Source organism: Aeromonas sp. SCS5 (assembly GCF_001887375.1).
Classification (GTDB): domain Bacteria; phylum Pseudomonadota; class Gammaproteobacteria; order Enterobacterales; family Aeromonadaceae; genus Aeromonas; species Aeromonas jandaei.
This window is the reverse complement of record NZ_LFCS01000001.1, coordinates 170,367-226,642: the sequence shown is the minus strand read 5'-3', so window position 1 is coordinate 226,642 and position 56,276 is coordinate 170,367. Positions and strand designations below refer to the sequence as shown.

59 protein-coding genes and 2 pseudogenes (2 of these 61 cut by a window edge) are annotated in these 56,276 nt (G+C 55.6%); 45 read left to right on the top strand and 16 right to left on the bottom strand.

The window, feature by feature from the left end; translation table 11 throughout:
* The 14 genes from rpmF to BS300_RS01050 all read left to right on the top strand — a co-directional run.
* Positions 1-136, top strand: the 3' portion of a protein-coding gene (gene rpmF / locus BS300_RS01115) for a 50S ribosomal protein L32 (protein WP_005300935.1). Its footprint begins 32 nt before the window's first position; the window shows 136 of its 168 coding nt (coding positions 33-168); its start codon lies beyond the left edge, outside the window; the stop codon is at positions 134-136.
* A 9-nt stretch (positions 137-145) separates the two neighbouring features.
* Positions 146-1,165: a phosphate acyltransferase PlsX gene (gene plsX, locus BS300_RS01110; protein ID WP_041207723.1), complete on the top strand. Its 1,020-nt coding sequence runs from the start codon at positions 146-148 to the stop codon at positions 1,163-1,165.
* Positions 1,166-1,172: 7 nt separating this feature from the next.
* Complete coding sequence (locus BS300_RS01105; RefSeq protein WP_033113678.1) at positions 1,173-2,132, top strand: beta-ketoacyl-ACP synthase III; 960 nt, start codon at positions 1,173-1,175, stop codon at positions 2,130-2,132.
* A gap of 71 nt (positions 2,133-2,203) precedes the next feature.
* Complete coding sequence (gene fabD / locus BS300_RS01100; protein WP_071910179.1) at positions 2,204-3,139, top strand: ACP S-malonyltransferase; 936 nt, start codon at positions 2,204-2,206, stop codon at positions 3,137-3,139.
* Positions 3,140-3,152: 13 nt separating this feature from the next.
* Positions 3,153-3,887 carry a 3-oxoacyl-ACP reductase FabG gene (fabG, locus tag BS300_RS01095; RefSeq protein ID WP_071910177.1) on the top strand — a complete coding sequence of 245 codons (735 nt, stop codon included), beginning with the start codon at positions 3,153-3,155 and terminating at the stop codon, positions 3,885-3,887.
* 157 nt (positions 3,888-4,044) lie between these two features.
* Positions 4,045-4,281 (top strand): acyl carrier protein, encoded by a 237-nt coding sequence (gene acpP / locus BS300_RS01090; RefSeq protein ID WP_005300909.1) that lies wholly within the window; start codon positions 4,045-4,047, stop codon positions 4,279-4,281.
* 82 nt (positions 4,282-4,363) lie between these two features.
* Entirely contained in the window at positions 4,364-5,605 is a 1,242-nt protein-coding gene (gene fabF, locus BS300_RS01085) for a beta-ketoacyl-ACP synthase II (RefSeq protein ID WP_041207727.1), read from the top strand.
* Between the two features lie 67 nt (positions 5,606-5,672).
* Positions 5,673-6,479 carry an aminodeoxychorismate lyase gene (gene pabC / locus BS300_RS01080; protein WP_239693783.1) on the top strand — a complete coding sequence of 269 codons (807 nt, stop codon included), beginning with the start codon at positions 5,673-5,675 and terminating at the stop codon, positions 6,477-6,479.
* Positions 6,469-7,470: an endolytic transglycosylase MltG gene (mltG, locus tag BS300_RS01075; protein WP_071910174.1), complete on the top strand. Its 1,002-nt coding sequence runs from the start codon at positions 6,469-6,471 to the stop codon at positions 7,468-7,470. Before pabC ends, mltG begins: the two co-directional genes overlap by 11 nt.
* Positions 7,470-8,096: a dTMP kinase gene (gene tmk, locus BS300_RS01070; RefSeq protein ID WP_042030954.1), complete on the top strand. Its 627-nt coding sequence runs from the start codon at positions 7,470-7,472 to the stop codon at positions 8,094-8,096. Before mltG ends, tmk begins: the two co-directional genes overlap by 1 nt.
* Positions 8,081-9,028: a DNA polymerase III subunit delta' gene (gene holB, locus BS300_RS01065; RefSeq protein WP_071910172.1), complete on the top strand. Its 948-nt coding sequence runs from the start codon at positions 8,081-8,083 to the stop codon at positions 9,026-9,028. Before tmk ends, holB begins: the two co-directional genes overlap by 16 nt.
* A 26-nt stretch (positions 9,029-9,054) precedes the next feature.
* Positions 9,055-9,834 (top strand): YchF/TatD family DNA exonuclease, encoded by a 780-nt coding sequence (locus BS300_RS01060; RefSeq protein ID WP_071910170.1) that lies wholly within the window; start codon positions 9,055-9,057, stop codon positions 9,832-9,834.
* A gap of 379 nt (positions 9,835-10,213) precedes the next feature.
* Positions 10,214-11,155: a site-specific integrase gene (locus BS300_RS01055; protein WP_232097924.1), complete on the top strand. Its 942-nt coding sequence runs from the start codon at positions 10,214-10,216 to the stop codon at positions 11,153-11,155.
* Between the two features lie 170 nt (positions 11,156-11,325).
* Positions 11,326-11,610 carry a RepB family protein gene (locus tag BS300_RS01050; RefSeq protein WP_071910166.1) on the top strand — a complete coding sequence of 95 codons (285 nt, stop codon included), beginning with the start codon at positions 11,326-11,328 and terminating at the stop codon, positions 11,608-11,610.
* 222 nt (positions 11,611-11,832) lie between these two features.
* Here BS300_RS01050 and BS300_RS01045 read toward each other — a convergent pair.
* Positions 11,833-12,930: pseudogene (locus tag BS300_RS01045) on the bottom strand (NOL1/NOP2/sun family putative RNA methylase); the annotation flags it as partial.
* Between the two features lie 1,344 nt (positions 12,931-14,274).
* On the opposite strand from BS300_RS01045, the gene BS300_RS20950 reads away from it, so the two are divergent.
* The 9 genes from BS300_RS20950 (at position 14,275) to BS300_RS01010 (ending at position 20,428) form a co-directional block, all read left to right on the top strand.
* Positions 14,275-14,778: a hypothetical protein gene (locus BS300_RS20950; RefSeq protein ID WP_143241663.1), complete on the top strand. Its 504-nt coding sequence runs from the start codon at positions 14,275-14,277 to the stop codon at positions 14,776-14,778.
* The gene (locus BS300_RS01040; protein WP_071910164.1) at positions 14,775-15,119 is read left to right on the top strand and encodes a hypothetical protein; all 345 of its coding nucleotides are present in this window, start codon (positions 14,775-14,777) and stop codon (positions 15,117-15,119) included. The genes BS300_RS20950 and BS300_RS01040 overlap by 4 nt, the downstream gene beginning before the upstream one ends.
* Before the next feature lie 4 nt (positions 15,120-15,123).
* A complete protein-coding gene (locus BS300_RS01035) occupies positions 15,124-15,459 on the top strand; it encodes a DUF3486 family protein (RefSeq protein WP_071910162.1) in 336 nt (111 codons plus the stop codon).
* A 174-nt stretch (positions 15,460-15,633) separates the two neighbouring features.
* On the top strand, positions 15,634-15,993 hold the full coding sequence (locus BS300_RS20945; RefSeq protein WP_143241661.1) for a hypothetical protein: 360 nt from the start codon (positions 15,634-15,636) through the stop codon (positions 15,991-15,993).
* Entirely contained in the window at positions 15,983-16,387 is a 405-nt protein-coding gene (locus tag BS300_RS01030; RefSeq protein ID WP_071910160.1) for a Mor transcription activator family protein, read from the top strand. Before BS300_RS20945 ends, BS300_RS01030 begins: the two co-directional genes overlap by 11 nt.
* Entirely contained in the window at positions 16,380-16,745 is a 366-nt protein-coding gene (locus BS300_RS01025; RefSeq protein WP_071910158.1) for a hypothetical protein, read from the top strand. The genes BS300_RS01030 and BS300_RS01025 overlap by 8 nt, the downstream gene beginning before the upstream one ends.
* 53 nt (positions 16,746-16,798) lie before the next feature.
* Complete coding sequence (locus BS300_RS01020; protein WP_071910156.1) at positions 16,799-17,611, top strand: phage protease; 813 nt, start codon at positions 16,799-16,801, stop codon at positions 17,609-17,611.
* A 1-nt stretch (position 17,612) separates the two neighbouring features.
* Positions 17,613-18,515 (top strand): Mu-like prophage major head subunit gpT family protein, encoded by a 903-nt coding sequence (locus BS300_RS01015; RefSeq protein ID WP_071910154.1) that lies wholly within the window; start codon positions 17,613-17,615, stop codon positions 18,513-18,515.
* A gap of 50 nt (positions 18,516-18,565) precedes the next feature.
* Positions 18,566-20,428, top strand: a complete 1,863-nt coding sequence (locus BS300_RS01010; protein WP_071910152.1) for a phage tail tape measure protein — start codon at positions 18,566-18,568, stop codon at positions 20,426-20,428.
* Positions 20,429-20,513: 85 nt separating this feature from the next.
* On the opposite strand, the pseudogene yebU reads toward BS300_RS01010, so the two are convergent.
* The 4 genes and pseudogenes from yebU to BS300_RS00990 form a co-directional block, all read right to left on the bottom strand.
* Positions 20,514-20,849: pseudogene (gene yebU, locus BS300_RS01005) on the bottom strand (16S rRNA (cytosine(1407)-C(5))-methyltransferase RsmF); the annotation flags it as partial.
* Between the two features lie 132 nt (positions 20,850-20,981).
* Positions 20,982-23,534 (bottom strand): MlaD family protein, encoded by a 2,553-nt coding sequence (locus tag BS300_RS01000; RefSeq protein ID WP_071910148.1) that lies wholly within the window; start codon positions 23,532-23,534, stop codon positions 20,982-20,984.
* A 55-nt stretch (positions 23,535-23,589) separates the two neighbouring features.
* Positions 23,590-24,192, bottom strand: coding sequence for a paraquat-inducible protein A (locus tag BS300_RS00995; protein ID WP_071910146.1), 603 nt, complete (start codon positions 24,190-24,192; stop codon positions 23,590-23,592).
* Positions 24,176-24,802: a paraquat-inducible protein A gene (locus BS300_RS00990; protein ID WP_071910144.1), complete on the bottom strand. Its 627-nt coding sequence runs from the start codon at positions 24,800-24,802 to the stop codon at positions 24,176-24,178. Before BS300_RS00990 ends, BS300_RS00995 begins: the two co-directional genes overlap by 17 nt.
* 147 nt (positions 24,803-24,949) lie before the next feature.
* Here BS300_RS00990 and prpB point away from each other — a divergent pair, with 147 nt between their 5' ends.
* The 3 genes from prpB to BS300_RS00975 are packed head-to-tail and all read left to right on the top strand — an operon-like array spanning position 24,950 to position 28,431.
* Entirely contained in the window at positions 24,950-25,837 is an 888-nt protein-coding gene (prpB, locus tag BS300_RS00985) for a methylisocitrate lyase (protein WP_071910142.1), read from the top strand.
* 10 nt (positions 25,838-25,847) lie between these two features.
* Positions 25,848-26,975, top strand: a complete 1,128-nt coding sequence (prpC, locus tag BS300_RS00980) for a 2-methylcitrate synthase (RefSeq protein WP_071910140.1) — start codon at positions 25,848-25,850, stop codon at positions 26,973-26,975.
* 10 nt (positions 26,976-26,985) lie between these two features.
* Entirely contained in the window at positions 26,986-28,431 is a 1,446-nt protein-coding gene (locus BS300_RS00975; protein ID WP_071910138.1) for a bifunctional 2-methylcitrate dehydratase/aconitate hydratase, read from the top strand.
* 258 nt (positions 28,432-28,689) lie between these two features.
* Here the strand turns inward: BS300_RS00975 and BS300_RS00970 are convergent, their stop codons facing one another.
* Positions 28,690-29,418, bottom strand: a complete 729-nt coding sequence (locus BS300_RS00970; RefSeq protein WP_071910137.1) for a hypothetical protein — start codon at positions 29,416-29,418, stop codon at positions 28,690-28,692.
* Between the two features lie 258 nt (positions 29,419-29,676).
* Here BS300_RS00970 and BS300_RS00960 point away from each other — a divergent pair, with 258 nt between their 5' ends.
* Entirely contained in the window at positions 29,677-30,012 is a 336-nt protein-coding gene (locus BS300_RS00960; RefSeq protein WP_042030967.1) for a polyhydroxyalkanoic acid system family protein, read from the top strand.
* 261 nt (positions 30,013-30,273) lie between these two features.
* On the top strand, positions 30,274-31,704 hold the full coding sequence (locus tag BS300_RS00955) for a wax ester/triacylglycerol synthase family O-acyltransferase (RefSeq protein ID WP_071910133.1): 1,431 nt from the start codon (positions 30,274-30,276) through the stop codon (positions 31,702-31,704).
* A 92-nt stretch (positions 31,705-31,796) separates the two neighbouring features.
* On the opposite strand, the gene BS300_RS00950 is transcribed toward BS300_RS00955, so the two are convergent.
* From BS300_RS00950 to BS300_RS00935, 4 genes are all read right to left on the bottom strand, one after another.
* On the bottom strand, positions 31,797-32,585 hold the full coding sequence (locus tag BS300_RS00950; RefSeq protein WP_042030969.1) for a hypothetical protein: 789 nt from the start codon (positions 32,583-32,585) through the stop codon (positions 31,797-31,799).
* A gap of 25 nt (positions 32,586-32,610) precedes the next feature.
* A complete protein-coding gene (locus tag BS300_RS00945; protein ID WP_071910131.1) occupies positions 32,611-33,252 on the bottom strand; it encodes a TetR/AcrR family transcriptional regulator in 642 nt (213 codons plus the stop codon).
* A gap of 1 nt (position 33,253) precedes the next feature.
* Positions 33,254-34,441, bottom strand: a complete 1,188-nt coding sequence (locus BS300_RS00940; protein ID WP_071910129.1) for a patatin-like phospholipase family protein — start codon at positions 34,439-34,441, stop codon at positions 33,254-33,256.
* An 81-nt stretch (positions 34,442-34,522) separates the two neighbouring features.
* Entirely contained in the window at positions 34,523-35,095 is a 573-nt protein-coding gene (locus BS300_RS00935; protein WP_042030972.1) for a phasin family protein, read from the bottom strand.
* 248 nt (positions 35,096-35,343) lie between these two features.
* Here BS300_RS00935 and BS300_RS00930 point away from each other — a divergent pair, with 248 nt between their 5' ends.
* Positions 35,344-37,317 carry an SDR family oxidoreductase gene (locus BS300_RS00930; protein ID WP_071910127.1) on the top strand — a complete coding sequence of 658 codons (1,974 nt, stop codon included), beginning with the start codon at positions 35,344-35,346 and terminating at the stop codon, positions 37,315-37,317.
* 85 nt (positions 37,318-37,402) lie between these two features.
* Here BS300_RS00930 and BS300_RS00925 read toward each other — a convergent pair whose 3' ends face one another.
* Positions 37,403-38,278: an alpha/beta fold hydrolase gene (locus tag BS300_RS00925; RefSeq protein ID WP_071910125.1), complete on the bottom strand. Its 876-nt coding sequence runs from the start codon at positions 38,276-38,278 to the stop codon at positions 37,403-37,405.
* Between the two features lie 169 nt (positions 38,279-38,447).
* Between BS300_RS00925 and BS300_RS00920 the strand changes: the two genes are divergently transcribed.
* The 4 genes from BS300_RS00920 (at position 38,448) to BS300_RS00905 (ending at position 41,786) form a co-directional block, all read left to right on the top strand.
* Entirely contained in the window at positions 38,448-38,750 is a 303-nt protein-coding gene (locus BS300_RS00920; protein ID WP_071910122.1) for a YebG family protein, read from the top strand.
* Positions 38,751-39,002: 252 nt separating this feature from the next.
* On the top strand, positions 39,003-40,283 hold the full coding sequence (locus BS300_RS00915) for a tyrosine-type recombinase/integrase (protein WP_071910120.1): 1,281 nt from the start codon (positions 39,003-39,005) through the stop codon (positions 40,281-40,283).
* 561 nt (positions 40,284-40,844) lie between these two features.
* A complete protein-coding gene (locus tag BS300_RS21410; RefSeq protein WP_204378233.1) occupies positions 40,845-41,252 on the top strand; it encodes a hypothetical protein in 408 nt (135 codons plus the stop codon).
* Positions 41,253-41,516: 264 nt separating this feature from the next.
* The gene (locus BS300_RS00905; protein ID WP_071910118.1) at positions 41,517-41,786 is read left to right on the top strand and encodes a hypothetical protein; all 270 of its coding nucleotides are present in this window, start codon (positions 41,517-41,519) and stop codon (positions 41,784-41,786) included.
* Between the two features lie 333 nt (positions 41,787-42,119).
* On the opposite strand, the gene BS300_RS00900 is transcribed toward BS300_RS00905, so the two are convergent.
* On the bottom strand, positions 42,120-42,392 hold the full coding sequence (locus BS300_RS00900) for a hypothetical protein (protein WP_071910116.1): 273 nt from the start codon (positions 42,390-42,392) through the stop codon (positions 42,120-42,122).
* Between the two features lie 136 nt (positions 42,393-42,528).
* Between BS300_RS00900 and BS300_RS21455 the strand changes: the two genes are divergently transcribed.
* The 9 genes from BS300_RS21455 (at position 42,529) to fabA (ending at position 50,105) form a co-directional block, all read left to right on the top strand.
* Positions 42,529-43,671 (top strand): phage/plasmid replication protein, encoded by a 1,143-nt coding sequence (locus BS300_RS21455; protein WP_071910114.1) that lies wholly within the window; start codon positions 42,529-42,531, stop codon positions 43,669-43,671.
* Positions 43,668-43,949: a hypothetical protein gene (locus tag BS300_RS00890; protein WP_071910112.1), complete on the top strand. Its 282-nt coding sequence runs from the start codon at positions 43,668-43,670 to the stop codon at positions 43,947-43,949. Before BS300_RS21455 ends, BS300_RS00890 begins: the two co-directional genes overlap by 4 nt.
* Positions 43,950-43,960: 11 nt before the next feature.
* Entirely contained in the window at positions 43,961-44,296 is a 336-nt protein-coding gene (locus BS300_RS00885) for a DNA-binding protein (RefSeq protein ID WP_083593314.1), read from the top strand.
* A 246-nt stretch (positions 44,297-44,542) separates the two neighbouring features.
* Positions 44,543-44,779 (top strand): major coat protein, encoded by a 237-nt coding sequence (locus BS300_RS00880; protein ID WP_071910110.1) that lies wholly within the window; start codon positions 44,543-44,545, stop codon positions 44,777-44,779.
* Between the two features lie 85 nt (positions 44,780-44,864).
* Positions 44,865-46,193: a hypothetical protein gene (locus BS300_RS00875; RefSeq protein ID WP_071910108.1), complete on the top strand. Its 1,329-nt coding sequence runs from the start codon at positions 44,865-44,867 to the stop codon at positions 46,191-46,193.
* Positions 46,193-46,522, top strand: a complete 330-nt coding sequence (locus BS300_RS00870; protein WP_071910106.1) for a DUF5455 family protein — start codon at positions 46,193-46,195, stop codon at positions 46,520-46,522. Before BS300_RS00875 ends, BS300_RS00870 begins: the two co-directional genes overlap by 1 nt.
* Position 46,523: 1 nt before the next feature.
* Entirely contained in the window at positions 46,524-47,351 is an 828-nt protein-coding gene (locus BS300_RS00865) for a zonular occludens toxin domain-containing protein (RefSeq protein WP_071910104.1), read from the top strand.
* A 140-nt stretch (positions 47,352-47,491) separates the two neighbouring features.
* Positions 47,492-49,468 (top strand): Lon protease family protein, encoded by a 1,977-nt coding sequence (locus tag BS300_RS00860; RefSeq protein ID WP_071910102.1) that lies wholly within the window; start codon positions 47,492-47,494, stop codon positions 49,466-49,468.
* A gap of 76 nt (positions 49,469-49,544) precedes the next feature.
* Positions 49,545-50,105: a 3-hydroxyacyl-[acyl-carrier-protein] dehydratase FabA gene (fabA, locus tag BS300_RS00855; protein WP_033113552.1), complete on the top strand. Its 561-nt coding sequence runs from the start codon at positions 49,545-49,547 to the stop codon at positions 50,103-50,105.
* Positions 50,106-50,192: 87 nt separating this feature from the next.
* Here fabA and rmf read toward each other — a convergent pair whose 3' ends face one another.
* The 4 genes from rmf to rlmKL form a co-directional block, all read right to left on the bottom strand.
* Positions 50,193-50,369 carry a ribosome modulation factor gene (gene rmf / locus BS300_RS00850; protein WP_010674759.1) on the bottom strand — a complete coding sequence of 59 codons (177 nt, stop codon included), beginning with the start codon at positions 50,367-50,369 and terminating at the stop codon, positions 50,193-50,195.
* 161 nt (positions 50,370-50,530) lie between these two features.
* The gene (locus tag BS300_RS00845) at positions 50,531-52,441 is read right to left on the bottom strand and encodes an ABC transporter ATP-binding protein (protein ID WP_071910100.1); all 1,911 of its coding nucleotides are present in this window, start codon (positions 52,439-52,441) and stop codon (positions 50,531-50,533) included.
* A 73-nt stretch (positions 52,442-52,514) separates the two neighbouring features.
* Positions 52,515-52,745 (bottom strand): glutaredoxin family protein, encoded by a 231-nt coding sequence (locus tag BS300_RS00840; RefSeq protein ID WP_041207778.1) that lies wholly within the window; start codon positions 52,743-52,745, stop codon positions 52,515-52,517.
* The gene (rlmKL, locus tag BS300_RS00835) at positions 52,745-54,922 is read right to left on the bottom strand and encodes a bifunctional 23S rRNA (guanine(2069)-N(7))-methyltransferase RlmK/23S rRNA (guanine(2445)-N(2))-methyltransferase RlmL (protein ID WP_071910099.1); all 2,178 of its coding nucleotides are present in this window, start codon (positions 54,920-54,922) and stop codon (positions 52,745-52,747) included. Before rlmKL ends, BS300_RS00840 begins: the two co-directional genes overlap by 1 nt.
* Positions 54,923-55,172: 250 nt before the next feature.
* Between rlmKL and BS300_RS00830 the strand changes: the two genes are divergently transcribed.
* The 3 genes in view from BS300_RS00830 to BS300_RS00820 are tightly spaced (at most 16 nt apart) and all read left to right on the top strand, a layout consistent with a single transcriptional unit that may run on beyond the window.
* Positions 55,173-55,541 carry a response regulator gene (locus BS300_RS00830; RefSeq protein ID WP_041207780.1) on the top strand — a complete coding sequence of 123 codons (369 nt, stop codon included), beginning with the start codon at positions 55,173-55,175 and terminating at the stop codon, positions 55,539-55,541.
* 16 nt (positions 55,542-55,557) lie between these two features.
* Complete coding sequence (locus tag BS300_RS00825) at positions 55,558-55,878, top strand: STAS domain-containing protein (protein WP_071910097.1); 321 nt, start codon at positions 55,558-55,560, stop codon at positions 55,876-55,878.
* A protein-coding gene (locus BS300_RS00820; RefSeq protein ID WP_071910095.1) for a chemotaxis protein CheA crosses the window boundary here: on the top strand, positions 55,865-56,276 show its 5' end (the start). 1,763 nt of this gene lie beyond the right edge of the window; 412 of the gene's 2,175 nt are visible here — the first part of the coding sequence; its start codon is at positions 55,865-55,867; its stop codon lies beyond the right edge, outside the window. The genes BS300_RS00825 and BS300_RS00820 overlap by 14 nt, the downstream gene beginning before the upstream one ends.

The following is a 56,276-nucleotide window of genomic DNA, read 5'->3' as shown; positions in this document are numbered from 1 at the left end:
CAAGCGTGGCATGCGTCGTTCCCACGATGCGCTGACCACTGCTGCCCTGACTGTTGATCAGACCAGTGGCGAAATCCATCGTCGTCACCACGTGACTGCCGATGGTTTCTACCGCGGTAAAAAGGTAATCGCTTAAGGATTGCCTTTGTCTACGCAAACTGTCGCGCTAGACATCATGGGGGGAGATATTGGCCCCTCGGAAACAGTGCCTGCCGCCGTGCAGGCACTGTCTCTTTTACCCCAGCTAAAACTGATCCTGGTCGGTGACCAACATCAGACCTCCTCTCTGCTGCAGCAACATGGCTTGCTGAATCATCCCCGCGTTCGTTTCGTACATGCATCCCAGGTGGTTGGCATGGGCGATAAACCGATCGTGGCGCTGCGTACTCTGAAAGATTCCTCCATGCGGGTGGTACTCAATCTGGTGAAAGCCGGTGAGGCCGATGCCTGCGTGAGTGCCGGCAACACCGGTGCGTTGATGGCGATGGCCAAGTGCGTGCTCAAATCTCTGCCCGGGGTCGATCGGCCGGCACTTATCAAGGCGCTGCCGACATTGAGCGGCAAGCGCACCGTGATGCTGGATCTCGGCGCCAACGTCAGTTGTGATGCGGATACCTTACTTCAATTTGCGGTGATGGGCTCCGTGGTGGCCGAGAAAGTCGAAGGCATCGCTTCTCCTCGTGTTGCCTTGCTCAACATCGGGGAAGAGGAGATCAAGGGGAACGATCTGGTACGTCACAGTGCCGAATTGTTGCGCCAGTGCAACGCGCTCAACTATGTCGGTTTCATTGAAGGGGATCGCATCTTCAGCGGCGAGTGCGATGTGATCGTCTGCGACGGTTTTGTTGGCAATGTCGCCCTCAAAACGGCCGAGGGGGTAGTGCGAATGATGGCTCAGCTGGCGGGATATCCCCGCAAGAAGCGCACTTTTCTTGGCCGGATCGCCGGTTTTATGTTCAAACGGCGTTTTTCATACCTGAACCCCGACCAGTATAACGGGGCAAGTCTGTTAGGATTGCGCGGCATTGTGGTAAAAAGTCATGGGCGAGCCGAGCGGCGCGCCCTGTGTAATGCGATCCTGCTGGCCGCACAAGAGGCCAAACATCAACTTCCACTGCAAATAGCAGATCGCCTTGAAGCTGTCTTTTCCGACAGGGACCTATAAGAACTCTATGCATAGCAAAATTCTGGGTACTGGCAGCTACCTGCCGAGTTCAGTGCGTACCAACGCCGATCTCGAGCAGATGGTTGAGACCAGTGACGAGTGGATCGTGGAACGCACCGGGATCCGTGAGCGCCGCATTGCCGGTGCTGATGAGACTGTTGCCACCCTCTCTTACCAGGCCGCCCTGCGGGCCCTGGATGCCGCGGGTCTGACTGCGGCCGATCTCGACATGATTGTGCTGGCCACCACCAGCGCAGAAAACGCCTTCCCGGCAGCTGCTTGCGAACTGCAAGGGCTACTGGGTGTACAGGGGATCCCTGCCTTTGACGTGGCGGCAGCCTGCGCCGGTTTTACCTACGCACTCTCCATTGCCGATCAGTTCGTCAAATCCGGCGCTGCCCGCCACGTGCTGGTCGTAGGGGCCGATGTGCTGTCGCGCATGTGCGATCCGGAAGATCGCGGCACCATCATTATTTTTGGTGATGGGGCCGGTGCCGTGGTGATTGGTGCCAGCGAAACACCGGGCATTCTCTCCACCCATCTGCATGCCGATGGCCGTTATGGCGATCTGCTCAAGCTACCGCAACCCCGTCGCGGGATGCCGGGCGCCGAACTCGAAGCCTACATGTACATGAAGGGCAACGATGTGTTCAAAGTGGCGGTCACCCGTTTGAGCGAAATCGTGACCGAGACGCTGGCAGCTGCCGGTCTCGAGCCGAGCGAGCTGGACTGGCTGGTGCCCCATCAGGCCAACTTCCGCATAATCAGCGCCACTGCCAAGAAACTCGGTATGGGCCTCGATAAAGTGGTGTTGACCCTCGACAAGCACGGCAACACCTCTGCTGCGTCCGTCCCCATCGCCTTCGATGAAGGGGTGCGGGATGGCCGGATCAAACCGGGCCAGCTGGTCTTGCTGGAAGCCTTCGGCGGTGGTTTTGCCTGGGGCTCGGCGCTGGTTCGCCTCTGATCCAAAGCGGGATGAGCGAGTGCTGTCATCCCGCAACGATTTCATTTTTGCTTATCTAAAAGGAATCAATGATGACCCAATTTGCCATTGCCTTCCCGGGACAAGGCTCCCAAACCGTGGGCATGCTGGCCGAGCTGGCCGAGCAACATGCCGTGATCAAGGAGACCTTCGCCGAGGCGAGCCAGGTGCTGGGTTATGACCTGTTTGCCCTGGTAATGAACGGTCCGGCCGAAGAGCTGAACAAAACCTGGCGTACCCAGCCCACACTGCTGACCGCTTCTGTCGCACTGTGGCGTCTGTGGCAACTGCAGGGTGGGGCAACGCCTTCCGTCATGGCTGGTCACAGCCTGGGTGAGTATTCCGCTCTGGTTTGCAGCGGTGCGCTGGCCTTTACCGATGCCGTCAAACTGGTCGAGCTGCGTGGTCTGGCCATGCAGGAAGCGGTACCGGAAGGTACTGGTGCCATGGCTGCCATCATAGGTCTGGACAACGACGCCATCGCTGCCAACTGCGAAAAAGCGGCAGAGGGGCAGGTGGTCTCTCCGGTCAACTTCAACTCTCCGGGCCAGGTCGTTATCGCTGGCCACAAAGAGGCTGTCGAGCGTGCCAATGTGCTGATGAAAGAGTCGGGCGCCAAGCGTGCGCTGCCGCTGCCGGTTTCCGTGCCGTCTCACTGTGCGTTGATGAAACCTGCCGCAGAAAAACTGGCAGCTGCGCTGGACGGGATCGAGATCAAGGTTCCTGCCATCGCGGTCATCAATAATGTCGACGTATCCTGTGAACAGGATCCAGCCGCCATCAAGCAAGCACTGGTGCGTCAGCTGTTCAGCCCAGTTCGTTGGACCGAAACTGTAGAGCGGATGGCCAATGAGGGCGTTACCCTCGAAATCGAGATGGGACCGGGCAAAGTATTGACCGGGCTCGCCAAGCGCATCGACAAGCGCGTGGAAGGTATTCACGCCAACGATGCAGCCTCTTTCGAGCAGGCGCTGGCCCAGATCAAGTAAACAGGAGCAAGTAATGAGCTTTACCAATAAGGTTGTGTTAGTGACCGGTGCCAGTCGTGGCATCGGCCGTGCAATTGCCGAAACTTTTGCGGCCCGTGGCGCCAAAGTCGTCGGCACTGCGACCAGCGAGAGCGGTGCCGAGGCAATCAGCGCTTACTTGGGCGACAATGGTTGCGGCATGGCACTGAACGTGACCAACCAGGAATCCATCGAATCCGTTTTCGCTGCCATCAAGGCGCGTTTTGGTGACATCGACATCCTGATCAACAACGCCGGTATCACCCGCGACAACCTGTTGATGCGGATGAAAGATGACGAGTGGAACGAGATCATCGATACCAACCTGACCTCGCTCTACCGTCTGAGCAAACCGGTTCTGCGGGCGATGATGAAGAAGCGCAATGGTCGCATCATCAGCATCGGTTCCGTCGTTGGTACCATGGGCAATGCCGGTCAGGTCAACTATGCAGCTGCCAAAGCGGGTCTGGTTGGCTTTACCAAATCGCTGGCGCGTGAAGTGGCCTCCCGTGGTATCACGGTCAACGCGGTTGCTCCCGGTTTTATCGAGACCGATATGACCAAGGCGCTCAATGAAGAGCAGCGTGCCGGCATCATGAGCCAGGTTCCTGCCGCTCGTCTGGGTGATCCGAAAGAGATTGCCGCCGCTGTGGTATTCTTGGCTTCCGATGAAGCAGCCTATATCACCGGTGAAACCCTGCATGTTAATGGCGGGATGTACATGGTGTAATCAATTTGTCGTGAGTTCTGTTCAAATTTGCGATAGTACGCCGAAGTTTGGCGAATTTCGTGGTTTGACCAGCGGCAAGCTACTTGCAAACTCACGTCAATTGAATAAACTACCCCAACCAGACGCAATAGCGTATTTTTAAAGGAAAATTCAGGTCATGAGCAACATCGAAGAACGCGTAAAGAAAATCATCATTGAACAACTGGGTGTTAAAGAAGAAGACGTTAAGAACGCTGCCTCCTTCGTCGACGACCTGGGCGCTGACTCTTTGGATACCGTTGAACTGGTAATGGCGCTGGAAGAAGAATTCGATACCGAAATTCCTGATGAAGAAGCCGAGAAGATCACCACTGTTCAAGCGGCTATCGACTACATCACCGCTAATCAGGAATAAGTTCCTGTTCTGAAAGAAGCGGCCCAAGGGCCGCTTCTTTTGTATTTGTTTCCTTTCAAATCACCTCTCGGAGACTACCTCAGTGTCAAAACGCAGAGTCGTGGTGACCGGCTTGGGGATGCTTTCCCCGGTAGGCAACACAGCCGAATCCAGCTGGCAAGCCCTGCTCAACGGGCAGAGCGGCATTTCCCTTATCGACCATTTCGATGCCAGCGAGTTTGCAACCCGTTTTGCAGGTCTGGTCAAGGACTTCGATCCCGAGCAGTACGGTATCAACCGTAAAGACGCTCGCAAGATGGATCTCTTCATTCAATACGGTATTGCTGCCGGTATGCAGGCACTGGATGATTCCGGCCTCGTAATCAACGACGACAATGCCGAGCGCGTCGGTGTGGCGATCGGTTCCGGGATTGGCGGTCTGGGTCTGATTGAACAGAACCACGACAGCCTCGTGAACGGCGGCCCGCGCAAGATCAGCCCCTTCTTCGTGCCCTCCACCATCATCAATATGGTGTCCGGTCATCTCTCCATCATGAAGGGATTGCAAGGTCCGAACATCGCTGTGACCACCGCCTGCACCACAGGTACCCATGCCATCGGTATGGCTGGCCGGATGATCGCTTACGGCGATGCCGACGTGATGGTCGCTGGCGGTGCCGAGAAAGCCTCCACCCCGATGGGGATGGGCGGCTTCGCAGCAGCCAAGGCACTCTCCAACCGCAATGACGAGCCGCAGAAGGCGAGCCGTCCGTGGGATAAGGATCGCGACGGTTTCGTGTTGGGTGACGGTGCCGGTGTACTGGTGCTGGAAGAGTACGAACACGCCAAGGCCCGCGGCGCCAAGATCTACGCCGAACTGGTCGGTTTTGGCATGAGTGGTGACGCTTATCACATGACTGCACCTCCTGCCGATGGCAACGGTGGCGCTCGCGCCATGAAGAATGCCATCAAGGATGCCGGTATTGCACCCGAGCAGGTGGGGTACATCAATGCCCACGGCACTTCGACCCCGCTGGGCGATGTAGCCGAACTGCGCGGCATGAAAGCCGTCTTTGGCGAGCACGCCAAGTCACTGATGGTCAGCTCCACCAAGTCGATGACCGGTCACCTGCTGGGTGCCGCCGGTGCCATCGAGGCGATCATCACTGTGCTGGCCCTGCGCGATCAGATTGCACCGCCCACCATCAACCTGGATAACCCGGATGATGAGTGCGACCTGGATCTGGTGCCCCATGTGGCCAAGCCGGGTAACTTCGAGTACGCCCTCTCCAACTCGTTTGGTTTCGGCGGTACCAATGGTTCCCTGATCTTCAAACGCGTATAATTGCCTGCGGGCAATGACAGAGGCCCGATACTGCCGGTATCGGGCCTTTTTTATCGGAGGGATCTCTTTGCTGATCAATGGATTGAAGCTCGATACCATCTCGGCCCGCGACCGAGGTCTGGCCTATGGCGATGGCCATTTCACCACCATGGCGGTGAGAGAAGGAAAGGTATTGCAGTGGCCAGCGCATCTGGCTCGACTGCAACAGACCAATAGCCGGCTGGGAATGGTTGAACCGGACTGGGAATTGCTGGCTCGGGAACTCGAGACCCTGGTTGCCGGTGAGCAACAGTGTGTTGCCAAGGTGATGCTGACCCGGGGGGAGGGTGGCCGCGGTTATGATGGCAGCGAGTGCCAGCAGACGACCCGTATTCTTTCGCTGGCGCCTTTTCCTGCCCAGTACGCCCAGTGGCAACGCGAGGGGATCAACTTGCTGGTGTGCCGCCAGCGAATTGGTGATGCCCCCATGCTGGCCGGGCTCAAGACCCTCAACCGGATGGAACAGGTGCTGCTCAAGAGCGAACTTGTCAGCCGTGGTGCAGTCGAAGGAGTAGTGCTCAGCAGTCGTGGCGTGCTGGTCGAAGGAGTCAGTGCCAATCTGTTTTGGCGTCGGGGCAAGACGGTGTTTACGCCCGATCTGGCCCGTTGCGGGGTTGACGGCATCATGCGCCGTCAGGTCATGGCGATGCTGAAACAGATGAGTATTGAGTTGCGTGTGGTAGAGGCTCCGCTGGAGTCACTATGGCAGGCGGAAGAGGTGTGGCTCACCAATACCCTGATGGGGGTGGTGCCGGTCAACGGCATCGAGGATAAACAGTATCCTGCCCCGGTATTGAGCCGCCGTTTACAGGAGCGTTTGGTCATTGAAGTTTAATCGGCTTTACACCCTGCTCGCGGGGGCGGCACTGACTGTGGCCGTCGCCGGGGGCTATGTGCATTACAAATGGCAGCAGGTGGAGATGCTCACCAACAAGGGGCCGACTCGCCTCTTTACGGTGGAGAAGGGGGCTCATGCCGCTCGCCTGATCGCCGAGTTGGGTGATGGTGAACCCAGTCCGTGGGCGGTGCGCCTCTGGCTGCGCGGTCATCCCGAGCTGGTTGCCATCAAGTCGGGCACTTATGAAATCAAGGAGGGGGCCCTGCTCAAGGAGACCCTCTCGCTCTTTGCTTCGGGCAAGGAGTTTCACTTCAGCCTCACCTTCGTCGAGGGTTCTCGCTTTGATGATTGGCTGAAGCAGTTATCCAGTGCACCTTATCTGGAACGGCTCACGGTCGAGTTGCCCGAGGCTGATCTGGCCAAGGAGCTGGGTATCGAGAATGGCAAGCTGGAGGGGTGGTTTTTGCCGGAAACCTACGCCTATACCACCCATGCCAGCGATCTCTCCATTCTGCGTCGTGCTCATCAGGACATGGAGACATTCCTGCAGCAGAGCTGGGACAAGCGGCAGGCCAATCTGCCTTACAAGACCCCCTATGAAGCGCTGATCATGGCCTCGATCATCGAAAAAGAGACCGGTCTGCCTGAAGAGCGGGCACAAATTGCCTCGGTGTTCGTAAATCGTCTGCGTCTTGGCATGAAGTTGCAGACCGACCCCACCGTGATTTACGGGGTGAAGGATCGCTATGACGGCAACATTCGCCGCAGCGATCTGACCGACAAGAACCCCTACAACACTTATGTGATCGATGGTTTGCCGCCGACGCCCATTGCCATGCCGGGCAAGGCATCCATCGAAGCGGCACTCAACCCCAAGTCGACCGACTATCTCTATTTTGTCGCCAAGGGCGGTGGTGCTCACTACTTCTCCAAGACCCTCGATGAACACAATCGGGCGGTTCGCGAATACATATTGAAGAAATCCTGATGTCTAAATTTATCGTTATTGAAGGTTTGGAAGGGGCAGGGAAGAGCTCTGCCGTCCGTTACGTCACAGACTATCTGCAGCACCACGGCATCGAGCGGATCGAATGTACCCGCGAGCCGGGCGGTACGCCGCTGGCCGAGCGGATGCGAGCCATCGTCAAAGAGGTGCATGATGAGCGCCTCACCATCGAGGCCGAGCTGCTGCTGATGTATGCCTCCCGGGTACAACTGGTGGAGACCCGCATCAAGCCGGCACTGGCCGATGGTGTCTGGGTGGTGGGGGATCGCCACGATCTCTCCTCCCAGGCCTATCAGGGGGGTGGCCGTGGCATCGATGCTGCTCTTATCGGTGCCATCAAGCAGGCGGTTCTCGGCAACTTCAAACCGGATCTCACCCTCTATCTCGATATCGATCCCGCACTCGGTCTGCAACGCGCCCGCCATCGTGGCGAGCTGGATCGGATCGAGCTGGAGCAGCTCAGCTTTTTCGAGCGCACCCGCACCCGTTATCTCGAACTCGCCGCCAAGGATGACTCTATTGTAGTGATCGATGCGGGACAAACCCCGGATCAGGTAAAAGCGGCGATTGAAGCTGCGCTGGATGCTCGCCTATGTATCCCTGGTTGATCCCCGACTGGCAGGCACTGAGCCAGACTGCAGCGGCCAGCAGACTGGGTCATGCCTGGTTGTTGCTTGGCGATCCCGGTCTTGGCAAGGAGCAGCTAGCTGAACGGTTGGCGCGTTTGCACCTTTGCCAACAACCGGATCGCGGAGAGCCATGCGGTCATTGCCACTCCTGCCAGCTTTTTGACAAAGGCCATCATCCGGATCTCGGCACCATCAGTCGCGACAGCAAGACCATCGGGGTCGAAGCGATCCGTGATATCTGCAACCGACTGCAAGGCTCGGCCCAGCTCGGCCGCGGCAAAGTTGTGATCATTCCTGATGCGGAGCGGATGACCGAATCGGCAGCCAATGCGCTGCTGAAAACCCTGGAGGAGCCTGCCGGTGACAGCCTGCTCATCCTCATCGCCTCCCAGGTTTCCCGTCTGCTGCCCACCATTCTCAGCCGTTGTCACAAACACGTGTGTCAGTTGCCAAGTGAGGGTGAAACGGTGCGCTGGCTTGCTGAACAGGGACATCAGGCAACTCTGGCTCAGGTGCGGATCTGTCAGGGGGCGCCGCTGCGGGTGCTCGACTACATCGAGCAACTGCAAGATGGTGCTCGCCGTGAGCTGCTCGAGGATCTGGTCGCCCTCGCCAAGTCCCCGGTCAAGGCGACCACCTTGTGCAGCCAGCTCGGTCAGGAGACACAAGTTCGCCTGCATTGGCTACAGCTCTTTTTGTGCGATGCCCTGAAAACTCAGGCGGGATGCGGTCACCATCAACTGGCGATGCCTGATCTTGCTACCTTGAGCCAGCAATTCGCCGGGCTGCATTCCAGTGAAAAACTGCTGGATGCCGAGCAGCAACTGGTCGCCCTGAAAGCGGCCTGTCAGCCCGGACAGCTATCCAATCCCACCATTCATCTGATGAACTGGCTCAGTCGCTGGTTATAGAACGTCATTAGCAATAAAGGTTTTGTATGTTACTCGTTGACTCCCACTGTCACCTCGATCGTCTCAGCTATGGCAGCAAACAGAGCAATATGGCTGATGTGCTGGCCAAAGCGGCCGTGCAGGAGGTGGGATACTTTCTCTGTGTCAGCGTGACGCAAGAACAATTTCCGACCATGATGACGGCCATCGCCCCTTATCCCCAGGTGTTTGCCTCCTGCGGGGTGCATCCGCTCAATCAGGAACCCGGTGTCGATGCCGCCTTGCTGCTGACCCAGGCGGCAGATGAAAGGGTGGTGGCCATCGGTGAGACCGGTCTCGATTACTTCTACTCCCCCGAGAACAAGGAGGTTCAGCAAGCCTCCTTCCGTGAACATATCCGGGTCGCCCGTGCCCTGAACAAACCGCTGATCATTCACACTCGTGATGCCCAGCAAGATACTTTGCAGATCATGCGCGAAGAGGGGGCGGATCAGGTTGGCGGCGTGTTGCACTGCTTCACCGAGTCTCTCGAGATGGCTGAAGCGGCAATGGAGATGGGGTTCTATATCTCCATCTCGGGGATCGCCACGTTCAAGAATGCCTCGGCGTTGCAGGAGGTAGTGAAGGCATTACCTCTCGATCGACTGTTGGTCGAAACGGATGCACCCTATCTTGCCCCGGTTCCACATCGGGGGAGGGAGAACGAACCCGCCTTCGTGCGCGATGTTGCCCAGTTTATTGCCGACCTGCGTCAAATAGCGCTCAGTGAACTGGCAGAAGCTACCAGTCGCAACTTCTTTGAGTTGTTCAAACTCGCCCGGAAATAAGAGCTGACGCCCCGTATTACGGGGCGTTTAACTTTTAGCAACCAGATATAGCAGAAAGAAGCGATAAATAAAACCGTTATCTCTCACTGACTCAGCATTGAATTGCCATCAGCGCAATGACTCAACCTGTAAACCGGACATGAATAGGACATCAGATTAGAGAAAACGGAGATGCTGGATTGGGGGGTTAAACAGACACTCATAAGTATCGATAATATTCATTATCGATACTTGATGAAGCTGAAGGATCCTGTAAGATCCCTCCTAAACTTCATATGAATCATGATCTTCCGTGTCACATCCATCCATTTCAGGCTCAGCTCATCAGTCATTGCAAACGGTCTTTGATGCCCAGCTAAATAGCCGTGCTCGCCGCTTCCTGCGCAGTGCCAAAGCAAATTCGACCCTCAATGCCTATCAGGCGGATACCCGGATTTTTGTCTTTTGGTGCCAGTTGCATGGTCTGGATCCACTGCAAACGACCCATCATGACATCATGAACTTTCTGGCAGATCAGGCCGACGGGGTACTGGCTGACTGGGTATGGCTCAATAAAGAAGAAGGGAGAGGGGAGCTGCGTAATGGTGAACCGCGCAAACCGGCAACTTTGGTACGAAGGCTCGCCGGGATCCGCTACGCCTTCAAACAAAAAGGCATCCACCCGATGCCGACCGAACACCCTGAAATCAAAGAGATGATGCGCGGTATTGTCCGTCTTGGTGATAACCGCAAGCGCAAAACGGGTGCACTCACGTTGCAGCCATTGACCCAGGTGCTGGATGGCATCGATACCAATGATCTGGCGGGACTTCGCGATCACACCCTGTTGCTGTTGATGTTCAGTGGTGCCTTACGCCGCTCGGAAGCAGCCAGGATTGAGGTGAGTGACCTCGATTTTGTGGGGCAGGGGATCCGTCTTCGCCTCAAACCTAGCAAGCATCAACTCCATGAAACCGAGATCGCCCTTATCCCCGGCAAGCACTATTGCCCGGTTGCTGCGATTGGCAACTGGCTCAAGAAGAGCCGGATCAATGAAGGGCCGCTCTTTCGGCGGATGAATCGCTGGGGCCAACTCACACCAGATCCTCTGGGACCGCAGGGTATCAACCTGATGATCAAGCGGCGCACCGGTCAGGCTATCGATGACCTCTATGTCAGTGGCCACAGTTTACGTCGCGGATTTATCACCTCGGCCGTCACCGCTGGCAAACCGATGAACAAGATCATCGAGGTTACCCGTCACAAGGATATGCGCACCCTGCAAGAGTACTTTGACGATGCCCATAAATTCTCTGATCACGCGCTGGATGGACTGCTTTAGCATAAATGCGTCACTGCATTTTTTATGTTAAATGATATCCCATTGATCTGATGGTATATTTGGTTGGCTTCGTAGTTAGCTGGCAGGGTAGGGGAAGCCCCCATCTTTCACCACTATGCGAAGAGAACGTGAGAGATAACCAGTAATAAAAACAAGTATTGCAAGGTCATATGAGCCAGGAAATCAACGAGCTTGAGGCAAAAGAGACCGCCTCGCAGAACAACGCCAAGCGCCAGCGTCAGCATGTAAAACGCAAACAGGAGAGTCATACCCGGTTGCAATGCTGGATCAGTAATCGCCATGCCGAACGGTTGGTGGCACTCGGCTTGCATCTTGAAGATAGCCAGGCATCACTCATCGAACAGGCGATCGATCTGCTCTATCACCATGAACTGGGGAGCGAACCTCACGCAGAGAAAGTGGAGATAGCTCTGTTGGAAGAGAGTGTCGAGTAACGATGAACTTGGCTAAGAAGAGATAAAAAAAGCCAGGTACGAATTCCGTGTACCTGGCATAGGGGAATTGGCTCCTTGCAGAGCCGTGCGCTAACTGGTGTTCGGATTGCCTTAAGCTTAGACAAGGCTCAAGGCTTTTCAAGAACCCGATAAAATTTCAACCAGAGTGTGGGTTTTGCAGACTCGAACAGCGTCGAGTCACCTTTCCTCGTTCAGTCAAAATCAGCCAAACAGATTGTTGTCGCGCACCAGCTCCCGGGGCAGGGCATTCTTGATCCGGCTACCTACCCATTTCCCCATACCCAAGGTATGGCCCTGATAACGAACGATCACCTCGCCAGAGCCAGCATCCTGTTCTGGCCAGACGTCCCGACCCATCATGAATTCCCGCGCGTTGGCGCTGTCCAGTTCGACAACCCCCTTGCTCGCTTTATCACCATAGGCGAGCGCCCACTCATGGGTGAGGCGATAGCCTTTCTTGAAGGTTTCTGCCAACTTGATGCCGATGCGATCGAAGCGCAGCTTACCCTGAACCTGTTCAAACAGATGAGGAAATAGCCAGATCTCGTCATTGCGGCCAAACAGTTGACCTTGTGGCGCCACACCAAAATTGGCTTCAATTTCGCGCAGCATGGGCTCAGACTCTTTCGCAGCCAATGGCAGGAAGGGGAATTTGCCGAGCTTGCCCGGTTTGAACATGGTGTTGGGCACTGAGTGGTGCTTGCGCAATCTGGCGACGAAAAAGCCTTCACTGTCGAAGATCTGGGGCCAAACGTGCAGGTATCCTTCGGATGTGCAGGCCTGCTCTGCATGGGGGAACAGGTCGGCCAGCGAGTCAAAACTCAAGGCATCGCCAAACTTCTCCAGCAGTGACTGACAGACCTCCTGGTTCTCCTGCAAACTGAGCGTGCAGGTGGAGTAGACCAGTACGCCACCCGGTTTCAAGGCATGGAAGGCACTCTCCAGCAGCCCCTGCTGCACCGCCGCAATCTCGTCAATGCTTTCGATGCTCCAGTTGCGCAGCGCATCTTCATCCTTGCGCACGGTACCTTCACCGGAGCAGGGGGCATCGAGCAGGATGGCGTCGAAAGTCTCAGGCAGCCACTGACCAAACACCTTGGCATCAAAGTGAGTCATCCCCACATTGGTCACCCCGCAGCGCTGAATATTGGCGCTCAGTACCTTGAGCCGGCTGCTGGAAAACTCGTTGGCAACCAGCATCCCCTGATTGTTCATCAGGGCGGCGATCTGGGTAGTCTTGGAGCCGGGGGCGGCCGCTGCATCCAGCAGCATGCCGTCCGCTTTGATCTTGTCGCTGGCTGTATAGGCCCTAGTAGATTGATCATTCTTAAGGATCCACCATAGACCCCGGTAATAAGTGGAATTCCTGCGGCATAAGTGGAATCGGGATTTGAGGATTGGCGCGGGTTTGATGGCGATTGGTGGTGTGGGATGGGTGAGATTTTGGCGAGCTGGGTGGAGCGTATATTAGCAATCACTGAAATGATCACTGCTCCTAAAAATTGCCGAAAATCGCGAGTAGATTGATCACTCGATGTTTTTTAAATTGGCCTTTAAACAGGCTTTAAACGCCGCTTGCAAACCAGCATCCTCGCCTGCTGCCATATGGCCTTGAAAGACCCCTTGCGAACGCCTGTAAAGCGGCCTGCGGCCTAGGCTTGTGGCATTATTGGCCGCGCAGAAAAATGCGCAACGACTTAATCAGCGAAACAAGGAATCAATGCTAATAAGTCATTGAATATAAACAACTTAATTATTTTATTGCCTATGGCTGGAAAAATTCGCATGATGGGCCTTGTGCGAATTTTTATCACACCGAGTTGACCCGTTTTCTGTTCGCTTGCGGCGACCATGAAAAGGAACTCAGTTCATTTTCCTGCAACATCCGTTCCTTTTGATGTAATTTCATTTTAAATCAATAGCTTATATTGGTTGCGTTCGCTCTTGATTGGTTATGTGAAAAGGAACGGCGATAGCTTGCTTTGCTCTCTTTGTATGTGGTTCAATTGAGTTCGATTGTTGTTTCCATAAAAGAGACCTTTTGGAAACTGAGTTTCCAAAAGGTAAGAATAGTTGTTTTTCTTTTAATTCAATACGTTACAGGTATTCTATGTGACTAGGATTGGAAACGTTGGTCATCATTGAAGTTTCCATTAATTGGTTGTTGCTATAAGCCGTATCAGGTTTATCTGATTTAATTTTCAGATAAACCGAGTTTATATAATGTTTGCGCGGTTTATTTCTTTGTTTTTCATGGTGTTGCAGGTCGATTGAATAGCTTTTGAAGTAAACCAATAAAGGCAAGCCGGTTTACTTATAAATCGATTGTTTGGCTATTTGTTGAGCTTCAAATCCTAGTGTTTTGATCATTGATGTTGACAAGGAAAACAGCTCAGGATAGCCTTTAAAAGCTCCAGAAAAACACTGGAGACGGGACTACTACCCCCGTATAATCCAAGACGCACAACACGCGTCCAGCGTGTTTTTTTGTGCGAAAATCTAGCCTTGTTATGGTGGGCTGGATGGGGCTGGCGCAAGCTGGGCCGTATCCTTGGAGCGGTGGTAGTAACCCTGTTCAGCTCACCGCCAGCGAGATTACTACCCTCCTGTCGGTGATAGTCCTACTATCCAAGGAGGCCCAGCATGGCCGGATCATCATCTGATCTCCACACTATTAGCCAAATCTGGCTGACCGTACAAAAAATTCATTCTCTATCCCTGCCTGATATGCCAGGAACTCAACGTAGAATTCTTGCTCGCTTGGAAGGAGCAGTTTCACGAGATCCATCAGCAAAACGCAAAGCAAATGGACGGAAGGGATTCGAATACCGCGCCGATCTGCTGCCTTTCTATGCCCAAAAAGAGTTGCTTTCTAGGCTGTCAGACAGCCAAGAGGATCTCTCACCATCCCCTGCTAATCCCCCTCTCGATCTCTTATCCGAACTATCTATCCATTCCGGTGATATGCTGTTCTCATGCCCTGCTGAAATGGTTGATGACGGCCTTAATCTGCTGTCTGTCTTGAATTGCCTTGTCGCCAGCAACGGCCATTTCGTGCGCGATGATCTGAGCCGTGCGCTCGAATTGGCCGAGGGCCTGATCCGCGCTGGAAACTCCTTGAGCAAGACTGAAGGAGGTGCAGAATGATGGCCCGTCACACTCCCGCCAGAAGTGCCCCGTTGAGCCCCTATGCAGCCGCCAAGCTGCGCCGTTCTCCGACCCTTATCAGCAGCGTCAGTAAGGAGCTACGGGATAAGATCGAGAATATGAAGGGCAACCTTGCGGCCCTTGAGTCGATGCTTGATAGCTGCGATGCTGGTCTCATTACTGGTGAGGGGTTCTTGAGTGAGGCCTCTCTGGCGCTGACGGTGATCGCGAGTAGCGCGGGATCTGCCAAGCGCCTTGTTAAGGCCGAGAGCCTGCATGTGGCCACCCTGGATGATGTGATCGTGGGTGAGTTCGTGGAGGTGCCAAGCGATGAGGAGTAAGCGTTTGACTGCGGAAGAGAGCCACGAAATGGCGGTGCTGGTGAATGAGATCGGGGTTAAGCAGGTGCTGGAGCTGCTGCGGGCGCACCAGAAGCAAAACACCCCATTCACCATGGTGAGCAAGCCACGGCGCACGGTGCAAAAGTATATGAAGTGGCCGCCCGATATTCGGGCCACCTTTGCCTATATGATTTGCAGCGGTGAATATACTCAGGTTGAAATGATGAACTACATCAATGAAGAGATTGAGAAGCGCGGCCTTGGAGATGATATGAAAGTATCAAGAACCGCCATGAGTAGATTTGTGATTGATATTGAAAGCAGTGCCGCAAAAGGTTAATGTGTTGACTCCTCTCCGGTGATTGGGCCATCGGGTAAGGGCAGGGAAGATCCCCCAGTTTCACGACTGGGGGATTTTTTTATGCCTGCTGCTTTAGCGCGAAAAGCGTCAGTATCACCATTTTGAAGGTAGTGACAAAATTCGTGTATCGGTTTTACATGTGGTGATTCAAATATGAGTGTCATAGATGAAGATGGTGAGAGTGATTTCGTAATTCCATCATGGTCTTTTGAGATCGGCTTGATGCTTCATCTGGTGGATGTTTTAAATGAGCAAGCTTCAATTTGCGTTCATGAAAGCATTGCTAATTCATTAATTGAAATTTGTGATAAAAAGATTGGCTTTTCCTCAAAGTATAGAGGTATTTATCTCCCAAATAGTCGTTATTTTGTTTCTCCGCTTGTTAGTAATCTCATTGCTCACCACAGGGAAAATGGTATGAGTTATGTTGCCATTACCCATAAATATGGGATTTCTGTGAGGAGTGTTATGCGCAGAATGCAGTCAATTAAAAGGGTGGGTCATGAGAATTGATTATGCTGAGTTGCTTTCAGATAAATCGATGTTTGATGTTTTTTTAAAGTCATGCGCAGTCATGAGGAATGAGACATTAACTGTTTTATATGAAAGCATTAAGAATGGCTTGGAGCAACAAAATTGCTTTGATGAGAAGCTCAGGGCGTCAATTTTTATTGCTATATGTGAAACGATTGGCGGCTCTCAAATATACCTTCCAAATGCTGAGTATTTAAAGAAAAGCCTTGTCATGTTCTCTGTTTACAAAGAGTTTGATGGAAAAAACCAAAAGATGCTTTCTGTTAAATATGGAATTAGCGTTCGTCAAATTCAAAACATTTTAGAAAGCCAGAGAACGCAAAACCGCCTTGCAAGAGATTGTATTGAGCGTTTGGGGGTGAACCGTGCTTGATGTGGATATTAATTCAGGCGTGATCATCGCTGGTGAGCTTTACGAGCGGCTGACTATGCGACCGCTGACAGCCGATCAGAAAGAGGAGCTTGAACAGCACGTTTCCAAGAACGTGAGACGGATGATCCGAGCTGGCCAGATCAAGCCGCTTGGTATCCACCACGCCAAAGCGCTGGAATCGTTCTTCTATCTGCGTGAGATCGCCGTTGCTTCCATCGCCTTTATTGGTGACCGGGCAGGCCCTTTCACCTGGGACGATGTGTGTTCGATGACGGCAGCTGACTGGTTGAGCGTTGCAGCGGCCTCTATGGCGTTGGACGAGGTTGCGCATGGGTGCGTATCGGTTGTGAATCATTAATGCAACCTGATGCGATTTAAATTGGTTTTAAACATGGTTGTAGGTGGCTAAACATGCCCTTTGTAGCGTTGTGCAGTGAAATGCCTCAGGCAGCACCTGAATGGGTGCAGATCATGCCCAGTGGGCCAGAGATCAAAGGCCTCGATGGCCGCAAGTGGAATATGAAGGATCCGGCGAAGCTGATCGACATGTTCAAGAACATGGGATTGCCGCTTGTGATCGATTACGAACACGGCCAAGAGCTCAAAGCGCCGGAAGGTGAAGAGGCTCCGGCAGCAGGCTGGATCGAAGATCTGGAACTGCGTGATGGTGAGTTGTGGGCAAAGGTCAGTTGGACGGAACGAGCGGCCAAGGCGATCAACAGTCGCGAGTACCGTTTCTTGTCTCCGGCGTTCGCCTATAACGCCAGCATGGAGATCCTGAGCCTGTCGAGTGTCGCCCTGACCAATAAGCCAAACCTGGTCATGACCGCTCTCAACAGTCGGGAGCAGGGCGGCAAGGGATGGGAGGAGGTGTCTGTTGCGCTTGGTGTGCAAGTCAAGACGCCAGGCGATGTAATGGCCGCGCTGAATCGCCGTGAAGATATGGCGTTGAACCGGCAAGCAGAGGAGGCGGTTGATCAGGCGATTGCTGATGCCCGCTTCTGCCCAGCCCAACGCGATTTCTTGATCGCTACCTGCCGGGCTCAAGGGGTGGATGCCTTCAAGGCGTTCGCCGACATGAATGGTGCGTTTGACGCACTTGGAAAGCCCATAAAGCTCGGCTCGCTCCCTGGTAAATCACGCTTGAGCGAGTCACAAATCGCAGTGTGCCGCGCTGTTGGCGTGAGCGAAGAACAATTCTTGAACGTGAAGAAGGATCAGTAATATGCCTGCCCCGATTGATATCAATGCCGTAGTAACTGAATCAAGTACCGCCTTTGCCGCTCGCTTTAATGCCGGTGTAGGGACTGCCAAACCCACTTATCAGCAGGTGGCAACCGTATTGCCATCCTCTGCCGGTGCAACCGGTTATGGTTGGCTGGGTGACTTCCCGCGCCTCAAGGAGTGGATCGGTGATCGTCAGTTGAAAGAGCTGGCGAAGCACAAGTACACGATCACCAATAAGCTGTTTGAATCCTCTATCGGTGTTCCTCGCGTTGACTATGAAGATAACGACTATGGCCGTTATGGGATCATCTTTGAGCAGATGGGTTATGACGCAGCGGTTTACCCTGACGAGCATGTATTCAACCTGCTCAAGAATGGTTTCACCGAGCTGTGCTATGACGGTCAACCGTTCTTTGATGTAGATCATCCTCTGGAAACCACTCCGGCCTCTACCGCTTCAAATATCGTAGGTGATCCGGCTGCTACCGGTGCGCCCTGGTTCTTGCTGGATACCAGCCGCCCGCTCAAGCCGCTTATTTGGCAAGAGCGTATTGCGCCTGTCTTTACTGCAATTACCGAAGACAGCAACTCCGAAGTGTTTATGAAGGACAAGTATTATTTCGGTACTCGCGCCCGTGGTAATGCTGGTTATTCCTTCTGGCAAATGGCTGTTGCAAGTAAAGACGCTCTGAATGAAGTAACATTTGAGGCTGCTGTGGCCTTGATGATGAAGCAAAAAGACAGCAATGGCAGCTCTCTGAAAATTCGCCCGACCTTGATGGTCGTTGATGTGAGCTTGCGGGCTGCTGCTGAGAAGCTGCTCAAGCGCAAGACCTTGGATAATGGGGAGGATAATACCCATTACAACGAGGTTGAATTGCTGGTCTCTCAAGACCTGTAATGGAGTGAAAAAGGCCAGCCGCTCGGCTGGCCTTTTTAATTGGGGGATATATGGCTACAAATTTAAAAACGAATATCATTATAGATTTAGGTGGCAACCTTGCTAGTAAGGCTCGGCAATATGGCCAGAGTATGAACCAGTTTGCCGCCAGCAATCAGCGCGCCATGAACATGCTGAAGATGTCTACCGTCGCAGCTGGACGTGGAATTGATTATCTCGGTAGTCGATATGTTGCCTTTGGGGCAGCTTTGGCAAGTGGAGCAGCTGCGCGTGGCTATGCCCAGCTCGATCGCCGTATCTCTCGCATCGCTATTTCGGCCGATATCAGCCGCGAGAAGGCCAAGGAGCTGAAAGACGAGATCAACGCCGTCAGCAACACCAAGGGGATTCGCATCGATCCCAACGAGGCAACCGCCGCCGTAGAAGAGATACTTACCAAGACAGGGGATCTCGACTATGCGATGAGGAACTTGCCAAATATCGCCGCGGTGATTCAGGCCACTGGTTCCGGTGGTGTTGATGTCGGCGGCATCTTCACCGAGTTCAAGAAACTGGCAATCTCCGAAAGCGAAGCGGCAATGAGAGCCATCGATACCCTTAACGTTCAAGGGAAAGAAGGTGCCTTTACATTGGCTGCATTGGCCAAAGAAGGTCCAAAAATATTCGCTGCCTACGCAGCAACTGGCCGGCAGGGGGCAGAGGCAGTAACCGAACTTGGCGCCGCGCTACAGGTCATTAAAGGCGGTGTTGGATCTGAGGCTGAAGCTGTGACGGCCTTCGAATCTCTTATCCGTGACATTACCCGTCCGGAGACCGTAAATAAGCTCAAGCAGTTGGGCGGCATTGAGGTGTTCGATCCAGACCAGCTCAAGCAGGGCAAAGAGGTTATGCGTAGTCTTCCTGTGTTGATTGAGGAGATCGTTACCAAATCAAAAGGTCTGTCTACTAATCTCGCCATGCTCAACTTGACCGACGAGGCCAAGCGTGCGCTAAAACCTGTAATTGCCGAGTTCGTTCAGACCGGTGACGTCAAGGCGTTTGATAAGTTCATGGGCATTGCTGGTGACGGCAGCACTACTCTTAATGATGCCGCTGTGGCTGCTTCTGATTTTGCTGCCAGCCTGCAACTGGTAAGCAATAGCTTAAGCCAATTTTCAAATCAACAATTGGCCGGTCCTGTTGCAGAGCTGGCCGATGCCATTAACAGCCTTGAACCTGACGCCGTACAGCGTTGGTTGGAGGTAGGGTCGAATATCGGGTTGGCAGTTGGCGGCATGGTAGTGGCTAAAAAAGCTATTGATGCTGTGCGCTGGGGAAAAGAAACGTGGGGGGCATTGAAGCCAGGCAAAGGCGGCCATGGTGGGGGTGGTTCTCTTGGTGGAGCGATAGCGGATCTTGGAGCAACACCGGTATATGTGGTGAATATGCCTGGAAGTGGTTTTGATATCCCAACTGGTGGCCCCGATGTTCCAGGCGGAAAAACGCCGAAGAGCATCCAGCTTGCCAAAAAGATCAGCCCGTTCTTGCTGCGTGGAGCGCTCCCATTTACCGCCCTGTACGCTGCCAGCCAATCCGAGCAGGCACATGCTCTTAAGGCTGAATCTGATAACGCCCAGGTTCTTCGTGCCACGCTGCCACAGCCCAAGATGGTCAGTAACTCTGAAGCCTATGCAATGATGGCATCAGGGTTTAGTGCTGCCTCTTCAGGCCTTCCTACCAACCCATTCGCCATGCTGGCAGCTGAGTTGCAAAAGGAGGCTCATGGCCTTTCTGGTGGCGGCAACAACCCGGCACAATCAAGATCATCGCTTGATGTTACCGTCCACTATGATCGCCCTCCTACGGTCAGGGTTCGAGACGTGGCCCCAGGCATGCAAGTTCGCGTTGATAATGGCCCCAGCCTCATGCCGTAATGATCGCCTTTTTGCTGGTGAATTGATCACTCATTGCAGTGATCATTTCACTAGCTTTCAGTGATCAAATTACCCGCGCGCGCACACTGGCAAACAGTGCCGTCACCGGCAGCATGGAGCTCGCTTCCTGAATGTAAAAGAGGCCACTCAAATGCTCGGCCGTGTTGCCTAGCGGCACGCTCTCATCTGTGCGGCTCAACCAGAAGCCGGTCTCGCACCAGGGCACGGGATCGAACTGCCAGCCTTGTGGCTGCATCTTTTCAACGAAGTCAGAGACGGCAATTTTGAGCGTGTTGACTCGGATACTGCGGCGCAGCGGTCGCCGGCAACTTGCAACGAACTCATCCATAGAGAGGTGAGCAGGCATGATGGCCGCTATATGGCGCAAAAAGTGATCGGGTAGATAGATATTGTCGTGCACTGTGCCGTCTCGTTGACCGAAAAAGAGGGGCGACATCTTATCACAGGGCTAGGAATATTCTTAAAGTGCAGCAGGTAAAAATGAACAAGCCCGGCATTTGGCCGGGCTTGGATAACAACGTGAAGAGAGGGATCAGGGTTTGATGCGGGGACTCCACTCCTGCCACTCCTTCTCGGCCTTGCCGTAGAGGGGATAGCTGTGCCCGGCCTTGACGGTCGGCCCCATCTCTTTTTCCGGTGTATTGAAGGCAATGCCGCCAGCAAGCAGGCTCTGCACCGTCTCAACCTCGATAGTGCCACCGGTCAAGCCAATGTCCGCCTTGACCCCGGAGACATTCCAGAAGCGTGAGTTGGCACGCACCAGATGGGCATACTCCTGCTCCACATTGACGTCGATCACCACCTCGCTGCCATCGCGGGCCAGTGCTACCTTGGTAACGCTGCCGACCACCATCTTGCGAAACAGCAGCGGGCTGCCAACCGAGAGGCCATTCACCGACGGGCTTTTCAGAGTGAGGGACAAACCGGCAGGGCCGCTCTGGCTCAGGGGGAAGCTGTTCCGACCAGCCCCTTTACCGGGCTCGGCCTCGACAAAGGCCCCCTTGATCAGGGTATCGAGATGGGCCACACCACCCAGACCCAGCTTGGCTTGCACCAGGGTAAAGCGCGCGCCGGATTGCAGGAAACGCTCGGCGTACTGGCCATCCAGCTCGGCTTTGAAGATCACCTGACCCAAGGTCGGCTCCAGTTCAATCTGCTCAATCTTGCCGATATCTACCCCGCGATAACGGATCGGGCTGCCAATCCCGAGCCCCGGATTACTCTCAGCCACCAGTGACAGCTGGCGTACCTTAGCCTTGGCTTGCTCCTTATTGTCAAACAGCTGATGGCTGCTGCGGCCATTGGCCAGATAGTCGAACTCGATGGCACCGCGCAGCAGGGTACCAAGATTGCCAACTTTTAGCTGCACACCATCGACCCGTACCCGGGTGTCGATAGCCGGTTTTTTCCAGAATTGTGGCTGGCGGGCGAGGAGAGGGGCATAGATGCCGTCAATCTCGAGCTCTATCTCCACTCCCTCTTTGGCGGCGCGCAGCTGTTTCACCTTGCCCGCTTCCAACCCCAGATAGAGCACGGGAGAACCGATGCCGATGCCGTCCGCCTGATCCGCCTTGAGCAACCAGCGTTGCGGCTTGGCATCACGAGTACCGAGCAGTGCCAGCTCCTGATTGGGGTAGAGACGGTTGATCCGCTCGCCGCTACTCGCCTGCACCAGCTTGATGCCACCACTCAGCCAGGCACTGGCCGGGCTTGCCTCGACCTTGATACCGCTCAGATCAGCATCTATCTGTAGCGGCGCAGCGCGATAGAAGCGGGCACGGTTCAACAGATGGGCGTAAGCGGGTTGGATCTGCAGGGCTACGCTGGCATTGCCGCGCCCATCGAGATCGAGCTGGCTGATGCGACCAACCTGCAGCCCCTTGTACCAGATGGGGGCATCCTGATTAAGACCGGCCAGATCGTCCGCTTGCAATGTCACCTTGATGCCATCTTGTGGCGCCCGATCGGTCAGCGTCATTCTGGCCACTTCCTTACCCGCCACATAGTCAAGGCGAATGGCAGGGCCGGAGAGCAGCCGATCGGCATTCTTCACACCGGTCGGGGAGAGAGAAACGCTCTCCCATACCAGCTGACTCTTGTCGGTGATGCGATATGCCTGCTCCGGATTGATCAGTGCCGTCACCACCCGCCCCTTGTCAGTAAGGTGGATGGGATCGACGCGACCAATTTCTATCCCTTCGAAGAGAATGGGCATCCCCTCCTTGATGGGCAGATCACCCGCCACAATATCGATGCGCTTGCCGCGCGCCGCTTCTGCCAGCCCCTTGTAGAGGACGAAGGTTTGTCCTTTCTCCGACTCGGGAGACGCTTTGGGGGAGTCAAAGGCGATGCCGCCGCTCAGAATGGAAGTGAGGCTGCCAGCCTCAACGCTGACGCCAGCCAGACTGAAAGAGCCCTTGATGCCACTGATGTTCCAGAAGCGGGTATCGGTTTTGACCAGATGTTCAAAACGAGGCTCGATCACCAGATCCAGAATGACGTTCTGGTTGTCCTGACCCAAGCGGGTATTGATAACGCTACCCACTTCGATACCGCGAAAATAGAGCTTGGCACCGATGCCGACCGAGCCCAGCGAATCGGCGGTCAGATGCAACATCCGCCCTTGCGCCTGATAGCCGGGGGGAGGGCCGTCGAGGGCATCAAACTTCTCCTGCAGCGGGTTGCTCTCGCGCCCCGGTTGCAAGTTGATGTAGTTACCGGAGACCAGGGTATCGAGACCGGAGATCTCGGTCAGCGATGCCTTGGGGCTCACCAGCCAGAAGTCGGATCCCTTGCGAATAAGCGGGCGGGCACGGCTATCAATCTTGGCCAGCACCGCAATGCGACGACCATCCTCGGCCAGCTCCAGCTCCTGCACCACCCCGATGGCAACCCCCTGATAACGGATCTGGGTCTTGCCCGGCAAGATGCCGTTACCCTGAGCAAAGTTGATCTGGATAAGCTGGCCGCGGCTCGCTATCTGTTGATAGAGAAAGCCGCCAGCCAGCAGCAGGGCGATGAGTGGTAACAACCAGACTGGCGATAGCCAGCGGCGCTTTTCGATGACGGGTTCAGCCCCGATCATAGTGACTCCTTATTGACCGGGCGCAGCCGCCCATCAGACAGAAACAGAAAACGCATCAACGGGCCGCCTTGTCCCAAAGCAGCCGGGTATCGAGCATGCGGGCCGACATCATGGTCAACACCACTACGCCGGCAAAAGCGGTGGCACCCGGGCCAGCCCGGACGCTCAGCATGACGCCACGATCGACCAGCGCCACCATCAGCGAAATGACAAACAGATCCAGCATCGACCAACGGCCGATAAAGTCGATCACCCGATACATCAATAGCTGGCGTTTGCGCCGCACCGGTTTGGCCCGTTGCAGCTGCCAGCAGATCCAGGCCAACCCGATTATCTTGCCCACCGGTACCAGTATGCTGGCGGTGAGCACTATGGTGGCAATCCCGCTCATCTTGCTGCGATAAAGCATCAGGATCCCGCTGAAGATGGTATCCGACTGCAATAGTCCCTTGTTGTAGAAGTGGGTGATGGGCAGCAGGTTGGCGGGGAGCAGCATAAAGGTGGCCAGCGCCAGCAAGCCCCACGACCAGGCTAGCGAATGAGGGATCCGCACCTGCAGCTTGCTGTCGCAACGTGGGCAGACGCATCCCACCTGATAACGCACCAGCAGGCCGCAGGTATGGCAGCGGCAGAGCCCCATCTCACGGGCGCTGGTCATCGCCTTTCTCCTTGAGCGGGATCCGATCCCAATAGGGGGCCGGATCAAAGAGGATCAGCAAACTCATGTTGAGCAGCATCAGAATGCCGAGGCTGAGCAGTCCGCCACCCAGCCTGACATCGGCGATATCGATCAGTTTGAACAGGGCAACCAGCAGGCTGACGATATAGACCTCCAGCATGGCCCAGTGACGAAACACTTCGACGGCCTTCAAGGTTGGCGCAAGGAGATGCCAGCGTTTGGCAACGCCCGATGCCAGCGCAAAGATCCCGGTCAGCAGACCGATAGGGGCCAGCACGGCGCACCAGAGCACCAGGGAAGCAACCCAGAACTCCCCTTCGCCAAACAGCACAAAAATCCCGTGCAACAAGTTGGCATCGGAGTTGACGCCAGCCAGCCGCAGATAGATGAGGGGCTCGAAAAAGGCGGAGGGGAGCAGCAGGAATCCGGTGATGGTCAGCGCCATCAATTGGGAGGGACGAAAAGCATAACGGCCATAGAGATGCTGGTGACAGCGAGGGCAGTGGGCATGACGACGCAGCGGCAGCGCCTTGCGCTGGATAAGCAAGTCGCACGCCGGACAGACGATCACGGAACCGGGCTCCATCATACAATTCAACCTGTTGAAGCAATTGGTGAAATTTACCCTAAAACCGGTTCCCTGTCTTGCCTGCCTCCTTAATGTTACGAAAGTATAATTGACGTTAACGTAAACGTGATATTAGATGGTCAAACCAGACAGATGAAAGGAGTCATGATGTCCAGTTTGCCCCCCTCGGCAGGGCTGCGTTTTCGTACCGCCCTTGCCAACGAAAAGCCACTACAGATCGTCGGCACCATCAACGCCTATATGGCGCTGATGGCCGAACGCAGCGGCTTTCAGGCGATCTACCTCTCGGGAGCCGGTGTCGCCAACGCTTCCTATGGCCTGCCGGATCTCGGCATGACTTCCCTTAACGATGTGCTGATCGATGCCGAGCGGATCACGGCGACCACCCGAGTGCCGCTGCTGGTCGATATCGATACCGGCTGGGGCGGGGCATTCAACATCGCCCGCACCATTCGCGCGTTCGAGCGGGCCGGTGTCGCCGCCGTCCATATGGAAGATCAGGTCGCCCAAAAGCGCTGCGGTCATCGCCCCAACAAGGCGGTAGTGTCGCTGGAGGAGATGTGCGATCGCATCAAGGCGGCAGTAGATGCCCGCGAGAATGGCGAGTTCGTCATCATGGCGCGCACCGATGCGCTGGCAGTGGAGGGGATGGAGTCGGCTCTTGAGCGCACCGCCGCCTATGCGGCCGCCGGGGCCGACATGATCTTCGCCGAGGCGGTGACCGAGTTGGCCCAATACGACCAGTTCAAGCAGGCGGCCCAAGTGCCGATCCTTGCCAATATGACCGAGTTCGGCAAAACCGAGCTGTTTGACAAGGAGCTGCTTGCCGCCCACGGGGTCGACATGGTGCTCTATCCATTGAGTGCCAACCGGGCCGCCAATCAAGCCGCCCTCAACGTCTATCACCATATTCGCCAGGATGGCCATCAACGGGCCGTCGTGGAGACCATGCAGACCCGGGAGTCGCTCTACGACTTTCTCGGATATCACCACTACGAGCAGACACTGGATCGTCTGTTTTCAGCCAAGGAATAGGAGGCAGCTTATGGGACAACAGAAACCGTTGGGCGGGGCAGGTCTGCGCGGCCAAAGCGCAGGGGAGACTAGTATCTGCACCGTGGGCAAGAGTGGCACCGGTCTTACCTATCGCGGTTACGACATCAAGGAGCTGGCCGATAGCGCCCAGTTCGAGGAGGTCGCCTATCTGCTGCTGAAGGGAGAGTTGCCGAGTAACCAGCAACTGGCTAACTACAAACGCGAGCTGCGCCGCTTGCGCACGTTGCCGGCGGCGCTGCTGGAGGTGCTGGAGCGCATTCCCGCCGATGCTCATCCGATGGATGTGCTGCGTACCGGTTGCTCCATGCTCGGCGATCTGGAGCCGGAAGATGGTTTCGAGCATGAACACGAAGTGGCGGATCGGCTGCTGGCCGCCTTTCCGGGCATTCTGATCTACTGGTACAAGTTCAGCCACGAGGGCGTTCGCATCGCCCTCGACAGCGACGAGGAGTGTATCGGCGGCCACTTTCTGGCGCTGCTGCATCAGAAGGCGCCAAGCGAGCTGGAGCGTCGGGTGATGCATGTGTCCCTCATCCTCTACGCTGAGCATGAGTTCAACGCCTCCACCTTTGCGGCGCGAGTCTGCGCCTCGACCCTTTCCGACATGTTCTCCTGCATCACCGCCGCCATCGGCACCCTGCGCGGCCCGCTCCATGGCGGGGCCAACGAGGCGGCCATGGCGATGATCGAACATTGGCAAGATGAGACGCAGGCAAGGCGCGAACTGCTGGCCAAGCTGGCGGCCAAGGAGAAGATCATGGGCTTTGGCCACGCCATCTATCGCACCTCGGATCCGCGCAACGTCATCATCAAGGAGTGGTCGGCCAAACTTGCCGAGGCGGTGGGTGATGATCGCCTCTACCGCGTCTCCTGCGAGGCTGAGAAGGTGATGTGGGAGGAGAAAGAGCTCTTTCCCAACGCCGACTTCTTCCATGCCAGCGCCTATCACTACATGGGGATCCCGACCAAGCTGTTCACCCCCATCTTCGTCTGCTCGCGGGTCACCGGCTGGTGCGCCCACGTGATGGAGCAGCGCGAGCACAACCGGATCATCCGCCCGAGCGCCGATTATGTCGGCCCGGCCCCCCGTCACTTTGTCTCTCTACAACAACGATAAGGAAGTCACGATGTCCGCCAACGTCGACGTCAACCACAGACCAGACCCCGATCAGGTGCTGGTCGATATTGCCGATTATGTCTGCAACCACCCCATTACCAGCAAGGCGGCTCTCGACACCGCCCGCTACTGCCTGATGGATACGCTAGGCTGTGGCCTCTTGGCCCTGCGCTTCCCCGAATGCACCAAGCACCTTGGCCCCATCGTCCCCGGCACCCTCGTGCCCCACGGTGCCCGGGTGCCCGGCACCCAGCTCTGCCTCGACCCGGTCAAGGCGGCCTGGGACATCGGTGCCATCATCCGCTGGCTCGATTACAACGACACCTGGCTGGCCGCCGAGTGGGGTCACCCATCCGACAATCTGGGCGGTATTCTCGCCACCGCCGACTGGCTCTCCCGTACTCGCGTGGCCGAGGGCAAGGCGCCGCTCACCATGGCCGATGTGCTGGTGGCCATGGTCAAAGCCCACGAAATTCAGGGGGTGCTGGCGCTGGAGAATTCCTTCAATCGGGTCGGTCTCGATCACGTGGTACTGGTTAAGGTCGCTAGCACCGCCGTGGTGACTCATATGCTGGGGGGCACCCGCGATCAGGTGATCGATGCGGTCTCCCAAGCCTGGGTCGATGGCCAGAGCCTGCGTACTTACCGTCATGCCCCCAATGCGGGATCGCGCAAGAGCTGGGCGGCGGGGGATGCCACCTCCCGCGCAGTGCGCCTCGCCCTTATCACCATGAGCGGCGAGATGGGCTATCCCGGTGTGCTGAGCGCCCCCAAGTGGGGCTTCTACGATGTGCTGTTCAAGGGCAACCAGTTCGCCCTGCATCAGGGGTACGGCAGCTATGTGATGGAGAACGTGCTGTTCAAGATCTCCTATCCTGCCGAGTTCCATGCCCAGACCGCGGTGGAGTGCGCCATGAAGTTGCATGGTCAGGTGAAGGGGCGGCTCGACGAGATAGACCGTATCGAGCTCACCACTCATGAGTCGGCCATTCGCATCATCAGCAAGGTCGGCGCCCTCAACAACCCGGCCGATCGGGATCACTGCCTGCAGTACATGGTGGCGGTGCCGCTGATCTTCGGTCGACTCATTGCTGAGGATTACGAGGACGATGTTGCCGCCGATCCCCGCATCGACGCGCTGCGCAGCAAGATGGTGGTGCAGGAGGATAAACGCTACAGCCGCGAATATCTGGAGGCAGACAAGCGCTCCATCGCCAACGCCATCCAGATCTTCTTCAAGGACGGTACTCACACCGCCAAGGTGGAGGTGGAGTATCCGGTCGGCCATCGCCGCCGCCGGGAGGAGGGGATCCCGCTGCTGGTGGAGAAATTCCAGCACAATCTGGCTACCCGCTTCCCGGCCAAACGGGTCAGCGACATCCTTGCCCTCTGTCAGGACGGGCCACGGCTTGCCGCCACCCCGGTACACGCCTTTATGGATCTGCTGGTGATCTGACCGATATCTACCGGCAAACAGCGATAAACGAAAAGCGGGCCCAGCGGCCCGCTTTGTCGTCTGGCAACGGTTATCTGGCAACCTCTTGCACAATCAAACGTTCAGACGTTGCTACTTCTGCCTGTTACCAACGATCGGGCCTCGCGTTGTTGTAATGTCACCACCACGGCAACGATCCGCTTCCCGCACACTGTTTCACTGACGTAACAATGACCAATTTCAACTCGATTTATTTGCAACAATCTTCGTCTATCGAGCTTAAGCCAGCACGCTGCTATCACCGCTAAAGAGCGCCGTCATGATCGCCGTCTCGCGACTGGCGATGGTTTCAAGAAACTCGTTGGCACGCCCCATGTGATGACACACCTGATAGCCCCGCTCGACAAAGGAGAAGAGCTCGCCAAGCCCCGCCAAATGGGCCGGGCCCGAGACCAGCTTGAGGGTTGCTCCCAGCAGCGGCTTTCTCGCCAGCCGATCCAGCGTCATGCCAAGCTGGCTCACCAGCGTAATCTGATGCTCCCGACGCGCCTGCTCACCCACGGCGCGATAGGCAATGGTGTAGTGTTCGGCGGTAATGGGATTGAGCCCGCCAATGCGGCGCAGCGCCACCACCATCAGGTAATCGAGCTCTTCGGAGAGGGCGTCGAGCTCGATCGCCTGCGCCAGCACCTTGTGGCCGGACTCCGGCAACAGCCGCTCTGCAGTTGGCATCACCCGCATCACGTCGGCATCGCGGCGAGCACTGTCACCCGGCCCGTAGAGATCGGTCAGAAAGAAGCGGGCGGCCGGGCCATAACGGTCGCTCTCCAGCAAATCCATGTGGGTGCGCCCCAGCCGGTCGGCCTGCCACTGACGCAAGCAGTCCCGATCCTGCATATCTTGCGGATGGCTGCGCATCTGCTCGCGCAAAGCCGCCACCCGATTGAGCTGGCGATAGAGCTGGCCAAGGGTGCTCTCGTCATCGGGGAAGTGGGATTGATGGGTCATCGACAGCTCTCTGATTGTGTGTAACAGGACGGAGTTATAGATTCGAAATAGACAACCGAATGAAAAACAAACAGTTTTTACACCTTCTTCACTGCCAAGTGTAGCCTGAAGGCGACCGGGAATAAATCCTCCGCCACGCCAACCCTTGCCATGACGGCAGACACTGTTAAGTGAGTCCCATTTATGTAAATGACTCTTTCACTTGTTGTGAACATGTGTTTAATATCAACAGATATGTCATTACCCTGAGTACTCATCATGTTTCTATACGATTCGCTCGCTGGCAGTCGCGGGCTCTCAACCATCCAGATCAGCCGTCAACACCCGCTGGGGTTGGCTGGTGCCCGGGTGGCCGCAGAAGCCATCGCCCAGGACATGTGCGAAAACTATCAACTGGATTGTGAATGGGCGGATGAAGAGGAGACTGAATTGCGGTTTCGTGGCTCGGGCGTTCATGGTTCGCTCATTCTCGATGAGGAGAATTTGCAGCTCGATGTTCATCTTGGCCTGATGCTGCTGCCGGTACGCAGTGTGCTGGAGCAGGAGATCCTCGATTATGTGGAGAATCGATTACCCTGCCCGAAACGGGTATGAAACCAATTTCACCCGCCATTTTAAATAGCGGTGAAGAGAGTAAGACATGTATTGAACAGGCTATTTCTGCTCGACTCTCTGCTTATTGTTCGGTGAATGTTTAGCAATGCATTTTGGATATTTAATATAGCCATCACTTTTCGTACTTAATATTTCGAGCCGGCCTGACCACCTCATCTTTAATTACGTTTTCCGCTCATTGCGAGATGAAGGGAGAAGGTTTCTGGCTGTCTCGACAATTTCATTTTGCAGGGAAACAGCATGCCAACGAGTGAATTTATCTCTTGCGTTGATACCGCATGGCTACGCATGGACAGACCCAACAACCTGATGCAGATCATCGGCGTTCTGATGTTTGAAGGGCAGCTTGATGAAGAGCGTCTGCGCAACGGGTTGCGCCACACCATTTCGGTACAGCCCCGCTTCCACCAGCGGGCCGTGCTGGAGGGGGGATCCTACTGCTGGCGCCATGATCCCGACTTCGATCTCGACCAGCACCTCAAGCGCGTGATCCTGCCCGGCAAGGCGGGCAAAATCGAGCTGGAGAAGCTGGTGGCCGATCTCGCCTCGACCCCGCTCAACCACCAGCGTCCCCTGTGGGACATGCACCTTACCGACACCTCGCTGGGCGGTCAGGCGCTGGTGGTGCGCATCCACCACGCTATGGGGGATGGCTTCTCGCTGGTGCGGGCCATGCTCACCATGATGGACAACTCGCCGCAGCCGGTCACCCCCATCCGTCCCAAGGCGGCGCCGGAGCCCGCCGATGAGGAGGACGATGACGACACGCCCCACGGCAGTAGGCTGGTCAAGGCGGGCCTCAAGCTGACCGGCACCCTCTGGTCCAAATATGTCGAGGTGCTGACCCATCCCACCAAGGCGGTGGATTACCTCAAAGCCGGTCGCGATGTGGCCAGCGAGCTGTGCAACATTGCGACGCTGGGCGATGATTCACCCTCCCGCCTCAAGGGCAAGACAGGCAGCAGCAAGCGGGTTGCCTGGTCGGAACAGATCCCGCTGCCCGACATCAAGGCGGTGGGCAAAGTGTTGGGCTGCTCGGTCAACGACCTGCTGATCGCCGCCACCGCCGGTGCGTTTCGTCACTACCTGGAAGAGAAGGGGGACGATGTCGACAACATCGAAATTCGTGCCCTGGTGCCGGTCAATATGCGCTCCCCAGACGATGACGGTGCCCTTGGCAACCGCTTCGGGCTGGTGGCCCTCGATCTGCCGATCGATATCGCCCATCCACTGCAGCGCCTCTATGCGGTGCGAGATCGGATGCAGGCGCTGCGCAGCTCGCTGCAGCCAGTCGTGGTGCTCAATCTGCTCCATGGTCTTGGCATGGCGCCCAAGGCGGTACAACAGCAGGCGGTTGATCTGCTGGCGGCTAAAGCCAGCGCGGTGATCACCAATGTGCCGGGGCCGCAGCAGACCCTCTATCTGGCCGGTGCGCGCCTGCGCCAGCCGCTGTTCTGGGTGCCACAGGCAGGGGATATCGGCGTCGGCGTCTCCATCCTCTCCTACGATCACGGCGTACAGCTGGGGCTTATCACCGACAAGAAGCTGGTACCGGATCCTGATCAGGTTGTCGACCGCTTCGCCGTGGAGTTTGAACAACTTCTGCTGCTGGTGTTGCTGGAGCCGGAGCTGCTGTTCGATCCGAACGGCCTTGATGCGCTACTGGGCTGATCCGGTACGTAAAAATCCCGATAAAAAGAGGCCAACCCGCGGGTTGGCCTCTTTGCAATCTGTTGCCTGACACTGAGGCGTAAAGCTAGGGATTAATCCTCCAGCTCTTCGCGCGCCGCCTCCACATCGAGGCGCTCCATCGCATCCATCGGCTCACACTCGGCCGCTTCGGCATAGAGGGCTTCTGCCGCTTTCAAGCGGCTCTTGCCATGCAGCATCACCTGGGCATTGGCATACTCCATCCGCGCGATGGCGGAGTCGGGGATCAGTGCCAGCGCCTCCTTGAAGTGACGCTCGGACTCCTCCTTCTTGGCGCCATAGGTGAGGCCGCCGATCATGGCGCCCAGCTTGTCGACGATCTCGGCGTGCCATGCACCAAAGGCGATATGGGCTTCGGCGTGGTCGGGTTCGATCTCCAGCGCCTTCTCCAGGCTTGCCTTGATCTTGTCGCCAATGCCCTGAGAGAGGGCTTTGGAGATGGAGATCACCTGGCTGTAACGGCCAAGGGCCAGAGCGTGGAAGTACCAGGCGTTGGCATTGTCAGGCTGGCGTTTTTGCAGTTTCTCGGCATGGCTGGCCGCCCGCTCGAAGGCGGCGCGCTTGGCATACTTGTCCTCCAGCAGGTAGCTGGCGTGGATCACCAGCGCCTTGTTCGCCACATTGAGACCCGCCTCACCGGCCGCTTCGCCAAGGGCGACGGCTTGGGCAAAATCCCCTGCGTGATAGGCCCGCCAGGCATCCTGTACCTGCTCATCTTCCGGCCATGGCTCGGCATCCCCCTGATGAAGACGTTCCCAGTTATCGGCCAGCTTCTGGCCAGCATAGTCATAAGCCGCATCCGCGTAGGGGAAGGGGACAAATTCGAGTTGTGAGGTGGTCATGCTTGTTCTCCCTGTAGCATTTGAGTCAAACCTTTTCGGTGTATTGGTGGGCGAGAGCGCCCAGATGAACACGGGCATCGTCCCGCAGGTAGGGGGCGACCAGCTGCATCACCTGAAAGACGCCCAGTGCAATATCGGCGTCGCTCCGGGGGTGCTGTGCCCGCTGGTACGAGATCCAGAATGTGCCCACCAGCGCCACATTGGCAGCCAGTGAACGCAGCTGTTGGGGGCTTCCCTCCATCAGGCCGACCGTCTGCAGGTGAGTGCAGATGGTGATGGCTGTCTGCTCCTTGCGGCGCAGCAGGGCGGAGAAGCGCTGCTCGACCCGATGGTAGCCATTCATCAGAGTGGAGATATCGTAGTAGAAGAAACGGTATTTCCAGATGGCTTCAAACATCAGGTGGAGGAAGAGCCAGATATCTTCGGGCTCATCGGACGGGGCGCTGACCGCATCGAGCAGGCGCTCCATCTCCTGCTCGAACTCGTCGAACAGGGCATTGACGATCTCCTCCTTGTTGTGGAAGTGGTAGTAGAGATTTCCCTGGCTTATCTCCATCTCGGCCGCAATGGCCGAGGTGGTAACGCTGGGTTCGCCCAGCAGATTGAAGCGGGCGAGGGCAGTGGTCAGGATCCGTTCCCGGGTACGGCGTTTGGGCTTGCGATCCATGCTACTCCTTCACGTGTGGACGACGTACGCCACGGCGATAACGCCTGGCGAGCCAGTGTTGCAGCTGTTCCAGCGACTTGTCGAGAGCCGCGACCGAGCCGCTGCTGGGGGCCAGCAGGGTGCGATCGGGGTCGGCGAGCGCCTTCAGATTGAGCTCGAAGCCATGCCTGGCCAGGATGGGCGCCAGCTCGTGGCGACGCTGCCAGAGATCACGACGGGTGTGCTGGAAGGCGTGTTCGCACAGACGGCGCCGATCCCGATAGCTGAACACATTGGTAAAAAACATCTCGCCATCGGCGGGGGATGGTTCAAACAGCAGCGCATCGGCGTTGGGGTATTGATGGCGATAGCGATCCATCCCCACATGCATCCGCGAGTGAATGATGGCGCGGAAGGTCTGGGCCAGCACCACAGGCAAACCGCTATCCACCAGATTGGTGGGCTCTCCGGCCGCCATACCGGCATCGAAGGGCACCAGCGGATTGATGCAGAAGACCAGATCTGCCCCCTCCTGCAGCGCCACCGAGGCGTGCAGGGTTTTGATCAGGGCGCCATCGACATAGTAACGGCCATTGATCAAGGAGGGAGGAAAGAGGCCGGGCAGGGCCGCAGAGGCCTGCACGGCCGCCGAAATGGGCACATCGTCAAGCCCCGGCCCGCCAAAGGCGACCGGATGGCCGGTATCCAGCTCGGTCGCCACCACGAACAGACGGCGGTTTAGCTGGCGAAAATCGTTGCTGCGACCGGGACGGGAGAAGAACTGGGTCAGGATGCGATCCACCCCGCGATTGTCGAACAGTCCGGTCGGGATCGCCCTGGAGAGGCCTTGCAGCGATTCAAACAGGCTGCGTTTCCAGGGGGCAGCCAGATAGCGCATCAGGCACTCCAGCGCCAGAGGCGGGATGGAGCCGAGTCGCAAAGCGTATTCACGAAAGGCGGGACGCAGCAGGGTGGCGGGATCAAACATCTCGCCGGAGTCGTCGCTGAGCAGTATGCGCACCAGCTTTTCTGCCGAGATGCCGTTGGCCAGCGCCGATGCCACCACGGCGCCCGAGCTGACGCCGACATAAATATCGGCATGTTCAAGGCGCAGGCCGCTGATGCTGTCGGAGAGGGCGGCGCAGGCACCGATCTCGTAGATGCCACCGAGCGGCCCGCCACCGGCAAGGGCGATTGCTACCGTACTCATAGAGCCTCCTCCCTATCCATAGAAAACCGGCCCAGCGCTGGGCATGGGCCGGTGATGCTCACTCTTTGCCATCGAGACGGATTACGGCAGAACGCTCTCGGCTTTGGCCTTCACCTCTTTGACTGCATCTTCTGCAGCGGATAGGAGGTCAGCAGCCTGCTCAACCACCGCCTCTTTAGCCTTGGCGACCGGCGCCTTCTTTACCGGCGCTTTCTTGACCGGCGCTTTCTTCGGGGCTGCCGGTTTGGCTTCAGCGGCCGGAGCCTCTTCGTCCTGAGCATCCAGCAGTTGCTGCACTACTTCGGTCAGCTCGGCCATGCGCTTGGAGAGCTTGTCGATGTCCTTGCGAGTCGGGATACCCAGACTGGCTACGGCGCGGGCAACGCGATCTTCGAACACCTGCTCCAGACGGCCCCAGGTACCGGCAGTCTTGTCAGCTACCGCAGCAATCTTCTCGTCGGCGCTTTGACGGGTTTTGGCTTGCAGCGCTTCACCTTCCTGCACCAGCGCTTCAAAAATCTTGCCGCCCTCTTCCTGCGCCTTGGCATAGGCGCCCAGACCGGCCAACCAGATCTGCTGGGTGGACTCTTTGATGGTGGAGGTGAGTTGGTTGTCGGTCACTGAACCTGCCAGCGCTTTAAGTTTTTTAGCCATGATCTTCTCCTTGAATAACGACAGATAAATGTAATGGCGACAACGAAACTGCAATCGGGTTGTGGCATTACTGATTTTTCAACTTCAGTCTAGGGACAAAAAATAGAGGGTTCTACCTAATAACGGAACAGGCACACCACCGAAATTAGGGTTTGCTCACGAACCGACAATCAAATTGCGGATTTCCATATGAATCGTGATATATCTAACAACCTAGTAACACCCTAATCAGTAGCAGGATTCTCTCTATGAACTATTTCATTACCGGCGGTAGTGGTTTTATCGGGCGTCGATTGATCAAAAAGTTATTCCAACAGCATCCCGACTGTACCGTCTATTTTCTGATGCGCTCTTCTCATCAGGAGAAATTGCCAGAGCTGTTCTCATTCTGGCATGTGGATGAATCGCGCGCGGTCCCGGTTTTTGGCGACATGACGCAACCGCTGCTGGGGGTATCGGTCGAGATACAGGAGCAGTTGATCGGCAAGATCGACCACTTCTTCCATCTGGCCGCCATCTATGATCTCAACGCCAAGGCGGGGATCCAGCAGCAGGTCAACACCGAAGGAACCCGTCAGTCCGTGCAGCTGGCCGAACGACTCGCGGCCCGCCAGTTCCACCACTGCAGCTCTATTGCTGCCGCCGGTCTCTTCGATGGTCTGTTTCGCGAGGACATGTTCGATGAAGCCGAGCACCTCGACATGCCTTATTTCCAGACCAAGCACGAAGCGGAAGGGATTGTGCGAAACGAGTGCACCATTGCGTGGCGGGTCTACCGCCCGGGCATCGTTGTCGGTGACTCCAATACCGGTGAGATGGACAAGATCGACGGCCCTTACTACTTCTTCAAGACCATCCAGAAGCTGCGCCGTTTGCTGCCGCCCTGGATGCCGGCCATCGGGGTTGAGGGCGGGCGCATCAACATAGTGCCGGTCAACTTTGTGGTCGATGCCATGGTACATATCGCCCATCAGGAGGGAGAGGAGAACAAAACCTTTCACCTGACTGACCCCAACCCGATGCGGGTTGGCGATATGCTGAGCACCTTCTCCCGCGCCGCCCATGCGCCGGAGCCTGCGATCCGCATCAACGCCTCTCTCTTTAATTTCATTCCCCGCCACCTGACCGCCATGCTGATGACCATGGCGCCGGTGCGCCGCATCCGCGATGCCGCCATCGCCGATCTGGGTCTGCCCAAGGATGTGTTCCGCCTTATCAGCTATCCCACCCGTTTCGACAGTCGCGAAACACAGCGGGTACTGAAAGGGACCGGTATCGAAGTGCCGCCGCTGCACAGCTACGCCTGGCGGCTGTGGGATTACTGGGAGCGTCACCTCGACCCCGAACTCTTCATCGATCGCTCCCTGCGTGGTCGGGTAGAGGGCAAGGTGGTGCTGGTGACCGGGGCCACCTCCGGCATTGGCCGTGCAACCGCACGCAAGTTGGCGGGTGCGGGGGCCAACGTCGTTACCATCGCCCGCGACGAGCAGAAGATTGCCGAGACTAAAGCCGAGTTCGCCGAGCTGGGACTGACCATCGAGATCTATCAGGGTGATCTCTCCAATCTGACGCAGGCCGAGGAGATCACCGCTCGCATCGTGGCCGATCACGGCGGCGTCGATATTCTGGTCAACAATGCCGGCCGTTCCATCCGCCGCTCCATCGAGGACTCCTTCGATCGCTTCCACGATCTGGAGCGCACCATGCAGCTCAACTACTTCGGCGCGCTCAAGGTGATCATGGGGGTGCTGCCCACCATGATCGAGAAGAAAAAAGGCCACATCATTAACATCTCCTCCATCGGGGTGTTGACCAATGCACCGCGCTTCTCCGCCTATGTTGCCTCCAAATCTGCCCTCGATGCCTGGGTGCGTACCGCCGCCTCCGAGTTTGCCGATAAAGGGGTGAGCTTCTCCATCATCAATATGCCGCTGGTGAAAACGCCGATGGTCGCACCGACCAAGGTCTATGAGCAGGTACCGATGATGACGCCGGAAGAGGCGGCCGATCTGGTATGCGATACCATCATCAACAAGCACGTTCGTCTGGCCACTCGCCTCGGGGTATTTGGTCAGGTGGTTCATGCCCTGGCACCGCGTGTCGCTCAGGTCATCATGAACACCAGCTTCCGCACCTTTGCCGATCCCAAGGATGGCGACAAGTCCAAGGCCACCGCCGATCAGGTTGCCGTCTCCACCTTCATCAAGGGGATCCACTTCTAAGCCAGCGCAGTTGCAAGGAAGATAAAAACAGAGCGGGCCCGCACATTCGGGCCCGCTCTTTTAGTTTGAGATGATTACTTATGGCTTAATTGCGAGCCAGCAGAGTAAGCAGCAGCGCCGTAGTGCGGCGCGAGTAGAGCAGGGTGAGGTGACCAATGCCAGCCAGCTCGATATCTTCCATGCCAGCCAGACGCTGGCGCTCCTGCGGCATAACCACGTTATCGTGGCTGGTACGCACCGAGATCCCGGGAACGCAGAGCGGCACAGAGGCAAAGCGCTGCAACCAGCCGGAGCCCGGCTCCATCTCGCGCGCATTAGCCCCCACCCCCAGCATCGCCAGCTGGCTGCCCTGATGAGGCGTTGCCAGCGTGATAAGGCTTGCCACCTTGTCGCCGCCATGGACCGCCAGATAGTCGCGGCAGACCAACCCCCCCATGCTGTGACCGATCAGCACGAGCTGGCTGGCACCGGTTGCCGCGAGCACATCGTCAATTCGCTTGGCCAGCAGCGGCACCATCTCGTCGATATGACCAAATGGCGGCGTCAGGGTAATGGTAGCGACCACATGACCCGCAGCTTCCAGCCGGGCGCGCTGGGTTCGCCAGATGCCGCGGCTGCAACCATAACCATGCACCAGCAGTACCGGCCGTGTGCCGAGAGGCAGCCTGTCTGGCGCCATCAGCAGCGGCTCGAAGGGGAGCAGCCAGGTAAAGGTGTAGAGGTAGGCGAGCATCTCTCGCGCCATCATCTTCACTCTCGCCGGCATGCCGATGGCCGGGGAGGGGTAAAAGCGGGTAAATAGCCAGCTACCGAGTACCACCAGGCAACGCAAGGTGAGCAGAGCCAGGATCACAAACAGCAGAGTGACCAGCCATGAAAGATCCAGTACCAGATGGGCGATGCTCCCAATGAGCAGCACCTCAACCATCAGCAGAATAAACAGGTGTCGTACGATCGTCATGCCCCCATGATCCGGCGACATAGCCATAGAAGTCAAATGACGCTTTTCTACCCTGCAGGCCCCGTCACGCTTGCCCCGACATAGCCCTTTCTCATTTCCGTGTCAGGTTATTTGCAATACTGTATATCCATACATATACTTATCTCATCATCACCAGGAGGAGGCCATCATGGCTGTTGAAATCAAATATGTTGTGGTTCGTAGGGGAGTGGAAAAAATGACTTTTGCCAGCAAGAAAGAGGCGGACGCCTATGACAAACTGCTGGATACCGCCGATGAGCTGATGGCACTACTTGCCGGCGCCCCTGTCGAGATGACCCCGGAGCAGCAGGAGAGTCTGGCGTTTTACCTCGCCGAGCAGCGTGATCGGCTGCAAAACCTGCTGCGTGGGGGCAAGGTAACGGTAACTGGCAACAAGGAGGAAGAGCCCGCAGCCAAGCGCAAGGAGAAGGCGCTCAAACAGGTGGCATAAGCAGTTTCTTGGTGGCCTATCGGGGTAACGGCTTGAAAATCATTCACTTAAATTGCATTTATCACCATTTTTCAGGCTATTTACCCCGAGAATTTTTTAACAAAGGTGCATATTGATTGCATAAGGTAATTCAATGCCAGATTTCTGTTTCTGGCTGGTAACCAGTCAATCACACCTGTGACAAACCGAGCCAGGCCCTGTCTTTCAGTCGATACCACCGGCCATTTTTCTTCTTTTTAACCAAGCAAGACCATGACTCATCAACCCATTCCCTTACCGCCAGCCATGCCGCTTTTTGACAATCTCACCTATCTGGAAGAGGGCAATGCTCAGGTTAACCACTACCTCGCCAACCTCAGCCTCAACACAGTGCCTGATGCAGGTCTGGTTTATGAGCTGGCGGTCGACTGGCTGCTTGAACAACGCCATAGCGAGAACAACTACAAGACCTACCGCAGCGAGCTGACCACCTTTTTGCACTGGTGCTTTTGCGAAGTCGCCATCAGTCCAAAGGCACTAACCCGACGCATCATGATGCGCTACCTCGACTACTGCCAGTCACCACCGGAACCGCTCATCGCCTATCGCAACGTCGCCCAGTTCGTACAAGACAAAGAGTGGGGAGAGCGGTTACCCAATCCCCAATGGCGTCCATTTCTCGGTAAAAAGGAGCTGGGCCAGCCACTGCCATACCGCTTGAGCGAACAGGCCATGAAAACCAAGCTCGCTATCCTATCAGCTTTCTTCCAGTTCCTCATTCAGGAGGAGTACATGGATAGAAACCCGGCACTGTTACTGCAACGGGTGAAAAAGCCCCTTGCACAGGAGGCTGACGATCAGGTGCAAGCCTTCAGCGAATTGCAATGGTCCTACGTGCTGCAGGCTGCTGAAACACTCGCTCAAGACAACCCTGAGCAACATGAACGCAGCCGGTTTCTCGTCATCCTGATGTATGCCTGTTATCTGCGGATCTCGGAAGTGGCGGCCAGGCCCGGCTTTACCCCCGTGATGGGGCAGTTTCGTCGTGACAGCAAAACCGGCGTCTGGGGTTACTACATACCGAGCAGCAAGGGGGGAAAACGCCGTACCGTCGCCGTCTCACAGGCGCTGCTCCACGCCCTCGAACGCTACCGTGCGTTTCTGGGACTCTCGCCATTGCCGGCACCCAACGAGCAGACCCCGCTCTTTATCCGTCATAAAGCGGCCGCCCACGGCCGGGAGCAGGGAGAACTGAATGCCAATCTGGGGATCCGTCAGCTGCGCGAACTGGTACAGGCAGTGATAACCAAGGGTGGCGAGCTGGCCGAGCTGGACGGTTTTTATCAGGATGGTGCCGAAATGCGGCAACTGACCCCCCATGCCATTCGCCATACCGGGATCACTCACGACATCAACCTCAACGGTCGACCACTTTCCCACGTACAAGCCGATGCGGGCCACGACAGCATCGACACCACATCCAAATACCTGCACACCAGCCAGAGCGAACGCCATGAGAGCGCCCAGCAAAAACCGCTCGACAGGTTGCGATAAAAACTCGAACGAGTGAGAGATAACAAGGGATGAAAGTCGGGGATAGGTCTAACCAAGGTGCCGTAATTTTTACGGCATTTTCCTGTCAATCGGCGCGAGCGCAATGGCAGCCCACAGCGAAAAGGGGAGTCCAATACACATATTGCTCAAGCGTTTTGATAGTGAACACTTGTCTCAAAATACGGCATTTTTGGTTTCAGAATATCGACCAAGGGGAGGGGGTTGGATGCTTGCTATTTCGTTGTAACCGAGAGAAATGGCTTGGCGCTTCAGCACAAAGTAGATGGCCATTTCATCATCTTGTTATCTCTACATCTCACCCCGAGCAGTAATTCCCAGACACCATGCTCATGCAAACCACAGGGGAGGGATGTTATCTATTGATTGCTCCATAAACTGACGAATGCGTCAAACTCTTTTATAAACAATGTTTTACGGAATTTGCATTTCTATAGAAAATAGATGTCATGCCTTAAGCATCCAGTATTGAGGTGTCTATTGTGATGCCGATAAATCCAGTTATCGGCATTAATCACAGTTACCAGAAACGCGAGGTTAAAGATGGTTGAGACATGTTGTCATTGTGGTGCTCTTTTTACTGTCTCCTGCATTGGGGGTAATGGAATCTGCGGTGCTTGTCTGGAGCCGATTGACTGCCCTTATTACAAAAAAACCGTGCGACAAGAGCGGACAACCGGCACGTTTGTCGAGAAGCTAGTGAAGGCACCGCAGAGTGCGTTTGCTCAGTACTTGGGCATCACAGATGACGAATGGGATGACATGGGCGCAGACCTCCATGCCAATACTGGTCATAGTGACGATACTGTTTACTCTTACTGGTTTACGGTTCCAGAGGGAACGTCGGAAGATCTTTTAGAGAAAACAGGCTGGAAAGTTGGCCAGACTGTCGATGGCATCCCGGTTTGGGTTGTTGATTGTGATGAACCTGACATGGCTCTTTTTGACTAACACGTCAGCTCAATTCTGTCTGGGGCCTCTGGCCCCTTTGTTCTATCTACAGGCATGACTGCGCATAATGTCTGGTGGTTATGTTGAAGACTTGGCCCCCTGCGATAATCCCGAAGGGGCAGGGGGCTCCCGAAGGGATGTTTAATATAACCCGCATTATGCGAAATCTTTTTGGTAACAGTGACCGAAATAACCTTGCAATTATGGTAACAGTGACCGATAATCTAATTACGGTAACAGTTACCACAAATCAAGGGAATGACCATGAAAGACCAGCACGATACCCAGACCCAAGAGCTTATCCCGACCAAGCGCCCAGTAGGTCGCCCCAAGACTGGCAAAGCCCTTACCCCAGCTGAAAAACAAGCCCGCTACCGTGCCAGACAGGCAGAAAAAACGGTAACTGTTACCTTTAATCGTGAGCACTTGGCCACCCTAAAATTGCTGCTGGCCAATGCTCCAGAGTCTTTGGGCCTTCCAGCCGACCAGCTCGACAGCCTGACCAAGGCCGTTTTTGACGCGGCGCTCAAGTAGTGCCATGGCGAAGCCATAGAAGCGCTACCCTCGCACTCACCCCGAGAGATCATGTCTCCAAGCGCGGCGCCCGCCTTTAGGCGGCTCTGCTGTTTCCCGTGCATGGCACCACCCCTTTCCCTGCAAAACCTGTCTTTGAGGCCACGATAGAGCGCCAGCCGAAGGCTATAGGCGCGTGTGGTGACAAATATCGCTGCGTGTCGGAGACAAAAGACACTCTAGGTCTTGCACCTCTTTGGGCAATAAAAAACCCCAGCCGCTGGGGCAGGGGTCTTTGGTTGCTTGGGAGTCCGGGGGCCAGTAACACCCGGACTTTACCGCACTAACCTGCGGTCACTCATTGCCTCTTTCTTTTGCTAGCTTTAACCATACCGCCCTAAGCTCTTGATTTTTCTCAGTTTGTGCCTCTGCGGTCGCTATGATTTCAATCGGATCTCTTTTTAGGGCAATGGCTAATCTCAGGCACTTGTCTTTACCCAAGACAGCCCCGTTTCTTACCTTGGTCATTGACTGTCGAGGTACGCCCAAAAACTTAGCTGCCGCATAGTCGCTAGGCAGGTTCATTTTGAGCTTCAGCTCATCAATGTAAGAGTCAAACCATCTCATTTTTCAGTCACTTAAGTAAACCTCCCCCGAGTATCCTTCATAGTAACCGATTCGGCCACGTAACTTTATTATTGACAGTAACCTAACCCAGTTCTACAGTAACTTTGCACGGTTACTATAAGACTCGGGATAAAAAATGTTTTTCGATTGGCTGACCATAGAACAGGATTTCGGGTTTCAGCTGCCGCTATTGGATGGGCCAGCGTATGCCCGATTAGTGATAGAGGAGGGCGAAGTTGTGCATGGAGCGCATGAATTGTCAGCCCCAGCCTTTTCACACAAAGGCAGTTTCTGCGACAGCGTACTGATTAAGGTGTCAGGTTCTCGCATCCGCATGTCTGGCAACCCGTCCCGCTGGGGTCGCGTTGAGAACCTTTGGGGCTATCGCTCCATTGACCAGATGGTGGCGGTTTACAACGACATTCTGAGGGATATTTATGGTAACAGTGACGAAATTCCCCAGTTCACAAAATGCACCAAGCTACTTTATGCCCAAGGCACAGCCTGCGAAGTTATCGGGGCTGACGGTGCAATTATTCGAGAATTACACATTACTGAGAATATTACTGTCGGCGCTGGGAATGAGCGCGATTATATTAGCGGCCTTTCCACTCTTCGCTATCGCAACTCTATTCCTAGACTGCATACTGATGGTAATTCAGTAGACTGGCTTTCTAAGCAAGGAAACGCCGCACTTATTTACCCAACTGTATACAACAAAGCATATGAAATGCTGCTTCACTCACTGGGTAAAATTGTTCGCGCATTTGGCGAACAATCAGAGGAAGCGCTATATTTACAGCAAGTAATTGATTACTGTATCGCCGTTGGCCTCGTTCGCTTCGAATTAAAACTGAAAAACCGCTATCTTCAACGGAACAATATGAGTTACTGGGGCATGTCTGATTACAGCCCACTCGAATCACTGATGAACGAGTTTATTAACATAGACCAGAAATTGAGTGTAACCGCCATGGACTTTGAAACTATCTCCGAACGTCTTTTGACGCTAGGCATTGTGGATACAACCCGTGCCGCCAATACAACCGCAATGCATGCCCTTCAATGGATGCATGGCCAGAATTTCGACTTGAGCAAGAGGGCTATTCAAACTCACCGCGCCCGCCTTCGCCATATCGGCATCGACATTGCCACTAAATGCAACGTCAGCAAATTCAGTCCGATATTTGTCACCGCTCGCCGCGAGGTCAAATCGAATATTGCGACCGCCCCGAGCTGGTATGCAATGCCGCAAACTCAACTGAGGGCCGTAGCATGACCAAATATTGTATCTGTTGCCATCAGGCAATTATTGGTAACGGTGACTATTTTTGCCACCGCCAAACCTGCGTTGATATTCGCGCCGCTGCTGCGCGTCAGCAGCAAATAGAGCAGCATGGTAAATTCATTCTTCAATATGAAACTTTCGATGCTCAATGCGAAACAAAGCGCTTTGACGATGAAGGCGAACGAAATTACCACGCTTCTCTGATGGTCGGCCAAGTGGTCGAAATATTCGGCATCAACCCAGACGGGTCAACCGTCAATTTTAATTAAGGAAATCAAATATGAACCAACTGAATAGCGCCCCGCATGGCATCGTAATTATTGGCACCTGCAAGGGCTTTCGCTCCGTCACCCGTCAGGGTGCCCAGTACCCCAACAACGAAATCGGCGTTGATATTCAAACGCCGGACGGCTGGGGCGGCCACAAAGTGGAGACCATCGTTGTACGGGTATCAAAAAACCTCGTTGACGCTGGCGTACCCAAACTGGCTGAATCGCTCAAAGACAAGGTTTGCATCATCCCCGTATATATCACCGCATGGACTGGCAAAAGCGGGGCAGGGGTGAATTACAACCTTTCCAACCATATGCCTATGGCTGAACTCTCGGAGTTCTAATTATGGATATGGTCACCCAAGCGGATATTGTTGCGATATTGGACTTCTTTACCAAGGGATTGCTGGTTGTTCTTTTTTGCTTGGGTTGGGTCGCGGGGTCGCCTCGATGATTCAAGAATATTTACAGAATTTGTATCAAGACGGTTTTTTGCTGTACTGCCTTGGTTCATTCGCCGCTGGCTGGGCGATATCAGCCTTAGTAACCATCGCAAAACGCATGTTTGAAATCATATAGGGAAATATTTTATGAAACACTTCAAAACCGCCTCCAAGTACCTTTCCGTACCCGTTGCTATGTTTATGGCCACCTCGGCTCATGCCGCTGGCACCATTCAAGTTCCAGCCTCTCTGGATACACTGCTTGCAGAGTTGCAAGCAGCAGCTCTGGCTATGGCTGATAAGATGTGGCCTTATATGCTGGCCATTCTGGGTGCCTTCATCCTGCTTCGACTGGGCAAGAAGTTCGTCAACAAGATCGGCTAACAGCCCTGCCGGCTACCCCCCTCGTGGGGGTAGCTGGCAGCCTCAACCCAATCTTGTATGCCTATTTGGGTAACGGTGACTCAAAATGAAAACCCTGAAACCTCTGCTTTTAATCCTCTCCTTATTTGCCGCCACCGCCTCTGCTTATTCAATTACCAGCCTTATGAAACAAGCTGAGGTTATTAAAGCGAATGCCGTTGTTTCTGCCACCAATACCGTTATTAAGGTCAGCACAACAATAAAGGGCTTTGCTGCAAACGACCCTTACATGGTTAAGACAATTGACGTCCCCAAGGCTAATTTCATGTCTCACTTGAGGGGGTCAGCGGGCGGCGGCATTGGCGGCCTTGTCAAGCGAAACGCTTGGTATGCTGGTTGGTTTGCCACAATGGCGGCAGCTGGTTGGGCCATAGACGAATTACACAACCAAGTCATGGCACCAGTTAATACTTACACTGGTCAATGTCGCTCTGGTTATTCATGGATTCCAGTCTTGAACAATGTCACTTATTCAGACTGCCAAGGTTATATTTTGCAAAAAGTCTCTGAGCGTTTTTCGTCTCGCATTTGCAGTGATGCCAAAGTTCCAAATGCCAGCGGCACTATTTATTTTACTGTAATCGGCCCCCTAGGCGTTTGCGATGGCTATATGTCACTGCTTGTTTCTTCTTTTGTAAGCGACAACCGCCCAGTTTCAGACGATGCGCTTTACGACTCTCTTATTAGCACTATGCTACAAGACCCCGAAAAAGCCGCTCAGGCTTTTATGGTTCCTGATGCCTATCCTTATCCGTACCCACAGATATTCCCTGAAACAATTCCATACATTCCAGGTGTTTCTGAGGCAGACCAGCAGGCGCTTGATTTGTATTACAGGGGGCTCTTGCAATCCACTAACCCCAACGCTCCCAATTACGTCACTCCAGAGCGTTATCAGCAGATTGCTGATTTGGCTAATAAGCTCCAACAAGGTCAAACACCCCAAGGCCAAACAGACCAAAAAAATGACCAGCTCAAAAAGCCACTCACTCAGGCCGAGCTTGAGGAGACATTAAAGAAGCGTGATGCCGAACAGAAAAAAGAGGCTGATGATATTTCAAAGACTGACACCAAGCCAGTTACTGACGCTTATAAGGATTCCAAGCTCAAAGATGAATACGACAAATTAAAAGAGAGGGTTTCAGACCCAACTAAAATGCCACAATTGCCGCCACTTCCAGCAGCAGACCAAATAGACCTTCCATCTTATAAGGGCTGTCAGACAATTACTGTTAATCTTATGAATGGAGTGCTTACATTCCCAAATCCCGACCAGTGTAAGAAACTGGAACAGGTAAAAACTGGTCTAGGTTACTTGATGTATGTATTAACCGCACTTGGCATCATTATGGAACTTTTCAGGAGGGTTGAATAATGGGCGGAATAGGTAAAGCAATTGCTGCTCTTTTGGTTAGCTTGGGCGGCCCAATACTTAATGCCATTCTTGATATTTTTAAACAGGGCGCTTTGCGCCGTGTCGCTGCATGGGTGACTCTTGTTGCTATGATGGGCACTTTATTTCTTGGCATCAATGGCCTTTTGGGTGCCCTTAAAATGCTGATGCCCACATGGATGGAAATTGGCATGTCATGGATAATTCCACAAAATTTCACATTCTGTATCACAACATACCTCGGTGCGTCTGCCTTAATAACGCTTTATAAGTGGCACCGCCGAGGCATTCAATTAGCGTTGGGGTTCTGATATGCCAGTATGGGCCGTAACAGGGAAAACAGGGCAGGGCAAGGGGCTTATTTCCATGGCCCTTATTGCCGATTACCTGACCAAGGGTAGGTTGGTTGCTACCAACATGGATATTTATCCAGAGAACTTTAAAAACCCCTATAACGACAAAATCAGGATTATTCGCTTGCCTGATTACCCAACTGCTGATGACCTAAAGGCCATTGGTAAAGGTGCTGATGATGGTGTTGTTGACGAGGATGATTTCGGCTTACTCATGCTAGATGAAGGTGCCACTTGGCTTAACTCCCGTGATTGGAATTCACCTGGGCGACGCGAGTTTAACGATTGGCTCGTTCAACGCCGGAAATATCTCTGGAATGTGGCCATCCAAATCCAGAGCATTGAGTCTATGGATGCCCAAGCGCGGCGCTCGGTTATCTCTCACGAAATGCGGGCTGTGAAGATAAACACCGTCCACGTGCCGATTCTGAGTGCTGTTATCAAAGAGCTGACCGGACAGCGTTACCCGCAGTTCCCAAAGTTCATGCGCTACCACAAGGCCACTACAACCAACGTGGAAACCGGACACACTGAGGACATAACTCGTTATCGCGGCGCTGATCTCTACAAGCTCTATAACACGCTTCAGACGTACAGCCCGAACTATCCCCATGGCACCTTTACGTACCTCACGCCATGGCACCTTGTAGGCCGTTATCTGCCGCCCAAGCGCGGTATTAAGTTCTGGTTGCGCCAGCTGCTGCGCCTTCCTGTGTATCTGTCTGTCATTGCGGCTTGTGCAGTGAGCCAGAGCGCCCGCGATTACTTCGCTAATGCCGATAACTAGCTTTATCGGCATCAGCCAGTCTGTCTGGGTGATTGCGCATAATGTATATTATGTTAAATAATGTATCTTGTTTTCTGTTCCCACTAAGTGAACTGTGTATAATGGCAACAATTGATCCTCTCTCCGACCGGATGTCTTAAGTGGCTGAATTAACATCAGAACAATTAAAACCTGCTTTTGCTATTGAACAGTTTCCAACCCTCAGCGAGTTAGAACCCATTCCGTTTGCTGCGCTGCAACCCAGAGCCATTTCTGCCATCAAACGGTTAGCCAGTTTTGATGGCGACTGCCCGGTCATGCTGCTCAACGGGTTTCCCGGCGCCGATTACGAAGATGTCTGCCGTACCCTGATTGCCGCCTCCAACGGCAAGGATGGCGATCTGTTCGACCTCTGCTATACCGAGAACCTCAACAACCCCTTCAAACCAATCTGGCTGCGCCTGCAACCAGGCACAGGTATCGAGTTCTGCGAGATGGTTGGTGAATTGCTCAAGCTGATGAGCCATCACCTCGATGCCGAGCGTCTGGTGACCCGCATCATGCGCAAGCAGAACAACGATCCCAAGATCGATGACTTCCTCTCCGATCTGTCTGCCCATGTCGCTCTGGGTCTGGAGTTCCAGCATCCGGTGCTGATCAATCTGCTCATTCACCACGAAGAGCAGGAAGCGCCGGTGATCTACGGCCGCGACCTCAACTGGGATACCCTGTTTGGCTCCATCAACTACCAGACCGAGCAAGGCTCCGTCTATGCCAACCAGCACCTATTGGAACCCGGATTGCTACGTCAGGCCAACGGCGGCTATCTGATCCTGCAACTGGATGAACTGCTCGATCAGCCCCACCTCTGGTTCAAGCTCAAAAATGCCATGCAAAAAGGCGAGCTGGACTGGAACGCCTATCAGGAAGGCAAGACGCTGACCCCCTTCTTCACACCGGAAGCGACCCCCATCAAGCTCAAGCTCATTCTGGTGGGTGATCGTCTCGATGTGGCCGAGTTCCAGATGCTGGATCGGGATATGTCCGAGCGTATCTTCCTGCGCGCTGACTTGGTCTCTGAAGTGAACATCGAAGAAGATCTGCAGGAGTTTTTGCAATATCTCGCCTGGCTGCGCGAGCGTTGGGAACTGCTGGACTTCACTCCTGCCGCCCTCGCCGCGCTATGCCGGCACGCCAGCCGTCTGTGCGATCATCAAGAGTGGCTCTCCCTCTCCGAGGTGCAACTCTCCGCCATCATGCGGATGGCTGATAGTCTGGCACGCGAGCTGGAAGCGGAGGTCGTCACCGACGAGCATATCCGCGGTGCGCTTGAGGAGCAGGATTACCGCCTCAACTATCTGGTCGAACAGTCCGATCAGGGGGTTATCGATGGGCAGATCCTGCTGCAGACCGATGGTGAAGAGATTGGCCAAATTAATGGTCTCTCCGTCATTCAGGTCTCCGGTCACCCATATGACTTCGGTGAACCGGTACGTCTGACCGCCACCGTTCATCTGGGTGATGGCGACGTGGCGGATATCGAACGCAAGGCGGAGCTGGCCGGCCACATCCATGCCAAGGCGATGATGATCATTCACGGCTACCTCTCCAACAAGTTTGGCGCAGAGAACCCCTCTCCTCTCTCCGCCAATCTGGTGTTCGAGCAGTCTTACCATGAAATTGATGGTGACAGCGCCTCGTTGACCGGTCTGTGTGCCCTGCTCTCTGCCCTCGCCCGCCAGCCCATTTATCAGCACTTTGCGGTAACGGGTGCGGTCGACCAGTTTGGAAATGTGCAGGCCGTTGGCGGCGTCAACGAGAAGATCGAAGGCTTCTTCCGGGTGTGCAAGATCCACGGTCTGACCGGCAAACAAGGCATCCTGCTGCCCGGCACCAACGCCCAACAGCTTAACCTCTCTGATGAGGTGATCGCCGCCGTTGAAGCGGGTCAGTTCCATATCCACCCAGTGGATCATGTGGAAGAGGCCATCGAGCTCTTGACTGGCTGTGTGGCGGGTGAGCCTGACATGCCCGATACCCTGTTCGGCCGCATTCAGGAGCGACTGGATGAGCTGAACGGCAGCACGGCGAAAGTCGGGCTGCTACGCGCCCTTCTTGATCGGCTGTTTGGCCGCTAATGAAGTGATCGGAGTTGTTTAGCGCACATCTGTACGCTAAATTGGCGCAGCTTTACTCATTTGAAGGAAACTCAGCGTGACCGTAGACAATTCGACCCTGGAAGCCCGCCTTTCCCTGTGTGAACAGGGCAAGAACTCTTTTACCCGTGAAGAGCTGCTGGCTTGCAGCCGTGGCGAACTCTTTGGTGAGGGTAACAGTCAGCTGCCCGCCCCCAACATGTTGATGATGGATCGCATCGTCAAGATCAATGACAACGGTGGCGAGCACGGCAAGGGCGAGATCCTGGCAGAGCTCGACATTACCCCCGATCTCTGGTTCTTCGATTGCCACTTCCCGGGTGATCCCGTGATGCCAGGCTGTCTCGGTCTGGATGCCATGTGGCAGCTGGTTGGCTTCTTCCTCGGCTGGAAAGGCGGCCCGGGAAAAGGCCGTGCGCTGGGTGTCGGTGAAGTGAAATTTACCGGCCAGATCCTGCCGACCGCCAAGAAAGTGACCTACAAGATCACCTTCAAGCGGGTCATCAACCGCAAACTGGTGATGGGCATTGCCGACGGTGTCGTTGAAGTTGACGGTCGCCCCATCTACAGCGCAACTGACCTGAAAGTGGGCCTGTTCCAGGACACCACCGCATTCTGATTGATGTGACTCTGAATGTGGCGAAAGCCACAACGCAAAGGGGCCACGACGGCCCCTTTCCTTTTGTAATGAGTGTAATGAAGTAACTTACTTCATGAAGAGGCCTGAGCCCCGCCCTTCCATGGCATCTCGCCAACCACCAAGCCAGTGCCCACGGGCATCCAGACATTGATACGGACACGCTTCTTTCTGTTTGCCGACCACGCCAGCCTGATAACCACGAGCACGAGCTCTTTCCAGACGGTCCCGTTTCTGTCTCTTCATCATCTACGACCCTCTTCGTGGAACAAAAAAAGCGACCAATTCTTCATCGGTCGCTTTCATCTTTACCCCAGCAGGGAGGGAGGGTCAAACAAAAATTTCCATGCTAACCCCCCTCTGTGACATAAGGCACTGAACTCAATTAAATTTAAATTACAGGAAACTTATTCCTGATTTTTGAGTCCTTCCAGCTCTTCCCAGCGAGCAAATGCCTCCTCCAGCGCTGTCTCGGCGGCACTCAATGCGGCCAGTTTGGGCTGGGTCTGCTCGCTTGGCAGGGAGAAGAAACCGGGCTGGTTGATCTCCCCTTGCAGCGCGTCAAGTTCAGCTTCCAGCTGCTCAAGACGCGCCGGCAGACCATCCAGTTCAAGCTGCAGCTTGTAGGAGAGTTTTTTGCCTTTCTTCGGTGCTTCGCTCACTGTGGCTACCGGCTCGGGAGCCTTGACCGGTGTGCTCTTGGCCTGTTGCTGAGCACGCTGCTGCTCACGGGTCGCCATCATGTCGGCATAGCCGCCCACGTAGTCACTGATGCGGCCATCCCCTTCAAATAGCCAACAACCGGTTACCGTATTGTCGATGAAACGACGATCGTGACTGACCAGCAGCAGAGTACCCGGATAGTCCGCCAGCAGCTCTTCCAGCAGCTCCAGAGTCTCGACGTCGAGGTCGTTGGTCGGTTCATCGAGGATCAGCAGGTTGCTGGGTTTAAGGAACAGCTTGGCCAGCAGCAGTCGGTTTTTCTCACCGCCAGAGAGCGCCTTGACCGGCGTTCTGGCCCGCTTGGGCTCGAACAGGAAGTCCTGCAAGTAGCCGAGGATGTGGCGGGAGCGACCGCGCACCATCACCTCCTGCTTGCCCTCCCCGACGTTGTCCACCACCGTCTGCTCGGGATCGAGCTGCTCGCGGTACTGATCGAAGTAGGCCACTTCCAGATTGGTGCCCTGACGCACCGAGCCACGAGTGGCATCTAGCTGGCCCAGCAACAGCTTGATCAGGGTCGACTTGCCGCAACCGTTGGGGCCGACCAGCGCAATCTTGTCGCCACGCAGCACCTGCAGATCCAGCCCCTCGAACAGGGTGCGATCACCAAAGTTGAGCCCCAGCCCTTCCGCCTCAAATACCAGCTTGCCGGAGCGGCTCGCCTCATCGAGTTGCAGCTTGGCTTTGCCCTGCAGTTCGCGACGCTGGGTACGCTCCATGCGCATCGCCTTGAGGGCGCGCACTCGCCCCTCGTTACGGGTACGGCGCGCCTTGATCCCCTGGCGTACCCACACCTCTTCCTGAGCCAGCTTGCGATCGAACTCGGCATTTTTCAGCTCTTCGACCCGTAACCACTCCTCTTTGCCCTGCTGGTACTCGTCATAGTTACCCGGCCAGGAGGTGATCACACCGCGATCCAAGTCGATGATCCGGGTCGCCAGCTTGTGGATAAACTCACGGTCGTGGGAGATAAACACGATGGCACCACGGAAATCCTTGAGGAACTCTTCCAGCCAGTTGATGGCCTCGATATCCAGGTGGTTGGTCGGTTCGTCCAGCAGCAGCAGATCGGGATCACAGGCCAATGCACGGGCCAGCGCTACTTTGCGCAGCCAGCCACCGGAGAGACTGTCGAGGGTCACGTCAGGATCAAGACCAAGCAGGGTCAGCACCTGATTGATGCGGGTCTCGTACTGCCAGCCATTCTGATAATCGAGCTGCTCCTGCAGCTGGCTCATCTTGCGAATGTTGGCATCGGACGGGTCACTCGCCAGCGCTATGGATACGTGGTGATACTGCTTGAGCAGCTCACCGACTCCGGCCAGCCCTTCGGCGGCGTAATCAAACACGGTGAGCTCGCTCGAGGTGGGCGGATCCTGCTCAAGACGAGTCACTTTCAGATCCTGCTGCAACACCAGACGGCCATCATCGAGGGGCAATTCGCCGGCAATCACCTTCATCAGGGTGGACTTGCCCGCCCCGTTGCGGCCCACCAGACAGAGGCGCTCGCCTCGCTCGATGGTCAGCTCGGCCTTGTCGAGCAACGGAAAATCACTGAACGACAGACACCCGCCGTGCAATGTTAAAAGAGCCATGTTCGTTCCTTATCTCATATGAAAAAACGGGCAACAGACTGGGTCTGCCCCCGTTTCATCGTCAAATCACAAATCAACCCTGACGAGCGAGCCAGCCCTTGAGCTCCACCAGTGTGAAGGGCCAGCCCAGCTCGCGGCCTGCCTCGTCCCGCAGCACCGGAATACGCACCCGATAGGCCTCAAGCCAGCCGGCATCGTCCATGATGTCGCAGCGGCGGGTCACATCGCCTGCCCCCGCCTCCTCCACCAGCGCCCACGCCTGTTCGCACAGGTGGCAACCGTCGGTGTGAAACAGGGTCAGCATCAGGCCTCAACCTCGCTATCGGCATGGGTGATGATCCAGCAGTTGTGGATGTGCTGGTTGCGCTCGAAATCCTTCGGCCGGGTCTTGCCGGTGATGTTCTGTGCCTTGAGACCAATGGTCTCGAGACCGGCCAGATCCATCTTGAAGTGGCGCTTGTTGTTGGAGAAGACCAGGGTGCCACCCGCGGCCAGCAACCGCTTCAAGTGCTGCATCAGCAGCAGGTGATCGCGCTGCACGTCGAAGCTCTCGTCCATCCGCTTGGAGTTGGAGAAGGTGGGCGGATCGATGAAGATGAGGTCGTACTGCTCGTCCGCTTCAGAGAGCCACTTCAGGCAGTCGGCCTGCACGAACTTGTGCTCCCGGCCCACCAGCGAGTTGAGACGCATGTTGTCCTGTGCCCAGTTGAGGTAGGTGCGCGACATATCCACCGTGGTGGTTTCACTGGCACCGCCAAGACCCGCGTGCACGGTGGCACTGCCGGTATAGGCAAAGAGGTTCAGGAAGCGCTTGCCCTTGGCCATCTGACCCAGCATGCGGCGGGTCTGACGGTGGTCAAGGAACAGACCGGTATCGAGGTAGTCGTAGAGGTTGACCCACAGACGGGCACCGTACTCCTGCACTTCCATCCGGTGCTGCTCTTCGGAGAGCTTCTGGTACTGCTGCTTGCCCTCCTGACGCTCGCGCACTTTCAGGATCACCTTCTCGCCGTCCATGCCGGTCACCTTGATGGCGGCCTGCACCATGTCGAGCAGACGCTGACGGGTCTTCTGGGCGGGGATATCCTTGGGCGCCGCGTACTCCTGCACCACCAGATAGTCCTGATAGCGGTCGATGGCGGCGTTGTACTCAGGCAGGTCGGCGTCGTAGAGACGGTAGCAGTCGAGATTCTCTTTCTTGGCCCACTTCTCGAGCGCCTTCAGATTCTTGCGCAGACGGTTGGCAAAGTCCTGCGCCACCTCTTTTTGCGAGGCGACGGCATCGAGCGCGATCTGGTAGTTACGCAGCTGACACTCAAGGGCACCGTTGAACAGGCGATATTGCTTGTCGGCGCGCAGGCGCAGACAGCTGAGCAGCTCGGGAGATGCGGACAGAATGGAGACTCTCCACCCCTGGAAGCTGCGACGCAGGGCATCGCCGAGGGCTTGATGCACTTCCAGCAGCGCCGGGAATTCGCCAAGACGCTCGCCGTAGGGCGGGTTGGAGATCAGCATACCGACCTGACGAGCCTCCCCTTCCACAGCCGGCATCGGCAACGGGTTTTCCAGCTTGGTGACATCAGCCTGCTTGAAGGTGATGAGATGGGCGACACCGGCGGCTTTGGCGTTATCACGGGCTTTGAGCAGCACGCGCGAATCGGCATCACAACCAAACAGTTTCACCTCGCAGCGCTGCATGCCGCGTTTGGCTCGCACTTGCGCTTCCATCATCAGGCTTTGCCACAGCTCGCTATCGTGTTGCAGCCAGCGATCAAAACCGAAGCGCTCACGGCGCAGCGCCGGCGCCATGTCGGCAGCGATAAAGGCCGCTTCAATCAACAGCGTACCTGAGCCGCACATCGGGTCCATCATGGGCTCGCCGGCCCAACCGCTACGAGCAATCATGGCGACCGCCAGGTTCTCTTTGAGCGGTGCTTCACCAGTGCCCTGACGATAGAAACGCTGATGCAGCGCCGGGCCTGACAAGTCCAGCGTGATATTGGCCTTGCCTTTGCCCAGATGCGCCATGATGCGAATATCCGGCGATTTCTTGTCCACGTCCGGGCGCACATGACCGCGCTTGGTAAAGCGATCGACGATGGCATCCTTGATCTTCAGGGCGCCATATTGGGTATTGCGAATGGAGGCGTTGGTACCGGTAAAGTCCACCGCAATGGTGGCGGTGCCGGAGAAGTGCTCTTCCCAGGGGATGGTATGCGCACCCAGATAGAGATCCAGATCGTCGTTCATCTGGAACTCGGAAAGCACCAGTACGATGCGGGAAGCCAGACGGCTCCAGAGGCAGGCCTTGTAGCCCACCGCCAGTTCGCCTTTGAAGTGGACGCCAGCCACGGTCTCACGGACCTGCTCTGCGCCCAGATTGGTCAGCTCGTCGGCCAACAGGTTTTCCAGCCCCTTGGGGCAGGTTGCAAAAAAATCTTTCATCACGCTCACGGGGAACCCATAAAAATAGTCCCGCATTATACCTCATCAGGTCACTCTGAGCATGCAAAAGTGGCTGACAATGACAGGAGATACGGTGTAACAAGCGTCTATTGACCCCTTTCCGTAGAACCTTAAAAACCGCCAGTCCCCCCCTTCCCCGATTTTTCTCCTGCACACGTCGATCCAGTTTTAAAAAATCCACACACATCAACTTATTGGACAACAATTAGGAAGCCTCGACCCATGTTACCCGGATACAAATAACGCCAGTGAACGAGTCACCCTTATGACCAAAACCATCCTTGTTGTGGAAGACTCCGCCAGCATCAGAGCCACCATTACCATGACGCTGCAAAGCGCCGGTTTTAGCGTGATCGAAGCGGATGATGGCAACGCGGCCCTCTCCCGCCTCGATGGCCAGCGGGTACATCTCATCATCTCCGATCTCAACATGCCGGGCATGGACGGGATGACACTGCTGCGCCATCTCAAGGCACAGGCAACCACCCGTTATATCCCGTTCATCATGCTGACGACGGAAGACTCGCCCGAGATCCGCCAAGAGGGGTTCGATGCCGGCGCCCGTGTCTGGCTGACCAAGCCATTCGAGCCGCTGAAGCTTATCGATGATGTCTACAAGGTGGTGCAACCATGATACGGGAGCACAAGGTATGAGTTTTGAACTGGATATTATGCACGCCCCTCCGACTGCCATTCTCACGGGGGAGTTCACCATCATGACGGTGGCAGAGCTGCAAGACGATCTCTTCAGTCTGCTCAACTTTCCTGTTGCCCTGCTGGATTTGAGCCAGCTTGAAGTACTCGATAGCTGCGGCGCCCAGCTTGTCGCCCTACTCCAACAAGAGGCCAATAACCAGGGCAAGCGGCTGCGGATCAAGACGGGAGATGGCAGTGAAGCCGAACTGGCGCTGGGCCAGCTCGGGTTGCTTTCTTCCCTGACCAGAGCGGAGGGGCCAGATGGACGTCAATAAAGCGCGCACCCTCTTTTTCGAGGAGGCCTACGAGCAGTGTGATCATCTGGAGCAGGCGCTCCTTGATCGCGAAAGCTATCCGGCCAATCCCGAAACCTACAATCTGATGTTTCGTACCGCCCATACCATCAAGGGTTCAGCCAGCATGCTGGGCCTCACCATGCTGGTACGCTTCGCCCACGCCATGGAGAACATGCTGGCACGGCTTCGCAGCGGCGAGTTGCAGCTCGATGAGCATCTGATCAACCTGCTGCTGGCCTGCAATGATCAGCTACGCGACCTGTTGCAAGGGGCGGAGCACAACCCCGAGCTGCCGCAGACCGAAACCCAGCAGATCCTGGCCCTGCTTTCCCAACTGCAAGGCCATCAAAATTTGCCAACTCACCCTGTCGTAGTGC

Coding starts and splice junctions, on each gene's coding strand:
- BS300_RS00840 (WP_041207778.1), bottom strand. CDS start 52,745: ATGCTGACCCTGTTTCACACCGACGGTTGCCACCTGTGCGAACAGGCG.
- BS300_RS00830 (WP_041207780.1), top strand. CDS start 55,173: ATGACCAAAACCATCCTTGTTGTGGAAGACTCCGCCAGCATCAGAGCC.
- BS300_RS01050 (WP_071910166.1), top strand. CDS start 11,326: ATGAGCCAGGAAATCAACGAGCTTGAGGCAAAAGAGACCGCCTCGCAG.
- BS300_RS00880 (WP_071910110.1), top strand. CDS start 44,543: ATGAAACACTTCAAAACCGCCTCCAAGTACCTTTCCGTACCCGTTGCT.
- BS300_RS00970 (WP_071910137.1), bottom strand. CDS start 29,418: ATGACCCATCAATCCCACTTCCCCGATGACGAGAGCACCCTTGGCCAG.
- fabG (WP_071910177.1), top strand. CDS start 3,153: ATGAGCTTTACCAATAAGGTTGTGTTAGTGACCGGTGCCAGTCGTGGC.
- BS300_RS00950 (WP_042030969.1), bottom strand. CDS start 32,585: ATGACCACCTCACAACTCGAATTTGTCCCCTTCCCCTACGCGGATGCG.
- BS300_RS00885 (WP_083593314.1), top strand. CDS start 43,961: ATGAACCAACTGAATAGCGCCCCGCATGGCATCGTAATTATTGGCACC.
- BS300_RS00920 (WP_071910122.1), top strand. CDS start 38,448: ATGGCTGTTGAAATCAAATATGTTGTGGTTCGTAGGGGAGTGGAAAAA.
- BS300_RS00825 (WP_071910097.1), top strand. CDS start 55,558: ATGAGTTTTGAACTGGATATTATGCACGCCCCTCCGACTGCCATTCTC.
- tmk (WP_042030954.1), top strand. CDS start 7,470: ATGTCTAAATTTATCGTTATTGAAGGTTTGGAAGGGGCAGGGAAGAGC.
- BS300_RS00935 (WP_042030972.1), bottom strand. CDS start 35,095: ATGGCTAAAAAACTTAAAGCGCTGGCAGGTTCAGTGACCGACAACCAA.
- BS300_RS00955 (WP_071910133.1), top strand. CDS start 30,274: ATGCCAACGAGTGAATTTATCTCTTGCGTTGATACCGCATGGCTACGC.
- BS300_RS00940 (WP_071910129.1), bottom strand. CDS start 34,441: ATGAGTACGGTAGCAATCGCCCTTGCCGGTGGCGGGCCGCTCGGTGGC.
- prpC (WP_071910140.1), top strand. CDS start 25,848: ATGGGACAACAGAAACCGTTGGGCGGGGCAGGTCTGCGCGGCCAAAGC.
- BS300_RS00995 (WP_071910146.1), bottom strand. CDS start 24,192: ATGACCAGCGCCCGTGAGATGGGGCTCTGCCGCTGCCATACCTGCGGC.
- rlmKL (WP_071910099.1), bottom strand. CDS start 54,922: ATGCGGGACTATTTTTATGGGTTCCCCGTGAGCGTGATGAAAGATTTT.
- BS300_RS00945 (WP_071910131.1), bottom strand. CDS start 33,252: ATGGATCGCAAGCCCAAACGCCGTACCCGGGAACGGATCCTGACCACT.
- BS300_RS01010 (WP_071910152.1), top strand. CDS start 18,566: ATGGCTACAAATTTAAAAACGAATATCATTATAGATTTAGGTGGCAAC.
- BS300_RS20945 (WP_143241661.1), top strand. CDS start 15,634: ATGAGTGTCATAGATGAAGATGGTGAGAGTGATTTCGTAATTCCATCA.
- BS300_RS00925 (WP_071910125.1), bottom strand. CDS start 38,278: ATGACGATCGTACGACACCTGTTTATTCTGCTGATGGTTGAGGTGCTG.
- BS300_RS21455 (WP_071910114.1), top strand. CDS start 42,529: ATGTTTTTCGATTGGCTGACCATAGAACAGGATTTCGGGTTTCAGCTG.
- BS300_RS01030 (WP_071910160.1), top strand. CDS start 15,983: ATGAGAATTGATTATGCTGAGTTGCTTTCAGATAAATCGATGTTTGAT.
- BS300_RS01060 (WP_071910170.1), top strand. CDS start 9,055: ATGTTACTCGTTGACTCCCACTGTCACCTCGATCGTCTCAGCTATGGC.
- acpP (WP_005300909.1), top strand. CDS start 4,045: ATGAGCAACATCGAAGAACGCGTAAAGAAAATCATCATTGAACAACTG.
- BS300_RS00865 (WP_071910104.1), top strand. CDS start 46,524: ATGCCAGTATGGGCCGTAACAGGGAAAACAGGGCAGGGCAAGGGGCTT.
- BS300_RS00875 (WP_071910108.1), top strand. CDS start 44,865: ATGAAAACCCTGAAACCTCTGCTTTTAATCCTCTCCTTATTTGCCGCC.
- rmf (WP_010674759.1), bottom strand. CDS start 50,369: ATGAAGAGACAGAAACGGGACCGTCTGGAAAGAGCTCGTGCTCGTGGT.
- BS300_RS00870 (WP_071910106.1), top strand. CDS start 46,193: ATGGGCGGAATAGGTAAAGCAATTGCTGCTCTTTTGGTTAGCTTGGGC.
- BS300_RS01105 (WP_033113678.1), top strand. CDS start 1,173: ATGCATAGCAAAATTCTGGGTACTGGCAGCTACCTGCCGAGTTCAGTG.
- BS300_RS00845 (WP_071910100.1), bottom strand. CDS start 52,441: ATGGCTCTTTTAACATTGCACGGCGGGTGTCTGTCGTTCAGTGATTTT.
- BS300_RS00890 (WP_071910112.1), top strand. CDS start 43,668: ATGACCAAATATTGTATCTGTTGCCATCAGGCAATTATTGGTAACGGT.
- BS300_RS00915 (WP_071910120.1), top strand. CDS start 39,003: ATGACTCATCAACCCATTCCCTTACCGCCAGCCATGCCGCTTTTTGAC.
- BS300_RS00990 (WP_071910144.1), bottom strand. CDS start 24,802: ATGATGGAGCCCGGTTCCGTGATCGTCTGTCCGGCGTGCGACTTGCTT.
- BS300_RS21410 (WP_204378233.1), top strand. CDS start 40,845: ATGGTTGAGACATGTTGTCATTGTGGTGCTCTTTTTACTGTCTCCTGC.
- BS300_RS01015 (WP_071910154.1), top strand. CDS start 17,613: ATGCCTGCCCCGATTGATATCAATGCCGTAGTAACTGAATCAAGTACC.
- BS300_RS00930 (WP_071910127.1), top strand. CDS start 35,344: ATGAACTATTTCATTACCGGCGGTAGTGGTTTTATCGGGCGTCGATTG.
- BS300_RS00975 (WP_071910138.1), top strand. CDS start 26,986: ATGTCCGCCAACGTCGACGTCAACCACAGACCAGACCCCGATCAGGTG.
- BS300_RS00905 (WP_071910118.1), top strand. CDS start 41,517: ATGAAAGACCAGCACGATACCCAGACCCAAGAGCTTATCCCGACCAAG.
- prpB (WP_071910142.1), top strand. CDS start 24,950: ATGTCCAGTTTGCCCCCCTCGGCAGGGCTGCGTTTTCGTACCGCCCTT.
- fabD (WP_071910179.1), top strand. CDS start 2,204: ATGACCCAATTTGCCATTGCCTTCCCGGGACAAGGCTCCCAAACCGTG.
- BS300_RS01020 (WP_071910156.1), top strand. CDS start 16,799: ATGCCCTTTGTAGCGTTGTGCAGTGAAATGCCTCAGGCAGCACCTGAA.
- BS300_RS01040 (WP_071910164.1), top strand. CDS start 14,775: ATGATGGCCCGTCACACTCCCGCCAGAAGTGCCCCGTTGAGCCCCTAT.
- BS300_RS00960 (WP_042030967.1), top strand. CDS start 29,677: ATGTTTCTATACGATTCGCTCGCTGGCAGTCGCGGGCTCTCAACCATC.
- BS300_RS20950 (WP_143241663.1), top strand. CDS start 14,275: ATGGCCGGATCATCATCTGATCTCCACACTATTAGCCAAATCTGGCTG.
- BS300_RS00900 (WP_071910116.1), bottom strand. CDS start 42,392: ATGAGATGGTTTGACTCTTACATTGATGAGCTGAAGCTCAAAATGAAC.
- holB (WP_071910172.1), top strand. CDS start 8,081: ATGTATCCCTGGTTGATCCCCGACTGGCAGGCACTGAGCCAGACTGCA.
- BS300_RS01000 (WP_071910148.1), bottom strand. CDS start 23,534: ATGATCGGGGCTGAACCCGTCATCGAAAAGCGCCGCTGGCTATCGCCA.